This is a genomic window from Micromonospora sp. NPDC049529 (genome assembly GCF_055586685.1).
The window spans coordinates 59,897-110,100 of record NZ_JBVJHT010000024.1; the positions used below are offsets into that span (position 1 = coordinate 59,897).

General features: G+C 70.8%; 37 protein-coding genes. 8 read left to right on the forward strand and 29 right to left on the reverse strand.

Going from position 1 to position 50,204, the window contains the following annotated elements; translation table 11 throughout:
* Positions 1 to 124: 124 nt before the first annotated feature.
* The 3 genes from ACZ6QQ_RS31855 to ACZ6QQ_RS31865 form a co-directional block, all read right to left on the reverse strand.
* The gene (locus ACZ6QQ_RS31855) at positions 125 to 1,759 is read right to left on the reverse strand and encodes an ABC transporter substrate-binding protein (protein ID WP_465881320.1); all 1,635 of its coding nucleotides are present in this window, start codon (positions 1,757 to 1,759) and stop codon (positions 125 to 127) included.
* 66 nt (positions 1,760 to 1,825) lie between these two features.
* On the reverse strand, positions 1,826 to 2,749 hold the full coding sequence (locus tag ACZ6QQ_RS31860; RefSeq protein WP_465881321.1) for a carbohydrate ABC transporter permease: 924 nt from the start codon (positions 2,747 to 2,749) through the stop codon (positions 1,826 to 1,828).
* Positions 2,746 to 3,732 carry an ABC transporter permease gene (locus ACZ6QQ_RS31865; protein WP_465881322.1) on the reverse strand — a complete coding sequence of 329 codons (987 nt, stop codon included), beginning with the start codon at positions 3,730 to 3,732 and terminating at the stop codon, positions 2,746 to 2,748. Before ACZ6QQ_RS31865 ends, ACZ6QQ_RS31860 begins: the two co-directional genes overlap by 4 nt.
* A gap of 488 nt (positions 3,733 to 4,220) precedes the next feature.
* Here ACZ6QQ_RS31865 and ACZ6QQ_RS31870 point away from each other — a divergent pair, with 488 nt between their 5' ends.
* A complete protein-coding gene (locus ACZ6QQ_RS31870; protein WP_465881324.1) occupies positions 4,221 to 5,213 on the forward strand; it encodes an NADPH:quinone oxidoreductase family protein in 993 nt (330 codons plus the stop codon).
* A 12-nt stretch (positions 5,214 to 5,225) separates the two neighbouring features.
* On the opposite strand, the gene ACZ6QQ_RS31875 is transcribed toward ACZ6QQ_RS31870, so the two are convergent.
* The gene (locus tag ACZ6QQ_RS31875) at positions 5,226 to 7,154 is read right to left on the reverse strand and encodes an ABC transporter ATP-binding protein (protein WP_465881326.1); all 1,929 of its coding nucleotides are present in this window, start codon (positions 7,152 to 7,154) and stop codon (positions 5,226 to 5,228) included.
* Positions 7,155 to 7,424: 270 nt separating this feature from the next.
* Positions 7,425 to 10,370 carry a S8 family peptidase gene (locus ACZ6QQ_RS31880; protein ID WP_465881327.1) on the reverse strand — a complete coding sequence of 982 codons (2,946 nt, stop codon included), beginning with the start codon at positions 10,368 to 10,370 and terminating at the stop codon, positions 7,425 to 7,427.
* A gap of 617 nt (positions 10,371 to 10,987) precedes the next feature.
* Between ACZ6QQ_RS31880 and ACZ6QQ_RS31885 the strand changes: the two genes are divergently transcribed.
* Positions 10,988 to 12,256 carry an endonuclease/exonuclease/phosphatase family protein gene (locus tag ACZ6QQ_RS31885; protein ID WP_465881328.1) on the forward strand — a complete coding sequence of 423 codons (1,269 nt, stop codon included), beginning with the start codon at positions 10,988 to 10,990 and terminating at the stop codon, positions 12,254 to 12,256.
* A 117-nt stretch (positions 12,257 to 12,373) separates the two neighbouring features.
* On the opposite strand, the gene ACZ6QQ_RS31890 is transcribed toward ACZ6QQ_RS31885, so the two are convergent.
* From ACZ6QQ_RS31890 to ACZ6QQ_RS31900, 3 genes are all read right to left on the reverse strand, one after another.
* Entirely contained in the window at positions 12,374 to 13,024 is a 651-nt protein-coding gene (locus tag ACZ6QQ_RS31890; RefSeq protein WP_465881330.1) for a M23 family metallopeptidase, read from the reverse strand.
* Between the two features lie 74 nt (positions 13,025 to 13,098).
* Positions 13,099 to 14,190, reverse strand: a complete 1,092-nt coding sequence (locus ACZ6QQ_RS31895) for a Gfo/Idh/MocA family protein (protein WP_465881331.1) — start codon at positions 14,188 to 14,190, stop codon at positions 13,099 to 13,101.
* Positions 14,163 to 14,870, reverse strand: coding sequence for a ThuA domain-containing protein (locus tag ACZ6QQ_RS31900; protein ID WP_465881332.1), 708 nt, complete (start codon positions 14,868 to 14,870; stop codon positions 14,163 to 14,165). The genes ACZ6QQ_RS31895 and ACZ6QQ_RS31900 overlap by 28 nt, the downstream gene beginning before the upstream one ends.
* A gap of 205 nt (positions 14,871 to 15,075) precedes the next feature.
* Between ACZ6QQ_RS31900 and ACZ6QQ_RS31905 the strand changes: the two genes are divergently transcribed.
* Positions 15,076 to 15,942 (forward strand): NAD(P)-dependent oxidoreductase, encoded by an 867-nt coding sequence (locus ACZ6QQ_RS31905; RefSeq protein ID WP_465881333.1) that lies wholly within the window; start codon positions 15,076 to 15,078, stop codon positions 15,940 to 15,942.
* Between the two features lie 58 nt (positions 15,943 to 16,000).
* Here the strand turns inward: ACZ6QQ_RS31905 and ACZ6QQ_RS31910 are convergent, their stop codons facing one another.
* Positions 16,001 to 18,688, reverse strand: coding sequence for an ATP-binding protein (locus ACZ6QQ_RS31910; RefSeq protein ID WP_465881334.1), 2,688 nt, complete (start codon positions 18,686 to 18,688; stop codon positions 16,001 to 16,003).
* Positions 18,689 to 18,842: 154 nt separating this feature from the next.
* Between ACZ6QQ_RS31910 and ACZ6QQ_RS31915 the strand changes: the two genes are divergently transcribed.
* Entirely contained in the window at positions 18,843 to 19,928 is a 1,086-nt protein-coding gene (locus ACZ6QQ_RS31915) for an alkene reductase (protein WP_465881336.1), read from the forward strand.
* Positions 19,929 to 20,102: 174 nt separating this feature from the next.
* On the opposite strand, the gene ACZ6QQ_RS31920 is transcribed toward ACZ6QQ_RS31915, so the two are convergent.
* Together ACZ6QQ_RS31920 and ACZ6QQ_RS31925 are read right to left on the reverse strand one after the other, a co-directional pair.
* Complete coding sequence (locus tag ACZ6QQ_RS31920; protein WP_465881337.1) at positions 20,103 to 21,671, reverse strand: class I adenylate-forming enzyme family protein; 1,569 nt, start codon at positions 21,669 to 21,671, stop codon at positions 20,103 to 20,105.
* Between the two features lie 46 nt (positions 21,672 to 21,717).
* Entirely contained in the window at positions 21,718 to 22,296 is a 579-nt protein-coding gene (locus tag ACZ6QQ_RS31925; protein WP_465881339.1) for an SRPBCC family protein, read from the reverse strand.
* Between the two features lie 136 nt (positions 22,297 to 22,432).
* On the opposite strand from ACZ6QQ_RS31925, the gene ACZ6QQ_RS31930 reads away from it, so the two are divergent.
* From ACZ6QQ_RS31930 to ACZ6QQ_RS31940, 3 genes are all read left to right on the forward strand, one after another.
* Entirely contained in the window at positions 22,433 to 22,957 is a 525-nt protein-coding gene (locus ACZ6QQ_RS31930) for an RrF2 family transcriptional regulator (RefSeq protein WP_465881340.1), read from the forward strand.
* A gap of 54 nt (positions 22,958 to 23,011) precedes the next feature.
* Positions 23,012 to 24,046, forward strand: a complete 1,035-nt coding sequence (locus ACZ6QQ_RS31935) for an NADPH:quinone reductase (RefSeq protein WP_465881341.1) — start codon at positions 23,012 to 23,014, stop codon at positions 24,044 to 24,046.
* 794 nt (positions 24,047 to 24,840) lie between these two features.
* Positions 24,841 to 26,061, forward strand: a complete 1,221-nt coding sequence (locus ACZ6QQ_RS31940) for an IS701 family transposase (protein WP_465881342.1) — start codon at positions 24,841 to 24,843, stop codon at positions 26,059 to 26,061.
* A 160-nt stretch (positions 26,062 to 26,221) separates the two neighbouring features.
* On the opposite strand, the gene ACZ6QQ_RS31945 is transcribed toward ACZ6QQ_RS31940, so the two are convergent.
* The 17 genes from ACZ6QQ_RS31945 to ACZ6QQ_RS32025 form a co-directional block, all read right to left on the reverse strand.
* A complete protein-coding gene (locus tag ACZ6QQ_RS31945; protein ID WP_465881343.1) occupies positions 26,222 to 28,126 on the reverse strand; it encodes an anthranilate synthase family protein in 1,905 nt (634 codons plus the stop codon).
* The gene (locus ACZ6QQ_RS31950) at positions 28,123 to 28,818 is read right to left on the reverse strand and encodes an isochorismatase family protein (RefSeq protein ID WP_465881344.1); all 696 of its coding nucleotides are present in this window, start codon (positions 28,816 to 28,818) and stop codon (positions 28,123 to 28,125) included. The genes ACZ6QQ_RS31945 and ACZ6QQ_RS31950 overlap by 4 nt, the downstream gene beginning before the upstream one ends.
* A gap of 43 nt (positions 28,819 to 28,861) precedes the next feature.
* Complete coding sequence (locus ACZ6QQ_RS31955; protein WP_465881346.1) at positions 28,862 to 29,632, reverse strand: 2,3-dihydro-2,3-dihydroxybenzoate dehydrogenase; 771 nt, start codon at positions 29,630 to 29,632, stop codon at positions 28,862 to 28,864.
* A gap of 28 nt (positions 29,633 to 29,660) precedes the next feature.
* Entirely contained in the window at positions 29,661 to 30,830 is a 1,170-nt protein-coding gene (locus ACZ6QQ_RS31960; RefSeq protein WP_465881347.1) for a 3-deoxy-7-phosphoheptulonate synthase, read from the reverse strand.
* 266 nt (positions 30,831 to 31,096) lie between these two features.
* Positions 31,097 to 32,059: a UbiA family prenyltransferase gene (locus ACZ6QQ_RS31965; RefSeq protein ID WP_465881349.1), complete on the reverse strand. Its 963-nt coding sequence runs from the start codon at positions 32,057 to 32,059 to the stop codon at positions 31,097 to 31,099.
* Entirely contained in the window at positions 32,056 to 33,228 is a 1,173-nt protein-coding gene (gene ispG, locus ACZ6QQ_RS31970) for a flavodoxin-dependent (E)-4-hydroxy-3-methylbut-2-enyl-diphosphate synthase (protein WP_465881350.1), read from the reverse strand. The genes ACZ6QQ_RS31965 and ispG overlap by 4 nt, the downstream gene beginning before the upstream one ends.
* A complete protein-coding gene (locus tag ACZ6QQ_RS31975) occupies positions 33,219 to 35,069 on the reverse strand; it encodes a 1-deoxy-D-xylulose-5-phosphate synthase (RefSeq protein WP_465881351.1) in 1,851 nt (616 codons plus the stop codon). Before ACZ6QQ_RS31975 ends, ispG begins: the two co-directional genes overlap by 10 nt.
* 104 nt (positions 35,070 to 35,173) lie before the next feature.
* Positions 35,174 to 36,214, reverse strand: coding sequence for a polyprenyl synthetase family protein (locus tag ACZ6QQ_RS31980; protein WP_465881353.1), 1,041 nt, complete (start codon positions 36,212 to 36,214; stop codon positions 35,174 to 35,176).
* Positions 36,215 to 36,231: 17 nt separating this feature from the next.
* Entirely contained in the window at positions 36,232 to 37,182 is a 951-nt protein-coding gene (locus ACZ6QQ_RS31985) for a 4-hydroxy-3-methylbut-2-enyl diphosphate reductase (protein ID WP_465881354.1), read from the reverse strand.
* A gap of 48 nt (positions 37,183 to 37,230) precedes the next feature.
* Positions 37,231 to 38,637: an NDP-hexose 2,3-dehydratase family protein gene (locus ACZ6QQ_RS31990; protein WP_465881355.1), complete on the reverse strand. Its 1,407-nt coding sequence runs from the start codon at positions 38,635 to 38,637 to the stop codon at positions 37,231 to 37,233.
* Between the two features lie 479 nt (positions 38,638 to 39,116).
* Positions 39,117 to 40,109: a Gfo/Idh/MocA family protein gene (locus ACZ6QQ_RS31995; RefSeq protein WP_465881356.1), complete on the reverse strand. Its 993-nt coding sequence runs from the start codon at positions 40,107 to 40,109 to the stop codon at positions 39,117 to 39,119.
* Positions 40,109 to 40,702: a dTDP-4-dehydrorhamnose 3,5-epimerase family protein gene (locus tag ACZ6QQ_RS32000; protein WP_465881357.1), complete on the reverse strand. Its 594-nt coding sequence runs from the start codon at positions 40,700 to 40,702 to the stop codon at positions 40,109 to 40,111. Before ACZ6QQ_RS32000 ends, ACZ6QQ_RS31995 begins: the two co-directional genes overlap by 1 nt.
* Before the next feature lie 73 nt (positions 40,703 to 40,775).
* Positions 40,776 to 41,882, reverse strand: a complete 1,107-nt coding sequence (locus ACZ6QQ_RS32005; protein ID WP_465881358.1) for a nucleotide disphospho-sugar-binding domain-containing protein — start codon at positions 41,880 to 41,882, stop codon at positions 40,776 to 40,778.
* Between the two features lie 32 nt (positions 41,883 to 41,914).
* Entirely contained in the window at positions 41,915 to 43,258 is a 1,344-nt protein-coding gene (locus ACZ6QQ_RS32010) for an FAD-dependent oxidoreductase (RefSeq protein WP_465881360.1), read from the reverse strand.
* A gap of 52 nt (positions 43,259 to 43,310) precedes the next feature.
* On the reverse strand, positions 43,311 to 44,093 hold the full coding sequence (locus ACZ6QQ_RS32015; RefSeq protein ID WP_465881361.1) for an SDR family oxidoreductase: 783 nt from the start codon (positions 44,091 to 44,093) through the stop codon (positions 43,311 to 43,313).
* Between the two features lie 138 nt (positions 44,094 to 44,231).
* Complete coding sequence (locus ACZ6QQ_RS32020; RefSeq protein WP_465881363.1) at positions 44,232 to 45,482, reverse strand: methyltransferase domain-containing protein; 1,251 nt, start codon at positions 45,480 to 45,482, stop codon at positions 44,232 to 44,234.
* A 211-nt stretch (positions 45,483 to 45,693) separates the two neighbouring features.
* The gene (locus tag ACZ6QQ_RS32025) at positions 45,694 to 46,887 is read right to left on the reverse strand and encodes an acyltransferase family protein (RefSeq protein ID WP_465881364.1); all 1,194 of its coding nucleotides are present in this window, start codon (positions 46,885 to 46,887) and stop codon (positions 45,694 to 45,696) included.
* A gap of 468 nt (positions 46,888 to 47,355) precedes the next feature.
* Here ACZ6QQ_RS32025 and ACZ6QQ_RS32030 point away from each other — a divergent pair, with 468 nt between their 5' ends.
* Positions 47,356 to 48,264 carry an LLM class flavin-dependent oxidoreductase gene (locus tag ACZ6QQ_RS32030; RefSeq protein ID WP_465881365.1) on the forward strand — a complete coding sequence of 303 codons (909 nt, stop codon included), beginning with the start codon at positions 47,356 to 47,358 and terminating at the stop codon, positions 48,262 to 48,264.
* A gap of 47 nt (positions 48,265 to 48,311) precedes the next feature.
* Here ACZ6QQ_RS32030 and ACZ6QQ_RS32035 read toward each other — a convergent pair whose 3' ends face one another.
* Positions 48,312 to 49,922: an FAD-binding oxidoreductase gene (locus ACZ6QQ_RS32035; protein ID WP_465881366.1), complete on the reverse strand. Its 1,611-nt coding sequence runs from the start codon at positions 49,920 to 49,922 to the stop codon at positions 48,312 to 48,314.
* Between the last annotated feature and the right edge of the window lie 282 nt (positions 49,923 to 50,204).

Genomic DNA, 50,204 nt, shown 5'->3' on the forward strand with positions numbered 1-50,204 from the left:
AGGGGAAAAGTCCCCGACCCCCACCCCTCTCTTTGGGCGGGTGGGCTGGCCGCGGGGGGTTTCCCCCGGAAGACAAACACGCTCTCGGGGGGGGGGGGGGGGGGGGCCCCCCCCCGGACCGGGGTCAACCGTTCTCCTTCTGGAACCGCTCGTACGCCTTGTTGACCAGCGTCAGGTACGACTCCGAGTTCTTCGCCTTCAGCTCGCCGACGTACGCGTCCCACTCGGTGAACGGCCGCTGCCCGAGGATGAACCGCAGCCCGTTCTGGGTCACGAAGTCCTTCAGCGGTGTCTCCCACAGTGACGCCTGCTCGCGTTCCTCGTCGGTGAACGGGTACGGCGGCGCCACCGGCAGCGGCGTGCGCGCGCTCATCACCTTCTGGAACTCCTGCTCCTCCGCCGGGAAGAAGGACTGCACCAGTTCGAGGTTGCCACCGTAGGTGAACACCCCGTTGTAGAAGCCGAACTCCTTCTGGAGGTGCTTGCTGCCCTGGGGGTTGAGCCCGAGGACGTTGACGTCGGCGGTGAGGGTCCGCTTGCCGGAGGCGTCCTTGGTGTACGTCGTCCCCTCGACGCCCCAGCGGGCGAACTCCTGGCCCGCGTCGGAATACCACAGCCAGTCGATGAACTGCATCATCGCCACGAAGTTCGTGCTGTCCCGGGCCTTCTTGGAGATCATGATGCCGTTCTCCAGCCGGGTGGTCGGGTTGATCTCCCCGGCCGGGCCGACCAACAGCGGGATCTTGACCAGTTTCGCGTTCGGCAGGGTCTTCGCCAGGTCCGGCCGGTTCTCGTTGACCAGGGTCTGCGCGTTGGCGCCGATGACGAACGACTTGCCGTTGGCCAGCTTCTGGCGGGCCTGGTCATCGGTCTGGGTGAAGCTCTCCGGATCGAGCAGCTTCTCGGCGACCAGCTTGTTGAGGTACTGGAGCATCTGCTTGTACTGCTCGGTGGCACCGGTGTAGAGGAACTTCTTCGCGCTCGGGTCCCAGGTGGCGTGCTGGTAGTTCCAGCCGGCCTGGGTGCCGTACGCGGAGCCGAGGATGTTGAGCAGGCTCCCGCCGGGAGTGGGCTTGCCCCACCGCTCCGAGAACGGGTACGTGTCGGGGTACTTCGCCTTCATCGCCTTGAGCACGCTGTAAAGCTCGTCCCAGGTCTTCGGCACCGACAGACCGAGCTCGTCGAGGATGTCGGCCCGTACGGCCAGCGAGTAGTCGTGGGTGGGCTTCTCGTGCACACCGGGGAGCAGGTAGAACTTGCCGTCGGACTGGCGCAGCGTGTCGATCTCCGGTTCGAGCTTCCACTTGGCGATCTTGTCCTTGAAGTTGGGCATCAGATCGAGGTAGTCGCTCACCGGAAGGATCGCGCCGGAGGAGACGAAGGCGTTCTCCTGCGGGTGGTAGGTCTTCGGGATGATCAGCGGTGCGTCACCGGCACCGATGAGCAGGCTGCGCTTCTGCTCGTAGTCGCTCAACGGCACCGCGACCGGTTCGATCGTCACGTTGGTGCGCTTGGTGAGTTCCGACCAGAACAACCAGTCGTTCTTCAACGGGTAGAACGAGTGGTTGTTGTAGAGGGTGGAGAAGGAGAGCGGCTCGGTGGCCTTGAACTGGTCCCCGACACCGTAGTCGGCCATGGCGCCGGCCCGGTTGCCGGAAAGGTCCGTGGCCTGCGGAGACTCCTCGGAGCACGCGACGAGGCTGAGGGTGAGCAGACCGGCAGCCGCTATCGCTACCCGGCGCCACGTTCTGTGGAGCATGGCCGTCCTTTCGGTGCGGTGGTGGTGGTTGGGTGCGGTGCGCAGAGACGGGTTTCGGCCGGCGGACTACCCCTTGACCGCGCCGAGCATCACGCCGGAGACGAAGTAGCGCTGGATGAACGGGTAGACCACCAGGATCGGCAGGGTGGTGAGCACGATGGTCACGGACTGGAGGGTGGCCGCGGCCTGGACCGCGTCCGCGTCGGCCACCCCACCGGCCGACTGGGCGCCGGTCGCCCCCGAGATCAGGTTGCGCAGGTAGACCGTCACCGGAAGCAACTCCTGCCGGTCCAGGTAGAGGAACGCGGTGAACCACGAGTTCCAGTACGAGACGGCGTAGAAGAGCACCATCGTGGCGATGATGGCCTTCGACAGCGGCAGGACGATCCGCAGCAGCGTGCCGTACGTGTTCAGCCCGTCGACGGCGGCGGCCTCCTCCAGTTCCTCCGGCATGCTCTCGAAGAACGCCTTCATCACCAGCAGGTTGAACACGCTGATCGCGTTCGGCACGACCACCGCCCAGATGCTGTTCTTCATGCCCAGGCTGGTGATCAGCACGTAGTTGGGGATCAGGCCGCCGGAGAAGAACATGGTGAACACCGCGATGCCGACCAACGCGCCGCGCCCCTTGAGCTGCGGCTTCGACAGCACGTACGCGTAGCAGGTGGTCAGCACGACGGCGATGATCGTGGCGACGACGGTGTATACGACGGTGTTGCGGTAGTTCGTCCAGAACATCGAGTCGGAGAGCACCAACTCGTACGCGGTCAGGTCGAACCCGCGCGGCACGAGGTTGACCTGCCCGGAGATCAGGTACGCCTCGTCGCTGAGCGAACGGGCCACGATGTTGACGAAGGGGTACAGCGTCACGATCACGACGGCGGTCAGGATGACCCCGTTGACCGCCCGGAAGATCCGCTGTCCCCGGGTCGCCCGGATCCCGCGTCGCCGGGCGGGCTTCGGCCGGGCGGTGCCGGCGCCGACGGTCACCACAGGCTCGTCCCCACCGTACGCCGGGAGATGGTGTTCGCCGTCAACACCAGGAACAGCCCGATCACGGCCTCGAAGAGCCCGATGGCGGCGGCGTAGCTGAAGTTGCTGGACTCGAAGCCCATCCGGAACAGGTAGGTGGAGATGACGTCCGCGGTCGGGTAGGTCAGGGGGTTGTAGAGCAGCAGGACCTTCTCGAATCCAACCGCCATGAACGTGCCGATGTTCAGGATCAACAGCGTCACCATCGTCGGTCTGATCCCGGGCAGGGTCACGTGCCAGGTCTGGCGCCACCGGTTGGCCCCGTCGATCCGGGCCGCCTCGTACAGGTTCTCGTCGATGGTGGTCAGCGCGGCGAGGTAGAGGATCGTGCCCCAGCCGACCGTCTGCCAGACCTCGGACGAGACGTAGATGGTCCGGAACCACTCGGGCTGTTGCAGGAACGACACGGCGTCGCCGCCGAGACCCCGGACGATCTGGTTCACCGTCCCGTCCACCGACAGCAGTTGCATGACCATGGCCGCCACGATCACGATCGACAGGAAGTGCGGCAGGTAGGACACGGACTGGACGAAACGCTTCAGCTTGCGGGTACGGACCTCGTTGAGCAGCAGCGCCAGCACGATCGGCAGGGGGAAGCAGAACAGCAGGGTCAGCGTTCCCAGCACCAGCGTGTTGGTGAACACCTCCCAGAACGTCGGGTCGGTGAAGAACATCCGGAAGTACCGCAGGCCGACCCAGTACTCGCCGAACAGGTTGCCGCCGGGTTCGAACCGGCGGAACGCGATCACGTTGCCGAGCATCGGCAGGTACCGGAAGACCAGGAAGAACAGCAGTGGCAGGACGGCCAGCGAGTAGAGCTGCCAGTCCCGGCGCAGCGCCCGCCGCCAGGTACGGCGACCGCGTCTACGCGGGTCGGGGATGGTCTCCGCCGAAGCGGGGGGCCGCGTCCGTTCCGGCCGCCGCAGTGTCTCGGATGCCACCGCCCGACCCCCTATCCGCCGTGCGGGACTGCCACGGACACCTGACTGCTCATGTCAACCCCCTGGGTCCCGCCGGCCCGCAGCCGACCGGGGACACGATGATTCGCGGTCGAGTCCGGCATCGAAAGTTTCGGTAAACTCTGCGACCTTTTCGGCAACCTAAAGGCCTCCGTCTATGTGTGTCAAGGGGCGCCGGGCGCCGCCCGCAACCACCTGCGACACAGCGATGGCCCCGGACAAGCGTCCCGATCGGCGCGTACGTCACCGCACCCAGCCCAGCCGGGCGTCCGAACAGGTCGGTGCGCCGCCGAAACTTTCGGGTGCTCTCGACAAATTTCTGGGCACCCACCACCGTGCGACGGGCGTGACGCCCCCTGTGGGCGCCGACCTCGTCCGGACCGGGTGAGACATCCAGCGTTGTCGATCCCGAGGGACTGCGGGCAACGAACCCGCGCCGTACCGTTGCCCGAAGAAGGGAGTCGATATCCATGAGCATCCCCGGCACCATGCGCGCCCTGCGGCAGATGTCCCTGGACGGGCCGCAGGACCTACGCCTGGTGGATGACGTGCCGGTGCCGACCCCGGGTCCCGGCGAGATGCTCATGCGGGTCACCGCGGCGGGCATCAACTTCGCCGACGTCATGCAGACCCGCGGCACGTACCACGGCGGCCCGCAGGCGCCGTACCTCGCGGGTTTCGAGGCCGCCGGAGAGATCGTCGCCCTGGGCGAGGGAGTGACCCACCCGGAACTCGGTGCCCACGTCGTCGGCGCCGGATCCGGCGCCTTCGCCGAGTACATGGTGCTGCCCGCGACCGCGATGGTGCCGGTGCCCACCGGCTGGACCGACGACCAGGCGCTGGGCCTGGTCATGAACTGGGCCACCGCACTGGCCGCGCTCAGACCGCTGGGCCGGGTCGCCACCGGAGAGACCGTGCTGGTGCACGCGGCGGCGGGCGGGGTCGGCCAGGCCGCGGTGAGGATGGCCAAGCACTACGGCGCGACCGTGATCGCGACCGCGTCGCCCGGCAAGCACGAAACGGTGCGGTCGCTGGGCGCCGACCACGTAATCGACTACCGCAGCGCGGACGTCACCGCCGAGGTCCTGCGGCTCACCGACGGCAGGGGCGCCGACCTGGTGCTGGAGTCGGTCGGCGGATCCACCCTCCAGGCCAGCCTGGCCGCGACCAGACGGGTCACCGGCCGGGTCGTCGTCTACGGCATGGCCGACGGCGAAGCCGCGATCACCAACCGGGAGCTGGTGTTCAGGCACCAGGTCCAGGTGACCGGCCTGCTCATCGGCGCACTGATCGACCATGCGCCGCAGATCTTCGGCGAACTGATGGGCGAACTGGTCGCCCTCATGGCCGCCGGAGTGTTCACCCCCGATCAGCCGACCATCTACGACCTCGCCGACGGGTCGAAGGCGCTCACCGCGCTGGAGGCGCGGACCACCGTCGGCAAACTGGCCCTGCGGCCCTGAGCGTCCCCGTGGTCACGACGCGGCGCCCGGTAGATAGCCGGCCGCCTGGAGATCGAACAGTTCACGGTAGAGCCCGTCCTCGGCCATGAGTTCGTCGTGGGCCCCCTGCTGGACGAGCCGCCCGTCGCGCATGACGTAGATCCGGTCGGCGTGCCGGACGTTGGCGAGCCGGTGGGTGATCAGGACGATCAGCCGGTCGGGATGGCGGCGCAGATGCTGGAACATGGCGTGTTCCGCACGGGCGTCCAGGGCGGCGGAGGGTTCGTCGCAGACCAGCAGGCGGGCGTTGCGGTAGAGGCTGCGGGCGGCGACCAGGCGCTGCCACTGGCCACCGGACAGGTCGTGGCCGTTCTTGAACTCGCGGTCGAGCAGCGTGTCGTAGCCGTACGGCAGGTCGAGGATCATGTCGTGCGCGGCCGCCGCCCGGGCGGCGTCCTCCATGCTCGGCCCCGGCCGGTGAGCCGGGCGGTCGTGCCGCCCGATGAGGATGTTCTGCTTGGCGGTGAACGGAAACTTCCACCAGTCCTGGGTCATCACCGAGACGTGCGAGGCGAGGCTGTGGGGGTCGAGTTCGGCGGTGTCGGTGCCGTCCCAGCGGATGACGCCGGAGCTGGGGCGGTACAGGCCGGCGATGAGCTTGGCCAGCGTGGTCTTGCCGGAGCCGTTCTCCCCCACCAGGGCGATCACCTGACCGCGCCGGACGGTGAGACTCACCTCGTCCACCGCCGGGGTGTCGGTGTCCGGGTAGCTCAGGCTGACCCGGTCGAGCTCGATCGCGTCGAAGCCGGGCGTCGACCGACCGTCGGCGGGCCGGGTACGACCGTGGGCGCGGTCGAGGAAGTCGCGGTAGTCCTGGTAGTACAGGGCGTCCTCGTACAGCGAGTTCGTCGCGAACACGGCGATCCCGAGGCTGGAGTGAGCGGTCTGCAACGCCAGCAGCGCGGTCGCCGCGGCGGCGAGCGCGACCCATCCGATCAGCAACAGCCCGCCGAGGACGCCGTACACCGCGAAGCTGGCCAGCCCGGCGACGGAGGCTCCGAACACGCGGGTTCGGGTCTGCGAGCGGACCAGGTCGAGATCGGCGCGGGTCTCGGCGGTCATCATCCGGCGGTACTCGCCGAGGAGGAAGTCGCGCATCTGGTAGGAACGGATCTCGGCGGCGGTGTGCCGGTTGGCCATCAGGGTGGCGAGCATCCACATTCGACGGCGTCGGGTGATCCGGGCCAGGAGGTTCAGATACTGGCGGCGGGCGATCCGCACCGCCGTGATCGCCTCGGGTACGGCCGCGAGCAGCAGGCAGGGCAGCAGGATCGGTTGGATGACGGCGACCGCGGCGGCGGTGGCGAGCACACCGACCACACCCGTGACGAGGTTGACGGTGTTGTCGACGATCGAGGCGGCCTCGTGCATGCCCCGCTCCCGGGCCCGGTCCATCTCCTCGGCGAACCCGGCGTCGTCGAACGCGGCCAGGTCGACCGCCGTGGTCGCCTCGAACATCCGCAGTTCCACCCGGTAGTTGATCTGCGGCATCAGTCGGGCCTGTGCCCACCCGGCGGCGATGGTCAGGCCGCCCTTGGCCATCACCGCCCCCGCCGCGACCAGCAGCGCCGGCAGCGCGGCCCGTACCCGGTCCGGAGTGGGACCGGCGGCGAACAACTCGGTCAGCACGCTGGTCGTGGCCAGCAGTCCGAAGGTGGTCATCACCCCGGCGGCGACGTTGAGGCCGAGCGAGGCGATCGTGTCCCGGCGGCTGGTCGCCCAGGCGAGGGCGATCGCCTCCCGCACCAGGTGGGGCAGGCGTCGGGCCACCGACCAGAAGCTCGTCTGGGCGACCTCGCGGGCGTGGTGCATCCAGTCGGGGTCCTCCATCTCCGGCAGCAACGGGGCGTCGTCGGCGGTTGTCGGCTCGTCCCGGTCCGAGGGCTGACGGGGGCTGATCACGGTCTCCACACGACCTCCAAGCAGCGGATGGAACGTCGGCCGGCCCGGACGGCGACAGCTCGGGCAGGGTTGATCACCGGGAGTCTGGTGTTGACGGACGGGCGTCCCCGCGATCAGCGGGAAGAACCCACGCCCGGAGCCTACGTTCGGCAATCAGATCGAGTCACGCAGTTACCGGCGTGTCGAACACGTGTGTCAACGGGCACCGGCCGGCAACCCCCGCGTTGGCGGTGGCTGCCGGCCGGCGTCGGTCGGCGGGGACGGGTCGGATCAGGGCAGCAGGGTCACCGTGGTCCGGGCGATCTCGCTGGTGCCGTCACCGAGGTTGATCAGGCCGAGGTACCGGGAACCGGCGGTCAGGCCGCTCCAACCGACCGTGACCGTCGTGTCCGTACCGGTGGTCACCGACTGGCTGGCCGGGGTGGCGGTCAGGTTGCCGGTGGCCGGGCCGACCGACCAGTCGTAGTGCTTCACGGTCGCCTCGGTCTGGCCGGACGGCAGCGCGAACTGCACCACGTACACGGCGTAGGTGCCGGCCGCCGCGAGCTCGATCACCTCCTCCGCGGTACCGCCGCCGCTGCTGCCGACCAGTGCGCCCGCCGCGTTGTAGGCGAACAGGTCGACGTCCGTCCCGGCCGGGTAGTCGGCGTCCAGGGTGGCGAAGCGGACCAGTTTGGTGCCGGCCGGTGCGGTCACGTCGACCCTGCCGACCGCCGGTCCGGTGGCCGGGGCGGCCGGGTTGAACGTGGTGTTCGTGCCGACCAGGTGCAGCGGGGTGACCGTCGCCGGGACGGCGCCGCTGACGGCGGCCGTGAGCGTGCCGCCGTACCCCGGACGCACTGTCAGCGAGGTCGAGCCGGTGGTGCCGGTTCCGGTGACCGAGGCCGGCGCCGCGACCGACACGGCGCGTACGGCGATCGGGCTGCGTACGTCACTGAGCGGCTCCCGGTCGTGGCTCCTGCGGTCCTTCGGCTCCCAGGTCAGCGAGCCGAACGCCCACTGTCCCAGGGCCGCCGTCGTCCGCGTGGTGGTGACCGTGAAGGTGGCGGTCCGCCCCTGCCTGATCTTCAGTCGGGACGGCGACACGGTCACGGTGAACCCGGCCGGGGCCTCGACCCGGGCCGTGTACTCGGCGTCCTTCTTGCCGATGTTGGTCACTGTGCGGGTCACGCTCTGCTTCCCGGGGAGGCTGCCGACGCTGATCGAGGGGTAGTTGAGCTGGCTCGTCTCGATCGACCCGTAGCTGACACAGGTCGGCCCGGTCAGTTGGCCCGTGCCGCAGAGGAAGCGGATCCAGTCGTCGTAGCCGCTGTCGTACACCAGGCCGGGGTTGAACGACAGGCTCGGCCGCACGTGCCCGGAGCCGAGGTCGAACGGCGTGGCGTTGACGCCCGCGCGCTGGATCGGCGCTCCGCTGTTGTCCTTCTGCCCGGCCGTGGTCATCAGGGCCGACTTGACCCAGATCGGGGACCACCGGGGGTTCTTGCTGATCAGCAGGGCGGCCAGGCCGGCGATGTGCGGGCTCGACATCGAGGTGCCGGAGTTGGCGCCGAAGCTGTTACCGGCGTTGGCCGGCGGGGCGACGGCCGCGATGACGTCGACACCCGGCGCGGTGATGTCCGGCTTGAGCAGGTTGCCGTTGCCGGCCAGGGCGGGACCGGCCGACGAGAAGGAGGCCATCTCGGGGGCGCGGGCGGTCCCGGCGACCCCGGCCGACAGGGCCGCGGTGGCGCCGGCCGTGGCGGCGTACGCCTTGATCGCCAGGCCGGCGGCCCGGTCGACGTGGATCGAGGGTACGAAGTGGAAGTCCGCGTTGAGCGAGTTGTCGGGGTCGTTGTACTGGATCATGCCGACCCCACCGGCGTCGCGCACGGCCTGGCTCTTCTCGGTACGCGCGTTCACGCCCCGCTTGCAGAGCACGATCCGGCCGGTCACCTTCGCCGGGTCGAGCGAGTTCAGCAGGCACAGTTCGGCGTTGCCGGCGGGCACCCCGGGCAGGCCGGCGGTCACCGCGTCGACCAGACCGGTGGCGGCCACCGCCGGGCCGACACCGACGCCGGGGTAGCTCGCCCCGTTGCCCAGGGTCAGGGTCTTGTCGAACGAGCGGTCGTGGCTGCTGGCCGCCACCGTGGTCACCCACGGCGAGTTGTGTGCGACGGTGCTCGCGCCCGGTCCGCTGTTACCGGCGGAGGTGGCGACGAAGACACCGGCGTCGGCGGCGCTCAGGAAGGCCAGTTCCACCGGGTCCACGAACGAGGTACGGGACCCGGAGATGGAGTAGTTGATCACGTCGACACCGTCGGCGACCGCGTCGTTGATCGCGTTGACCAGGTCGACCGTGCCGCCGCTGCCGCCACCGCCGGGCTGGTGCCACAGCGCCTTGTAGGCGGCGATCCGGGCGGCCGGCGCCATGCCGGAGGTCGTACCCACCACGCCTCCGTTGATCACCGCGGTGACGCCGTGGTTGCCGGCCGTCGTGGAGGCGGTGTGCGAGCCGTGGCCGTTGTAGTCGCGCGGGCTCTCGAACTCGCCGGGCAGCACGTCGCCGAGGCCGCTGGCGTTGTAGTAGCGGGCACCGATCAGCTTGTTGTTGCAGGTGATCGGCGAGCTGACGCCGGTGTCGCAGACACCCTTCCACTTCCTGGCGATGGTCCTCGCGTCCGGGCGCGGGTTCGGCAGCGCGGCGAAGCTCGGGTTCTCCGGCCAGATGCCGCTGTCGATGATGCCGACGATGACACCCTCGCCCGCGTGCCGGTCGCCCTTGAACTCCTGCCGCCAGACCCCGTCGCGGCCGTCGAGGCCGAGCATCGCCGGGGTGGTGACGGTGTCGGCCTGGCGGATCTCGTTGCGCCACACGTTCAGCACGCCGGAGGTGCGCCGCAGCTTGTTCGCCTGCGCCTCGGTCAGCTCCGCCGCGAAGCCGTTGAAGACCACGTCGAAGTCGCGTACGGTCGCGGCCGCGGACAGGCCGCTCCGGCGCCGGAGGTCGCTTTTCCTCGTCGCGAGATGACCCCGGTAGGCCCGGGCCGACGCGGCGTCGAGGTCGACCTTGTCACCGGCGGCCGGCCTGGTGGCGGCGAGGCCGGCCAGACCACCGGCGTACGACGCGACCGGCGCGTCGACCAGCTGGACCAGGTACAACTCGGTGCCCGCCGCCTCGGGCGCGGCCTGTGCGGGGCTCGGAGCGGGAAGGACGGTCAGCGCCAGCGCGGTCACGACCGCGGTGGTGAGCAGCTTCCTGGTTGAGCGTCGATGTCCAGTTGTTCCTGCGAGCGACACGAACGGATCCCTCCTGTGCCTCTTGACGGACCGGGGCAGCCGTCACGCCGACACCATCCGACGGGATGCGGCGATGGTCACGGAGGGCGGCCCGGTCACCGGATCGATCTGGATCAAACACTGGCGGTGAGCCTATGCGTACGGGATCGCCCGACGGAAGTGGCCGATCACGCCTTCCACATGACGCACATCGATGGATTGGACAGAAGCGTCCTCGATGGACACACCCGGACGGAGGCACCGAAGGTGTGCCGTCACCACCCCGGTAGCCGTCCTAGGAACCTGGTTCGATGGAGGGCCGGCTCCGCGAACGCAAGGACAGGTACGACCCCGACCCGCACCGTGATCGGGATCCGCCGCGCCCGTCGACGGCGTGGTCCCCGGTCCGGTGCGGGGTCCCGGAGCGGATCCCAGTGTTCACGTGACCGCCACCGGGTGGTCGGCGTCCGCCGATAGACACGCCTACGGGCGTCGACACCAGCGCTCGTCCAGTGTGGACTGACCGGACCGGTCACGGAAGGACCCGTGGCCGGCCGACATACCGAGGAGGAAGCATGTCCCTGACTCTCGGGCGGTTTCGAGCGGTCGTGGCACGTGGCGGGATACTCGCCGCCGTCGTGACCCTCGTCGCGCTGCCCACCGTCGCGGCACCGGCCGGGGCGCACGGTGGCGGTGCCGGCGACGTACGGTTCGCCACGTTCAACGCCTCGCTCAACCGGGGCGTGGCCGGGGCGCTGCGGGCCGACCTGTCCACGCCGGGCAATCCGCAGGCCCGGACGATCGCCGAGATCGTGCAGCGGTCCCGGCCGGACGTGCTGCTGATCAACGAGTTCGACTTCGACCCGCAGGCGGCACGGCTCTTCCGGGACAACTACCTGTCGGTCGGCCAGAACGGCGCGAATCCGGTCAGCTACCCGTACTGGTTCATCGCGCCGAGCAACACCGGCATCGTCTCCGGCTTCGACCTGAACAACGACGGCACCGTGGTAACCCAGCCGGGAGCGGCCGGGTACGGCGACGACGCGCTGGGGTTCGGCGCCTTCCCCGGCCAGTACGGCATGGTCGTCTACTCCCGCTACCCCATCGACACCGACCGGGTCCGTACGTTCCAGAACTTCCGCTGGAAGGACATGCCGGGCGCGTTGCTCCCCGACGACCCGGCCACCTCGGCACCCGGCGACTTCTACTCCCGCCAGGAGTTGGCGGTGGTCCGGCTGTCGTCGAAGAGCCACTGGGACCTGCCGGTCCGGGTCGGCGGCAAGACTGTGCACTTCCTGGTCAGCCACCCCACGCCGCCGGTCTTCGACGGGGCCGAGGACCGCAACGGACGGCGTAACTTCGACGAGATCCGGTTCTGGGCCGACTACGTACGTCCCGGCGGCGGCCGCTACATCTACGACGACGAGGGCGCGCGGGGCGGGCTGCGGGCGGGCTCCCGGTTCGTGATCGCCGGGGACCAGAACTCGGACCCGTTCGACGGTGACAGCATCGCGGGCGCGGCCCAGCAACTGCTGGACCACCGTTCGATCAACGCGCGGTTCACTCCGTCGAGCGCCGGCGCCGCCGAGGCCGCCGCGCTCCAGGGCGGCGCCAACACGACCCACCGCACGAATCCCGCCCAGGACACGGCCGACTTCGCCGACGTACCCGGACCGGGCAACCTGCGCGCCGACTACGTGCTGCCCTCGCGCGGGCTGGACGTACGCGGCGGCGGCGTGTTCTGGCCGGTGGCCGGCGATCCCCTGGCCCGGCTCACCGGCTCGTTCCCCTTCCCCAGTTCCGACCACCGGCTGGTCTGGCTCGATCTGCGGGTGGGCCGGTAACCTGTCGCCGAGTTGTGGATGGCCCCGGCGCGGGACGCGCGCCGGGGCCGTCTGCTCCGTCCGCCCGACACCTCGACGGCGTCGGTCGCGTCGCCGCCGATCCCCGTCCGGCGGTGGCTACGACCCGCCGGGGGCGCAGTTGTTGCTGGTCCGCCGGACGGTGTACTCGGACTCGTCGTGGGTGATGCCCGACGGTGAGCCGTCGAAGTGGGTTTCCACCTTCTCCCAACCCCGACGCTGTTCGTAGTGCAGGTGCGGCGCGCCGGAGTTGCCGGTGCTGCCCACCCGGCCGATGCGCTCACCCTGGTCGACCCGCTGACCGACCCGGACCGGCGGCGGTTCGAGCAGGTGGAGGTACTGGGTCTCCCACTTCCCACCGTGGTCGATCTTCACCCAGTAACCGCCGCCGCGTCCGCGTGGGCCGTCCGGGTTCTCGGGGGTACGACCGCCCAGGGTTCCGTTGATCCCCGCCTCGGTGACGGTGCCGGCGTACGAGGCGAGCACCGGGCGTCCCCAGCTCTCTCCCTCGGTGGGAAACAGGTCGACGTCGTTGTCGCCGTGACCCGGATAGGTGCCGAGCTGCCAGGTCTCGCCGCAGGCAACGGGAAGTTGGAACAGCGGGCGCGGACCCGGCGCTCGCAGCAGCGGTACGACGACCACCGCGACGGCGAGGACGGTGGCGACCGCACCGAGCACCAGGACGATCCGACCGGTGCGGCTGCGGACGCGGCGGTGGGTACGAGGTCTGCTCGGCTGGCCGGCTGTCACCGCCCCGAGCCTGGCAGACGCCGGCAAGTCGGCGGCCCCGGGGCCGGAAACCGCCCGTACCCGTGGTCTGCGTCCTAGTCCTCGACCCGGCTGAGCGGGACCGGCACGGGCCGCCGCGCCGCCGTCGTCAGTTCGATCCGCCGACCCTGCGCTGCCGACCGGAGCAGTGCGGTCATCGTCTCCAGGACGTGCAGCGCGAACTCGCCGCCGGCCCGTGGCGGACGCCCTCCGTCGGCTCCGACCAGGTCGATCAGCCCGATGCCCCGCGAACCACCGGCGTAGCCCGCGAGTGGTTCGAGGGCCCGCCAGCCGGTGCCGCCGAGCGGGAAGTGCCGGACCTCCCCGTCGAAGTGGTTCGGGTCGGGTACGGCGAGCGTCCCGGTCTCCCCGTGCACCTCGATCGGCGCGGCCGTCGTCGCGACGCCGTCGAAGCTGGTCGTGATGGTGGACAGGGCACCGTCGACGTGTTCGAGCACGCCGGTCACGTGGGTGTCGACCGCCACCGGGATGCGCTGGCCGGTGCGCGGGCCCGAGCCGATGACCCGTTCGGCGCGCAGCCGGCCGGCGGCTCCGACCACCGCGCGTACCGGCCCGAGCAGGTGGACGAGGGCGGAGATGTAGTACGGCCCCATGTCCAGCAGCGGTCCGCCGCCGGGGGCGTAGTAGAAGTCGGGGTGGGGGTGCCAGCGTTCGTGTCCCGCGGTGACCATGACCGCCGACGCGGACAGCGGACGTCCGATCAGGCCGCCGTCGATCGCCGCGCGGGCCGTCTGCGTACCCGTGCCGAGGACGGTGTCCGGTGCGCAGCCCACCCGGACCCCGGCCGACGCGGCCCGGTCGATGATCGAACGACCGTCCGGGAAGGCGACGGCGAGCGGTTTCTCGACGTAGACGTTCTTGCCCGCGTCGATCGTGGCGAGGGAGATCTCGGCGTGTGCCGCCGGGATCGTGAGGTTGAGGACCGTCTGCACGTCCGCACGGTCGAGCAGGCGTTCGACGCTCACCGCCTCGGCGCCGGGGATCGTCGCGGCGGCGGCGGCCGACCGGGCGGCGTCGAGGTCGGCCACCGCGACGACACTCACCGAGGGATGGTCGGCCAGCGTCTTCAGGTACGCACGGGAGATGACCCCGAGGCCCACTATGCCGACGCGGTGCGGGTCGCCCACAGCATTCCCCTCTCGATGACGGTCCGGACGTCCGGGTGCTCCAGCACGTCGAGGCTGTGCCCCGGGGTCGTGACGACGACGCGCCCGGCCCCCCAGCGACGGGTCCAGATCACCGGCGAGGTGACCGGCCGGTGCCACGGCTGCCATGGCCGCACCGGGTGGGTGGTGCTGGCCAGTACGTCGACCAGGTCGTCGTGCAGCACCCAGTACTGCTCGGTGACCAGGTCGAAGTCCTCGATCCCGGCGGTGATCGGATGCTCCCGGCCGAGGTCGCTGATCCGTACCGTGTGCGGCAGGAAGTTGTCCTCGGCGCCACCGTGCCGTTCGCACGGCTCCTTGCCCGGATGGGTCGCGAACTGGCCGCCCACCAGGTGCAGGTAGTCCGACGACGCGCGGAAGGAGTCCACGATCCCGCCGTGCCAGCCGGTGAGGCCCGTTCCGGCGACAACCGCCGCGCTCAGACCCGCCACCTGCTCGGCGGTGATCTGGGACATCGTCACGCACTGCACGACGAGGTCGGTGGCGGCCATCTCGGCGGCGTCGGCGTAGATCTCCGTCGACTCCTCGGTCCGTACGGCATAGCCGCTGCCTTCGAGGAAGGGGATGAACAGCTTCGTCGCCTCGACCGGCTGGTGCCCCGCCCATCCGCCCCGTACCACCAGTGCCCGCCGCTGTGTCACACCCGTTCCCTCCCCCGGTCCACCGCCGTCGGCGAACACCTCATTGAGCCTAGTAAATGCATCAGTCGCAACACCAGCACCTTGGTGATCGCAGTCGGCTCCGCGAGGCCAGGCCACCGAAGATCACGCTGAGTCAGCACTTTTCTTCGTGGCGACACGCCGGAAACTTGACCTCAACTGCGGTTCATGTTCCAGGATTTCCACCATGTCGGAAATCAGAAGTTCAGCGGATCGGGTCGCGGTGATCGGCACGGGGGCCATCGGCAGTGCCGTGGTACGCCGGCTCTGCGCTGGTGGGCACGACGTGGTGGTGTGGAACCGTACGCCGAGCCGGTCGGCCGAGTTGGCGGAGGTGGGCGCGGTCCCGGCCGGCTCCATCCGTGAGGCGGCGTCGTCCAGCGCCCTGACCCTGCTCACACTCAGCGACCATGCGGCGGTGCAGCAGTGCCTGGACGCACTCGGCACCGACCTGTCCGGGAAGACCGTCATCGCGATGTGCACCGGCACCGCCCGGGAGGCACGGCTGGCGGCCCAACGGGTCAGCGACCTGGGCGCGCGGTATCTCGACGCGGGCATCCAGTCCTCGCCCGAGATGATCGGTACGGACGCTGCGAACATCATGTACAGCGGCTCGCGGACCGCGTTCCAGCAACACAGCGCGACCCTCGGCCTGCTGAGCACGCCGCGCTTCGTCGGGGAGACCCCGGAGGCGGCCGCGATCTGGGACCTGGCCCTCTTCGGCCTCTGGTACGACGCCCAACTCGGCCTGCTCCGGGCGCTCGACGCCGTACGCGAAGCCGGCATCGACGTGGGCGAGTTCTCCGACTCGGCCCGGACCCAGCTCGGTCACGTCGTCACCGGCACCCCCGACACCGTCGACGAACTGCTGCGGGCCAGCTACCCGCCGGGCCCCGCCAGCCTCCCCGGGCACCTCGGCGTCATCCGCCAGCTCATGGAGCTCCGGACCGCCCGGCCGCTGGGCGACGGCGGCCTGTCCGAGGTGTCGGCCCGGATCGAGGCGCTCATCGCGGCGGGGCGCGACGGTGAGGGCCTGACCGCGACGATCGGTTGACGCGCCACGCGCCGGATCCGGCGCGCCCGCCCGCCGCACGGACCCCGACCGGAGCCGGTCAGGTGGGCAGGTGGTCCAGCCGCGACCCGCCGTCGAGACCGAGCAGCAGCAGGTCCCGCCGGGACCGGACCCCGAGTTTCGGGTACGCCTTGTAGAGGTGGTGTTCGACCGTGCGCGGGCTGAGGAACAGTTGCGCGCCGATGTCCCGGCTGCTCACCCCCTGCGCGGCCAGCCGGACCACCCGCGACTCCTGCGGGGTGAGCCGGTCGAGCAGGTCGGCGGCGGCGGGCCGGGCCGGCGCCACGGTGTCGCCGACCACCCGCAGTTCGGCCCGCGCCCGCTCGGCCCAGGGACGCGCCCGGAGCCGTTCGAAGAGCGCCAGCGCCGAACGCAGGACCGGTCGCGCCTCGGACCGACGCCGGGCCCGGCGCAGCCACTCGCCGTAGAGCAGTTCCGTGCGGGCCCGTTCGAACGGGCGCCCACCCTGCTCGTGCCAGCGCAGCGCGCGGCGGTAGTCCTCCTCCTCGTCGCTGGTCAGCGCGGCACAACGACTGGCGACGGCACGCGCCCACGGCTGCTCGCCGGCCTCGGCCCAGGCCTGGAAGCGGGGCAGCCACCGCCGCGCCCGATGCGGCTCGCCGGCCCGCACCGCCGCCTCCACCGCGTCCGGTACGGAGAGCAGCAGCGCGACCGGGTCCCCCTCGGCCAGCGCCGCCTCGTACCCGTGCACCGCCTCGGTGTGGCGTCCGGCGCCGAGGTCGAGCAGGAGCAACGCGTCGTGCCCGGCCGCGCCGCCCGGATCCGGTCCCAGCAGGTCCCGGCACCGCTGCTCGGCACCCTCGATCGCGGCGAGTCGGGCCAGTACCCGGTGCAGTCGCGGAACCCTCTGGTACGCCCCGGTGTCGCGGGCGATCTCCACCCCCTCCGCCACCGTCATCTCGGCGTCAGCGTGCTGCCCGGCGGACACCTGCGCGTACGCCAGGGCCTGGAGCAACTCCGGCAGGGCGCCGACCATCCCGTCGCGGCGGTGGCGGGTCACCTCGGCTGCGGCCAGGTGCAGGGCGGCCGTGTCGTCGCCGAGGATCAGCCCGGCGTGGATGGCCGCCAGCCGGGACATCCGGTCACCGGCGCCGTTCGCCCGGCCCCGCTCCTCGGCCAGGAACTTCGCCAGCAGCGGCAGTCCGGTGCCGAAGTCGTCGTCGACGACACCGGCCATGCCCTGCACCAGCAGGTCCGGTTCGCCGATCGCGCGTACCCGGGCGGCGGCCGCGCGGACCAGGTCGGCCTGGCCGGCCAGCCAGGCGTAGACGGCGCCGGTGCGCAGCAGCTCGACCGCCTGACGTGGCTGCGCGTCCAGGGAGCGTTCGACGAGCAGTTGGGCGGCCGTACGCGGGTCGCCGCGCTCGAACTCGACCGCCGCGCGCACCGGGGCGAGCCCGGCCAGCTCCGCCGGGTCGGCCAGCAGTTGTTCCGCCTGCTCGACCAGCTCCAACGCCTGTGCGGCGTTCCCGGCGGTGAGCGACAGCGCGGCGGCCCGGCCCAGGAACGTCGCCCGGTCCGACTGGTGCGGGCTCAGTTCGGCCGCCCGCCGGTACAGTCCGGCCGCCGCGGCGTACCCGGTCCGGCCGAGCACCCGCTCGGCCGCCCGCGCCAACTCGGCGGCGACCTCGGCGTTCGGGGCGGTGGTCGCGGCGGCCAGGTGGTGGGCCCGACAGTCCGGGTTGCGGGCCGCGTCGGCCAGCGCCTGGTGCACGGTGACCCGTCGGGCCAGCACTGCCCCCTGGTAGGCGGCGGTGGCGATCAGCGGATGCCGGAACGTCACCACCCCGCCGACCGCCCGCAACAGCTGGGCCTCCTCGGCCTCGGCCAGGTCCGACAGGTCGGCGCCGAGGGTCCGGGCGGCCCCGACCAGGGAGGCGAGTTCACCGCGCGCCTCGGCGGCGGCGATCAGCATCATCAGCCGGGTCCGCTCCGGCAGCCGGCTGATCCGAGCCCGGAAGGACCGCAGCACCCGGTCGGCGACCGACAGCGGCACCGCGCCGTCGGCCCGGACCCGCTGGGCCGCGGCGAACTCGATCAGCGCGAGCGGGTTCCCCTCGGACTCGACGATCACCCGCTCCCGCAGTTCCGGGCTGATCAGCCGCTGGTCGGCCAGGAGCCGGGTCGCGTCCGCCCGGTCCAACCGGGACAGCCGCAGCTCGTCCATGGTGACGGCCGGACTCGCCCGCGTCATCTCGCCGGGTTCGGCGTCGTCGTCGCGAGCCGCGACGAGGATCGCCACCCGGTCGGCGGCCAGCCGGCGGGCGGCGAACGACAGGGCCTCGATGGTGGCCCGGTCGAGCCACTGGGCGTCGTCGACCAGGCAGAGCACCGGGGCGTCCGCGGCCAGGTCGGCGAGGAGCGTCAACACCGCGAGCCCGGTGACGAACCGGTCCCGGCCCGGCGCCCGCTCCGCGCCGAGCACCGCGCGCAGCGCGGCGGCCTGCGGGCCCGGCAGCGCCTCCACCCGATCCTGTACGGGCCAGAGCAACTGAACCAGGCCGGCGAACGCCAGATCGGCCTCCACCTCGACCCCGTTGACCCGCAGAACCCGCAGGTCGTCGGCGTACCCGGCGGCCCAGTCGAGCAGGGCGGACTTGCCGATCCCGGCCTCACCGCGCAGGACCAGCGCCCCGCTGCGGCCGCCCCGGGCGGCGTCGAGCAGGTCCCGGATCCTCGCCTGTTCCGTAGCTCTCCCGTACAGCACGGGCCACCACTCTCCGATTCGGGCCCCGCCCGCGCCGGGACCCGGAACCCCGGCGTACCGACACTGGCGATACGTAGCCGACTACCGAAATCCTACTGATTCCCCGGCCGCCGCCGCTCCGTAGCGTGGCTGTCGACGACATCACCCGATCTCGATGGGGCTTTCCATGGACGAGTTCTTCGAACCGCTCACCGTCGGCCGGATGCGCCTGCCCAACCGTCTGGTCATGGCGCCGATGACCCGCAGCCGCGCGTACGGCGGCCTGGTCAGCGAGTTGACCGTGGAGTACTACGCGCAGCGCGCCGAGGCGGGTCTGATCATCACCGAGGGCACCCAGCCGTGTGTGATCGGGCAGGGCTACATCGACACCCCGGGACTGCACTCGGCGGAGCAGGTCGCGGCGTGGCGGAAGGTGACCGACGCCGTACACGCCCGGCAGGGCCACATCTTCGTCCAGGTCATGCACTCGGGTCGGGTCGGGCACCCGGTGCTCTACCCGGACGGGGAACTGCCGCTCGGGCCGTCGCCGATCGCCTCGGGCGAGACCCTGTTCACCCCCGAGGGTCTGCTCGACCATCCGGTGCCCCGGGAGATGACCCTGGCAGACATCGCGCAGGCGGTCGAGGACTACGTGTCGGCGTCCCGTAACGCGGTGGCGGCCGGTTTCGACGGGGTCGAGTTGCACGGGGCCAGCGGATACCTCATCCACCAGTTCCTCTGCGACGGGTCGAACCTGCGCACCGACGCGTACGGCGGTTCGCTGGAGAACCGGATCCGGTTCGCCCTGGAGGTCGTGGGGGCGGTCTCCGACGCGATCGGAGCCGACCGGGTAGGGATCCGGCTCACCCCCGCGATCACCTACAACGGGATCAACGAGAGCGACACCGCCGAGCTCTACCCGACGCTCGCCGCCGCCCTGGCCCCGTACGGACTGGCCTACCTGCACGTCAGCGAGAGCGGTACCCGTGACATCACCAAGTTGATCCGGAGCGAGTGGCCCGGGGTCCTGATCCTGAACCCGCACCCGGTGATCGAGCAGGACCAGGCGAGTCCGGAGGACGGGGTCGAGGCGCTGCGGGAGGGGCTGGCCGACGTCGTCAGCTACGGCCGGCTCTGGCTGGCCAATCCGGATCTGCCGGCCCGGATCACCTCCGGTGGCCCGTACAACGCGGTCGACCCGGAGACGTTCTACGGCGGCGACCACCGCGGCTACACCGACTATCCGCGACTGTCCGACTGAGCCGTGGCACGATCGCCCGGCCGGTACCCGCACCGGCCGGGCGATCAACGTGTCGCGACCGGGTTCCATCGTGTCGTCCGTTCCGGCGTCGTGGTGGCGACAGCGGTCGGGCCACCGCGGAGGTCGGTACGCGATGGTGCGTACGCGGATCCGCGGTGGCCCGGGCGACTCGTCTCAGGCGCCGCGGCCGCCGTTGGCCAGCAGTCTCGCGAGTTCGAGCCGTTTGATCTTGGTGGTCGCGGTCTGCGGCAGGTCAGCCAACCGCCACTGCACCGGCTCGGCCAGCGACGGCAGACCCACCACCGCCGACCGCCAGGCGTCGAGGTCCAGCGGCTGGTCGTCCCGGGTGCAGACCACCGGCACCGGCGCCCGCTCCCGGTCCGGCACGATGATGACCTCGATCAGGTCGTCCATCCGGGAGAACAGGGTGTCCTCGACCGCGAGCGTGCTGTCGATGCCGGGGATCCGGTCGACGGCCCGGTCCTGCAGGTGCAGGCAGCCCCACTTGGTGCGGTAGCCGACGTCGCCCATCCGCCACCAGTCGCCGTCCACCTGCTTCTGGTAACGGTCGTGCTCGCCGAGGTACGTCACGATCCGCCCGTCGCTCTGTACCTGGATGTCACCGGGCGTCGACTGCGAGGGCTGCTGGCCGTCCTGACCCACCACCCGTACCGCGGTCATCCCCGGGAACGGGAAGCCGACACAGCGCCCGTCGGCGTCCTCCCCACGCTGTCGGGTGTACGTGCGGCCGGCGATCGGGCCTACCTCGCTCTGGCCGTACATCTGGACGAACCGGGGCGCCCTGCGCCGGGACCCGCTCAGCATCCGCTGGACCGTACGGGGGTGGATGGCGTCGAAGGTGCTGCTGAAGTACTTCACGTTGCCGAGCGGGTGGCGCGGGTCGTCGGCGAGTTTCTCCCAGCGCAGGAACGTGTTGGGATGCGCCTCGATCAGCCCGGGTGGCGCCTGGGAGAAGATCTCGGCGACGGCGCCCGGCTCGTCGTCGCGGAGGATGACGAGCTGGTGCCCCTGGAGCAGCGAGATCGGCATCGCGGTGTACATCCGCGAGTGCACGAACGAGACGTGGATCGCCACCGGCTCACGCCCCCGGACGAACGACGCGACCGAGGCCTGCGGCCGGTAACGCGCCTGGAACGTCCGTCCGGTGTGTACGGCCAGCTTCGGGGTGCCGGTCGTCCCCGAGGTGTGGGTGACCAGGGTGGGGTGGTCCGGCGACATGGCGATCGGTGCGACCCGCTCCGACCCGGCCAGTGCGGCCAGTTCCACGGCGCGGGGGTGGCTGCCGGTGGTCAGCAGCACCTTCTCGCTGAACTCGAAGACGGAGTCCGGCAGGTCGTTGTCCAGCTTGGCCTGGTCGGTGACCAGGTACGGACGGTTGACCCGGCGCAGCAGTTCGACGACCGTGTCCCCGTCGAGCTTCGGCGACAGCAGCACCGGGATCGCGCCGATCCGGGCCAGGATGCACGGGAGCAGCGAGATGTCGAAGTTGTTCGACTTGTAGACCACCACCCGGTCGCCGGGCCGTACCTTCGCCGCCCAGAACCGGGAGGCGAAGTCGTCGACGAGGTTCGCGAACTCCCGCAGGGTCGCCCGGTGTCCCAGCTCCGGGGCGATGTCGAGGCGGTGGTCCAGGATCATCATGTTCGCCGGGTAGAGTGACGCGGCCCGGTCGAAGAGCGTGCCCAGCCGGATCCCCCGGTTGCCTACGCGTTGCAGGAACACGTGTCGCCCTCCACTCGTGACTAGGTTCCAGCCGTTCGTCAGCGGCTCAGCTGTTCTGGACGACCCGACCCCGGATCGGGCCGGCGGTCTTCTCGATCACCGCTTTGATGTTCTGCAACGTGTCCCGCAGGTCCTGTTGGAGCTTTGCGGTCCACTCCTCGACGAACCGCTCCCGGTCCGGCTCGTCCAGGTCCTTGACGATCTTGTGGATGCCCTCGGTCGCCCGGCCCATCCGGAAGTGGTGCACCAGGACGCAGCCCTCCGGCGCGGGTTCGGTGTCGAAACCCCAGATGCTGTCCTGGTCCTCGCGGGCGTGGGTGAGCATCGCCCAGGTGAACGTCCGACCGGGCTCGGCGGTGAGGACCCTGGCCTCGGTGTACCAGACGCCCCGGATCAGCGGTGCCCAGCCGACAACCTCCTCGCTGCGCAGGTTCTCGCCCCGGAAGACGGCGCCGACGGTGGACGGCTCACCCGACACCCACTCGCCACCCACGCACTCGGGACTCCACTCGGCACTGCGGGGCAGGTCGCTGACCACGGCGTAGACCTCGTCCGGCGACGCCGAGATCGTGGTCTGGGCGCGCAGTTCGAACAGCGGGATACTGTCGATGATTGATTCAGCCACGCGAAGAGCATCGCAGGCGGTGACCGTCGGTCGTCAAACGATGACATCAAGGTCCGTCAAGTCGGCCGGATCGGCCGTATGACGGATTCCGGCGCATGGATTCTCCCCGAGAATTCAGGATGGGAGGTGTCCACGAATGAGGATGAGCGTAGGAGTCGAGTGGGGACTGCACTGCTGCCTGAACCTCGCCTGGGTCGGGCCACAGCACGCGGTGACCGCCTCCCGGCTGGCGGCCTTCCACGCCCTGCCGACGGCGTACCTGAACAAGCAGCTGCAGGCGCTGTCCAACGAGGGCATCATCGTGTCGACCACCGGTCCACGGGGCGGTTTCCGGCTGGGCCGCCCGGTGGAGAAGATCAGGGTGCTGGACGTGGTGACCGCGATCGAGGGCCGCGAGGAACTCTTCCGCTGCACCGAGATCCGGTTGCAGGAGCCCGGCGTCGGCCCGGACGTCGAGTATCCGGCGCCCTGCTCGGTCAACCAGGTGATGCGCCGGGCCGAGCTCGCGTGGCGCGAGATCCTCTCCACCGAGACGCTGGCCGACATCAAGGAGACCGTGGAGCGCAACCATCCGGGGGTACCGGACCGGGTACGGCGCTGGCTGACCGGGGCCGGTGAGGTGACCGCCGCCGCCGGTGGATCACGATCGCCGCGAATCTGACGCACTCCGCCGCACCACGTGCCGAAGCCCGGATCGACTGCGAGACTTCCCGAGGTGAAAGCCGCATACATCGACGCGTACGGACCGCCGGAGGCCATCCGCTACGGCGACCTGCCGGATCCGGTACCGGGACCGATGGACGTGCTGGTCTCGGTCGGCGTCACCACGGTCAACCACGTTGACACGTTCGTCCGGTCGGGGGCCTGGCGCACCCCGCTGACCTTTCCGTTCCCGGTCAACCGGGACCTGGCCGGGGTGGTCGTCGCGGCCGGCCCCGGTGCCCCCGGGTTCCGGGTCGGGGACCGGGTCTGGTGCAACAGTCTCGGGCACGCCGGCCGGCCGGGGGCCGCGGCCGAGTTGGCGGTGGTGCCGGTCGACCGGCTGTACCACCTGCCCGACGACGTACGCCCCGAGGACGCCGTCGCCGTCGCGCACCCCGCCGGCACGGCGTACCTGGCCCTGTTCACGCACGGGCGGATGCGGGCCGGCGAGACCGTCGTGGTCGGCGGCGCCGCCGGCAACGTGGGTGGCGCGATCGTGGCGCTGGCGGTGGACGCGGGTGCGCGGGTGATCGCCACCGCCGCCGCGCGGGACGCCGACCACTGCCGGGCGCTCGGCGCGGCCGAGGTGGTCGACTACCACGACCCGGCGGCGTTCGAGCGCATCCGCCGGTTGACCCCGGGCGGGGTCGACCTGTACGTCGACACCTCCGGGCGCAACGATCTCACGGCCGCGGTGGACCTGTTGGCGAAGCGGGGCCGGATCGTGCTGCTCGCCGGGATGGGCAGCCGCCCGGTGCTGCCGGTCGGGGCCCTCTACCTCAAGGACTGCTCGGTGGTCGGGTTCGCCATCTCCCAGGCGAGCACGGCCGAGCTGGCCGAGGCGGCCGGTTGCCTCAACCGGCTGCTCGCCGCCGGTCGACTGCGCCCCCGGGCCACGGCGATCCTGCCACTGAGCGCCACCGCCGAGGCGCACCGCCGGGTCGAGGGGGGCGAGGCGAATGGGAAGCGAATCGTCCTGGCGACCGGGATCGGCACGCCGTCACGGGCCGGGGCGACAACCGCCGGCGCCACACAACTCGTCCGCTGAGCAGGCGACATCCGGCACCGGTACGGCATAGCCGGAGCCGGTGAGACGGGCGCTGTGCCACTGCGCAGATTAGCACGCCATGCCGGAGCACACCCGCCGAACCGATTCCCCGGTCTTTCCTCTGACGCGCTGACCGGGAGGTGCCGATTACGCCAATCTCCTGGCCCCCGCTCTGCCGATTTCGCGGTCAATCCATAATCCGGGACCACTCACCGAGGCCACAGGGGCGATAAAACCGGACAAAAAAGTATCAACGCTCTAAATTGATGTCCATCGCTTCAACTATCTTGACAAGCCTCCCCCGGCCATCGGAAGCTTTAAGTGTTCGCAGCCGCGACGCTGCACATTCATGATCATTCGAGGGGATGGGGGAGGTTACCGATGATGCATGGCGATCGGCAGGAAAGACTCATTCGGGTCCCCCGATAGCACCTGCCGCACGCCCGGAACCACCGCGAGGATCAACTCACTCCCACGGGTGATCCCGCCCGATCGGGCGAACGGGCCCAACGACGGGCCTCCGGGTGGGCACCGGACCGCCACGTCGGACATGACCGACCTCAGGACCGCCGGCCAGCGCTCCTGACCTGCGAACTTATCAACATGTCCGGCTGATGCAGGGACCCCTGCATCCCGATTCCGGATATTGCATATCGAGGATGTTGGGAAAGCGGTGGAGGGCCGCTTCGGGCACAACATGTCTCTCGATATCTCCGATCCCGCCGCACCCGTGCGGCGGGCGGCCTTCTGTGTTCGCTCACGCCACATTCGACCGGCTACCGGAAGGGGGAACGATGAGCGTCGCCTTACCACACGCGCAGGGCGATTTTAGGAAATCGCACCCGGTTGCTTGCGCCGACTCGTACGAATCGATTCAGCGGGAGGTCTGCGCCAAGGTATTCGCCGCACTCCCGCGCAGCGACCAGCGCCGAAAAGGGGCGGAATACGTCCAGGGACTGCTCAACGCCAAGGGTCGCAAGTCGATCCGGAACATCGCAGCCCTGCTGGGGGGGCAGGCGAACGAACAGGGACTGCACCATTTCGTGAGCAGTTCAACCTGGTCCTGGATGCCGGTACGCCGAGCGCTGGCCAGGTATCTGGAGCACATAGCCGCACCGCAGGCATGGGTGATCCGGCCAATGATCATTCCAAAAACCGGCGACAATTCCGTCGGGGTGGGCCGACGTTTCTTTCCCACCCTCGGTCAGGTGGTGAGCGCGCAGGAGTCCGCCGGGGTGTGGGCGGCCTCCGACACCCTCACCGCCCCGGTCAACTTCCGACTCCACCTCTCCAACGCGTGGTTGATGAACGACAGCCGGAAGCGGACCGCCGCGATCCCCGAACACATCCGGCCGGAGAGCCTCGGCCAGTGCGCGGTCGAGGCGTACCTCGCGATGATGGCGGACTGGGACCTGCCGCCCCGTCCGATCGTCCTCGACGCCCGTGAGGTCGACGCCGGCAACGCGGTACGGCGGTTCCGCGCCGCCGACGTACCGGTGCTCACCCGGATACCGGGCACGCTTCCGTTGCGGGTCACCAACTTCGCCCCCCACCGCCGTGGGGCCGACATCCCCGCCGACCGGGTGATGCGCACGGTCAGCGATCTGCGGCGTCCGGTGCTGTGGCACAGCTCCGAGCCGTCCGGGCCCGCCCTGCCACGCCGGCTGGCCGCCACGGTGCCGGTCAGGCTGGCGCAGCACTGGCCGGGCGGCGCGGCGGCCCGCGACGGCGATCTGCTCCTGCTGGGGATCGGTCGGACCGGCCAGGACTGGCCGGCGGAGCTGTGGCTGACCGACCTGACCACCACGCCCGTCGCCGAACTCGTCCGGATGACCTCGCTGCTCGACCGGGTCGACCGGGACTTCGCGCAGATCGCCGACCACGCGGGCATCCGTGACTTCGCCGGTCGGTCGTTCGGCGGGTGGCACCGGCACGTGACGCTCGCCTCCGTCGCGCACGCCGTCGCCGCCCTGGTCGCGCACGGGGAACGGTCACTGCGCCACACCCTGTCGTAACGGTCCCGACGGTCGGCCCGACGCCCCTGGACGGCCGACGCGGAAGATGGTCGGACGCGCGGACCCGGATCCGCGCGTCCGACCATGTTCACTGAGCCGCCGAGCCGAATCGAGCGAGCCGAATCGAGCCGGCAACGGAGGCTGTCTGCCGTGCCGGGGGTCAACGGCGGTTGAGGACCCAGGAGACGAGTTCGCCGAGGATCCGGACACCGTCGCGGGTCAGCACCGACTCGGGATGGAACTGCAGTCCCGCGAAGTGCGGGCCGCGCAGGGCGAGCACCTCACCGGTCTCCCGGTCCCGGCTGACCTCGACCACCCCGACGCCGGCGCAGTCCACCTTGTCCTCACCCGAGGTGAGCGCGAAGGTGTTGTAGAAGCCGACCCGCTCCTGGTAGCCGAAGAGGTCGATCGAGCGCTGCACGCCCTGGTTGGGGACCTTCCTGCGGATGAGGTCGAAGCCCAGCACGGTCCCCAGTACCTGGTGACTGAGACAGACCGCCAGGAACGGACGCCGGTCCTCCAGCAACCGGGCCAGGGTGCTCCGCAGGTGACCGATCTTGGGGTCCCCGACGTCGCCCGGGTCACCGGGTCCCGGACCCATGATCACGAGATCCGCATCGTCCAGGGCGTACGGCTCGTCGAACCGGCGTACGGTCACCGCGAGCCCCAGCGAGCGGAGCTGGATGGCGAGCATCGAGGTGAAGGTGTCCTCGGCGTCCACCACCAGGACCCGCCGGCCGGCGGTGGCCGGTCCGGTCGCCGGGTCACGTGCGTCCTCGCCCAGCCAGAAGTCCGCGAGCGCCTCGTTGCGTTGCCGCAGCGCGGCGCGTACGCGGGGATGCGTGTCGAACCGCGCCGGGGGGTCGACCCGCAGCGCCGCCAGCAGGGCGGCCGCCTTGGCACGGGTCTCGGCGACCTCCGCCTCCGGGTCGGAGTGCCGCACCAGCGTCGCGCCGACCCCGATCCGCAGCCGCCCGGCGTCGTCGATGTCCGCGGTCCGGATCAGGATGGCCGAGTCCAGCAGCGCCGCGCCCTCGTCGTCCTGCCCGATCAGCGCCAGCACGCCGCTGTAGTAGCCCCGACCGTCGGGCTCGTGCCGGGCGATCACCCGGCACGCGCTCTCCAGCGGGCTTCCGGTCACCGTCGGCGCGAGCAGGGTCTCGCGGAGGATCTCCCGGGGGTCGCGGGTGCTGTGCCCCTCGATGACGTACCCGGTGTGCGCCAGCCGTGCCATCTCCCGCAGGTAGGGCCCGTCGACCCGGCCGCCGCCCTCGCAGACCCGGGCCATCATCTTCAGTTCCTCGTCCAGCACCATGTACAGCTCGTCGGTCTCCTTGCGGTCGTCGAGGAACCGCAGCACCTCCGACAGGGTGGGCCCGGACGGCGGGTAGCGGTAGGTGCCGCTGATCGGGGTCATCACCGCCGTCCCGTCACGCAGGCTGATGTGCCGCTCCGGCGTGGCGCCGACGAGCGTACGGCCACCGAGGTACGCGACGAAGGTCCAGTAGCTGCCGGACTCCCGCTCCAGCAGCCGCCGGAAGATCGCCAGCGCGTCCCGGGGGGTGAAGTCCGGGATCTCGGCGAGGTAGGACCGCTTGATGACGAAGTTCGCGCCCTCCCCCGCCCCGATCTCCTCGGCGAGCACCCGGCGGACCACCTCGGCGTACGCGTCGTCCTCCAGGTCGAAGCGTCCGCCGGAGATCCGTACCGGCTGGTCCGGCACGCGGGCGAGCAGTTCGGAGACGGCGACGGTCGCCTGCCCGGTCACCGACATGGCCAGCAGTGGTGCCTCGTCGTCCCGGCAGGCGAAGCCGCGCTCGGTGACCTGCCGGTACGGGATCACCGCCAGTACGTCGTGCCGCGCGCCGCCGACCGGCCCGGACCGCTCCGGCAGCGGTATCCCGGCGATGGAGGCGGCCACCGAGACCGTTCCGACCAGGACGTCCACGATGCCCGGACCGGTGGTGTCGGGGCGCTGGAGCAGGGCGAACGCGGGTGGGTTCGGGCCGAGGATCTGACTGATCAGGTCGGTCGCCGACGGCGTGGCCGGGGTGCCGGTGGTCATGCCGCCCTACCTTCGACGCCCTGCTCGTGACTGACCAGCGGGCGGCGGTGGGCGGCCCGGCCGAGTTGACCGAGCAGCTGTTGCGTCGTGGCGACCACGGCGCACCGCTCGGCCGCGTACCGCAACGCGAACCGGTGGTACTCGGCGGAGAAGTCCGCCACGGCGTCGGCCGCCAGGAACGTCTCGATGTCGTTCGAATACGCCTCGACCGCGGTCATCAGCACTCCCACGTGCGCGTAGACGCCGCAGACGATGAGCTGGTCCCGGCCGCTCTCCCGGATCCGCTCCAGCAACCCGGAACGGAAGAAGGCGCTGTAGCGCCACTTCCGGAACACCCAGTCCTGCGGTGCCGGCTCCAGCGGCTCGACCACCGCCCGGTCGGCCGGTTCCACCCGCATGCCCGGTCCCCAGAAGTCGCGCAACAGGCCGCGTTCCCGCTCGGTCATCCCGCCGGGCTGCATCGTGTAGCCGACCGGGATGCCGAGTTCGTGGCACCGGGCCCGCAGCAGCGCGGTGTTGCGGACCAACACGTCCCGGGTTGCGCCGGCCGGGATCGGCCGGAGGAAGTAGCGCTGCATGTCGTGGATCAGGAGTACCGCGCGGGCGGGATCGGGCCGCCAGGACGCGGTGTTCTCCGGCAGGTCGTCCGCCGCCGGGATGGGATAGGACTCGATGGGTGGTATGCCTGCCATGGGATCTGTCCTCCGTGGTGTGGGACACGAGGGGTGACGGCGGCTAGACGCCGAGACCGGCCCCACCGTCGACGGTCAGGGTGTGCATGGTGATGTGGCCCGCCTGCTCGGAGAGGAGGAAGACGACGGCGTCCGCGACATCGGTCGGACGGGCCAGCTTGCGCAGCGGGATCCCCACCCGGTACGCCTCGGGGTGGCCGTCGAGCGTGCGACGGGGACCGCTCTCGTCGTGCCACATCCCGGTCAGCATCGGTGTGTCGGTCGACCCGGGTGCCACGACGTTGCAGCGCACGCCGTACTGGGCGACCTCCAGGCCGAGTGTCTTGGTGAAGATCGTCGCGGCGGCCTTCGACGCGGCGTACGCGCCCATCTGGGTGCGCGGGGTTCCGGCGGCGTTGGACGCGACCGTGACGATCGCGCCCCGACTGCGCCGCACCATCCGCCGGGCCACCGCCCGGGAGAGGAAGAAGACGCCGTCGACGTTGACCGCGAAGGTGGCCGCCCAGTCCTCGTCGCTGAGTACGCCGACCTCACCGAGCCGGAGCACTCCGGCGGCGTTGACCAGGAAGTCCACCGGCCCGAGCCGGTCCTCGACCTCCTCCACCACCCGGTCGACCCCGGCCCGGTCGGCGACGTCGGCGACGAACGGGTGGACCCGGAGATTGGACGCGGCGCACTTCGCCGAGAGCTCCGCCAACCGTTCGGGGTCGCGGTCGACCGCAGCGACCACCACCCCCCGCTCCCCGAGGGCCTGGGTGACGGCGACACCGATGCCGCCGGCTGCTCCGCTGACCAGCGCTATCGCGTTTTCCACTGTCGGGACCTCCAGGTTCGGTAGGTTGCTAGGGGCGCCACGCCGCCACCACCGACAGGGCCTGCGCCGGGTTCAGTCGCGGGTCGCAGAAGCTGGTGTACTTCACGCCGGCCTGGTCGGCGTACGACGCGTTGCGCACGCACTCGGTCACCTCGTCCGGGGTGATCTCCAGGTGGAGTCCACCGTCGACGCCGGACTCCGCCCGGAGGACCTGCTGGAACCGTTCGATCTCCTGCTCCACCACCTCGACGTACCGGGTCTTGAGTCCGTCCGGGGTGGTCACGGTGTTGCCGTGCATCGGGTCGCTGAGCCAGATGACCGGATGTCCGGCGGCCCGTACGGCGCGGACCAGCGGGGGCAGGCGGTCGGCGACCAGTTCCGCGCCCATCCGGGCGATCAGGGTCAGCCGTCCGGGCTGCCGGTCCGGGTCGAGCGCGGCGCAGAGGGCGAGCAGTTCGTCGGCGGTCATCGTCGGCCCGACCTTGCAGGCGACCGGGTTGACGACCCTGGAGAGCAGCTCGACGTGCGCCCCGTCCACCTGACGGGTCCGCTCCCCGATCCAGGGCCAGTGGGTGGAGGTGAGCACCGGTTCGCCCTGTTCCCGGCGGACCATCGGCAGCTCGTAGTCGAGCATCAGCGCCTCGTGGCTGGTCCACATCGGCTCGCCGGCGGCGGTCGGGGGGCCGCCGCCGTACCAGCCGAGGTGGCCCATGATCTCCCGGGCCGCCTGGTAGCAGACCAGGATCCGTCGCGGGTCGGGCCGACGGCCCTCCGGGTCGGGCTCCGGACTGTTGGTCATGTGGCCGCGGAACACGTCGAGTTCCATCCCGCCGACCCATTCGGTGCTCCGTGAGCGCGGCTTGGCGAACTGGCCGGCGATCCGGCCGACCCGCAGGACCGGTCGGCCGGTGACCGCGCCGAGCCGGTCGGCGAGCCGGTCGAGCAGGTCGGCCTTGCGTACGACGCTGCCCCGGCCGCACTCGGCGGGGTCCTCCGCGCAGTCGCCGGCCTGCAACACCCGGGCCTCGCCGGCGGCGACCCGGGCGAGCGCCGCGCGCAGCCGCACCACGTCCGACAGCCCGACCAGTGCGGGTGCGGCGGCGAGTTCCCGCCCGACCCGCCGCAGCAGTTCCGCGTCGCCCCAGACCGGCTGCTGCCGGGCCGGTCTGCCCCGCACGCTCAGCAGGACGCTGTCCACTGGTCCCTCCCCCTACCACGTGGCACGTGGCGCCGCGGGCTTCCCGGAGCGCCCGTCGCGGACGAGAATCGATCGAACATCGTCGTTGATCGATTGAGATCCATTCCTTGCGAAACACGTCGAGCCATTGTTGCCAAATCGATCGGACCATAATCGAACAGAACTTCACGAATCATGTTTGAAACTCGCGAAACTGCCAACAACCGTCGCGAGAATCTGTCACATGAGCCCCGCGCCATCCCGGTACGATGCCCCCACCAGGACCTTCACCAGCCAAAATGGATCGCGTTGAAGACCAGCACACAGGCGACGGTGACCCGGAAAACGATCACGCCACGACTGCGTGCCAGCAGCGGATCGCCGTTACCGAGGAAGGAGCCGTACTGCCGCAGCCGCAGCACCACCACCGGCAGCAGAGCCACCGCGAACCACGCCGGCGCACCGCCCACCAGGATGGGCAGTGCGATCACCGCGAGGTTCGACACGGTCAGCAGACCGAGGAATATCCGATTACCCCGAGGTGACGTCAGTACGGCCACTGTACGTCGTCCGACCGCCGCATCACCATTGATATCGTGCGTATTCGAATAGCCGGCGATGAGCAATTGCCCGAATCCGAACAGTATTCCCTCGGCCAGCACCAGCACCGGCAGATCCCCCGCGACGAGCGCGTACGGCACCAGCACGAAGCCGGCGGCCGAGGAGAGCAGCACCAGTTCACCCAGCCCCCGGTAGCTGAACTTGAGCCCCCACGAGTACTGCACGCTGATCGTCAGCAGCAGGATCGCGCCGAGCACCGACCACCAGGGCTCCTGGTCGCGGTAGAGCACGACCACGGTCCACCACACCGCCCCCCAGGCCAGGCTGCAGTAGCCGTACCACTGGGCCTGGCGGACGGTGAGCTCGCCGGTGAGCAACGGTTTGCGCTTGATCGGACGCAGCTGGGTCCGGTCCGCGGCCAGGTAGTTGGCGGTGTCGCTGCCGTCCTCAAGCCCGGTCACGTCGTCCAGGGTCATCACCGCGAAGAGCACGCCGACCTGGCCCAGGGCGAAGAACAGGATGGCCAGCAGGGTCACCCGATCCGTCCGGGCGGACGGGGCCAGCGCGGTCCAGACCACCACCAGGGCGAGCAGGAAGTCCAGGACGAACTGGTACTTCACCAGTCGGGCGAACCGTCCCAGCGTCGCGACGATGCCCACCGGCGGCCGGGAGCGCAGGGTCGTGGTCATCGCGGCTCCCCGGAACCGACCGCGTCGAGGTCGATACCCATCTCCTCGGCGAGCCGGACGGCCTCCTCGATCAGGGTCTCGACGATCAGCGACTCCGCGACGGTCTTCACCACCTCGCCCCGGACGAAGATCTGCCCCTTCCCGTTGCCGGACGCCACCCCGAGGTCCGCCTCCCGCGCCTCCCCCGGCCCGTTCACCACGCAGCCCATCACCGCCACCCGCAGCGGTACGGGAAAGTCCTGGAAGGCGGCCGTCACCTGCTCGGTGAGCGTGTAGACGTCCACCTGGGCCCGCCCGCAGGACGGGCAGGAGACGATCTCCAGACCGGGATCGGTGAGACCGAGCGACTGGAGGATCTGCCGGCCGACCTTCACCTCCTCGACCGGCGGCGCCGACAGCGACACCCGGATGGTGTCCCCGATCCCCTCGGCGAGCAGCGCGCCGAAGGCCACCGACGACTTGATGGTGCCCTGGAAGGCCGGCCCGGCCTCGGTCACCCCCAGGTGCAGCGGATAGTCGCACTGCTCGGCGAGCTGCCGGTACGCCTGGACCATCACCACCGGATTGTTGTGCTTGACGGAGATCTTGATGTCCCGGAACCCGTGCTCCTCGAACAGCGAGCACTCCCACAGCGCGGACTCGACCAGCGCCTCCGGGGTGGCCCGACCGTACTTGCTGAGCAGCCGGCGGTCCAGGGAACCGGCGTTGACGCCGATCCGGATCGGGATCCCCGCGTCCGCCGCCGCCCGGGCGATCTCCCCGACCTTGTCGTCGAACCGCTTGATGTTGCCCGGGTTGACCCGTACCGCGGCGCAGCCGGCGTCGATGGCGGCGAAGACGTACTTCGGTTGGAAGTGGATGTCGGCGATCACCGGGATCTGCGACTTGCGCGCGATCGCCGGCAGCGCCTCCACGTCGTCCTGGGACGGCACCGCCACCCGGACGATCTGGCAACCGGCGGCGGTCAGTTCGGCGATCTGCTGCAACGTCGCGTTGACGTCGGCGGTGAGGGTCGTCGTCATCGACTGCACCGACACCGGGGCGTCACCACCGACCGCCACCGACCCCACCTGGAGCTTGCGGGACACCCGCCGGGGGGCCAGCACCTCCGGCGGCTCCTCCGGCCGATCCTCCCGACCGACCCTCGGAATTCCCAGACTTACCGCCACCTCTGCTCCTCTCGGTCCTGCCCCAGCAGGCCGGCCAGCGCCTGGTCGAGGTCGTCGCCACGTGGTTCACCCTTGGCCAGGCCCAGGTCGACGCAACGCTCGATCACGGCGAGCGAGACGTCACGCACGGTCAACCCGCAGGCGGCCAGCACCTCGGCGCGCTTGCCCTGGGCGAGGAACCGGCGCGGCGTACCGAATTCGGCCAACGGGGTGGTGACACTGGCGTCCCGCAGGGCCTGCGCGACGGCGCCGCCGACCCCGGCCGCCCGGCTGCTGTCCTCGATCGTGATCACCAACCGGTGCCGACGGGCCATGTCGGCCAGCACCCCCGGCACCGGCTGCACCCAGCGCGGATCGACCACGGTGGTCCCGATCCCCTGGGCCCGGACCTCCTCGGCGACGCCGAGCGCCAGCCCGGCCATCGCGCCGACCGACACGATCAGGACGTCCAGCGGTCCGGACCGCGCGAGCACGTCGATCCCGGCGAAGGTCGCCACCGTCGGTACGTCCGGCCCGGTCGGTCCCTTCGGGAAGCGCAGCAGCGTCGGGCCCTCGGTCCAGTCCACCGCCTCGGTCAGCAGTTCGGCCAGCCGGGCCCCGTCGCGGGGAGCGGCGACCCGGAGCCCGGGCACCACCTGGAGGACCGACAGGTCCCACACCCCGTTGTGGCTCGGGCCGTCGTCGCCGGTGATCCCGGAGCGGTCGAGGACGAACGTGACCGGGCAGCGGTGCAGGGCCACGTCCATCAGCAGTTGGTCGAAGGCCCGGTTGAGGAAGGTGGAGTAGATCGCGACCACCGGCCGCAGCCCGCCCATCGCCAGCCCGGCCGCCATGGTCACCGCGTGCTGCTCGGCGATGCCGACGTCGATCACCCGGTCCGGGAAGCGGCGCTGGAGATCGGCCAGACCGGCCGGTTCGAGCATCGCCGCCGTGATCGCCAGGACGTCCGGCCGGGTCTCGGCGAGTTCGACGATGCGCCGGCCGAAGACCGAGGTGAACGAGGGGCCGGACGACGCCGCCAGCGGCTGCCCGGTCTCCGGGTCCATCGGGGCGATCGCGTGCCCCCGGTCCGCCTCGTTGCGCTCGGTGTGGACGAAGCCGCGTCCCTTCTCCGTCACCACGTGCACGACCACCGGCCGGCGCAGTCCCCGCGCCGCCCGCAGCACGGTCTCCACCGCCTCGATGTCGTGCCCGTCGACCGGGCCGAGATAGTCGAAGCCGAGCTGCTCGAACAGGTTCGGCCCGGTCTGCCCGGCCCGGAGCGTGCCGAGGTGGTCGGCCAGGGCGCCCCGGGTCGGCGCGTACGAGCGCTGGTTGTCGTTGAGCACGATGACCAGCGGCCGGTCCGTACCGCCACCGATGTTGTTCAACGCCTCCCAGGTCATCCCGCCGGTCATCGCCCCGTCGCCGACCACCGCCACCACGGTCCGGTCCGACTCGCCGGCCAGGGCGGCCGCCCGGGCCAGGCCGTCGGCGTAGGAGAGCGCGGTGGAAGCGTGCGAGTTCTCCACCAGGTCGTGCTCGGACTCGGCCGAACTGGGGTACCCGGACAGGCCGCCGCTGCGCCGCAGCCGGTCGAAGCCGGCCTGGCGGCCGGTCAGCAGCTTGTGCACGTACGACTGGTGGCCGGTGTCCCAGAGCAGGCGGTCGCGGGGCGAGTCGAACACCCGGTGCAGCGCGATGGTCAACTCGACCACGCCCAGATTCGGCCCCAGGTGCCCACCGGTGGACGACACCCGGTCGATCAGGAACTCGCGGATCTCGCCCGCCAGCAGACGTAACTCGGCAGCATCCAGCCGGCGCAGTCGCGCCGGGTCTTGCACCGTCTCCAACAGGGCCATCGTCATCACTCCTTAGCTGTGGCCCGTCCCGGCGCCCTCGGCGGACCGGGGCGGGAGTTGCCCGCGCCCGTCGGCCGCCGGGCCGTCCGGGTCCGGAGCGCCGCTCACCGGTTCCGGTACGCCACTTCCCGGGCCATCTCCGTCAGTTCGTGTCGCCACTGCTCGTCCAGGCCCGCCCCGTCGATCGCCCGACAGGCCTGCTCGACCAGACCGTCGATCCGTCGTTCGATGTCGGCGCGGACGTCGATCTCGACCAGTCGCCGCCGCAGCGCGGCGGTGTCCCACTCGGGCTCCGAGACCAGTGCCCGAACCTGCTCGTCGCGCTGCGTGGCCTGGGCCAGCAGCAGGGTCATCTTGTGCTGTTCGAGGTCGAGCCCGACCGGTTTGCCGGCCACCGTGCTGTCCCCGAAGGCGTCGATCAGATCGTCCCGCAGCTGGAACGCCTCACCGAGCGCTTCGCCGTAGCCCTCGAACGGCCGTTCCAGGTCGGCCCGTCCGGCGATCACCGCGCCCAGCAGCAGCGGACGGTGGATGCTGTACCGGCCGGACTTGCACACCGCGATCCACCTGGACAGTCCGGGGTCGACGATCGACTCGGCGGCCACCGCCATGTCGAGGAACTGTCCGATCTGGATCTCGGTGACGAGGTCCGCCCAGACCGCGTGCGCGGCCGGCGGACGAGCCACGGCGAGCCGCTCGGCATACACCGTGGCCAGGTCACCGGCGAGGATCGCGACACCCTCGCCGTACCGCCGGGCCTCACCCCGCCACTCCAGGGCGACGTGTTCGGCCGCCCACCGGGTGTGGGTGGTCGGGGTGCCCCGGCGCGTCTCGGCGGCGTCGAGCACGTCGTCGTGGATCAACGCGGCGGTGTGCACCAGTTCCAACCCGGCGGCGACGTCGACGACCGCGTCGTCGTCGGGATCGCCACCGGCGGCCAGGAAGCCGCTGAGACAGAACGACGGCCGCAGCCGTTTGCCGCCGACCGCGACCAACCGGGTCACCTCGTCGACCGGTACGGCGCCCCGGTGGTCCAACGCCGACCAGCGGGCCCGCTCCACGACGAGGAAGTCGCGCAGGCGTCGCTCGACCCGGTCCAGCAGCCGCAGCCGGAGCTGCCGTACCGGTGATACCGCCAGGTCCACTGTGATCCTCCGCTTCGTCAGTTCGCCGGTACGGGGTTGGTGAGTCGCGCCGGCGGGGAGAAGACGATGTTCTCCTCGGCGACCCGCTCCAGCTCGACCTCGTCGTATCCGAGTTCGGCCAGCCGGTCCAGCAGCTGCTCGACCAGGATCTCGGGGGCGCTGGCCCCGGCGCTCACCCCAACGGTCCGGACCCCGACGAGCCAGTCCGGATCGAGCTCGGTGACGTCCGGCACCAGGTACGCGGCCACGCCGAGCCGGGCCGCGACCTCGACCATCCGGACCGAGTTGCTGGAGTTACGGGACCCGACGACCAGGACCAGGTCGCTGTTGGGCACCAGTGCCTTGACCGCGTCCTGCCGGTTCTGGCTCGCGTAGCAGATGTCGTCCGTGCCCGGCCCGATCAGGTCGGTGAACCGGCCGCGCAGCACCTCGGTGATGCCCCGGGTCTCGTCGGTCGACAGGGTGGTCTGGGTGAGGAACGCCAACGGGGTGTCGAGGGGCAGGTCCAGCCGCTGCGCGTCCTCGGCGGTCTCGACGATGATGGTCCGGTCCGGCGCGTGCCCGTACGTCCCCTCGACCTCCTCGTGTCCGGCGTGCCCGATCAGCAGCAGGGTCCGGTCGGCCCGGGCGAACCGCAGCGCCTCCTGGTGCACCTTGGAGACCAGCGGACAGGTCGCGTCGATCACGTCGAGCTGCCGGACGGCGGCGTTGTGCCGCACCTGCGGGGAGACCCCGTGCGCCGAGAAGACGCAGACGGCGCCCTCGGGTACCTCGTCCTCGGAGTCGACGAAGATGGCCCCGCGTTCGGCCAGCAGCCGGACGACGTAGTGGTTGTGCACGATCTCCTTGCGGACGTACACCGGCGCCCCGAACTTCTCTAGGGCGAGTTCGATGATGGAGATTGCCCGCCGTACCCCCGCGCAGAAGCTGCGGGGCTCGGCCAGGATCACCTTTTTTCCAGCCGCCATGGTGCGCTTCGCTCCTGTTCGTTCGGTGTGGCCGGGGAGGGGCCGCCGCTAGAGACGTACGGCCCGCGCGTTGAAGCAGGCGAGCAGGGTGCGCGCCTGGACGTTCACGTAGTGCCCGTGCCGGACCAGGAGGTTGAGCTGCCCCGGCGTGACCCACAGGTAGCCGGGCGGCGGCTGGGTCGGCGCCTGCGCCTCGTCCGCCTCCACCACCAGGTAGCGGCTCACCGCGTTGCGGAACCGGCCGCCCTCCTCGGAGTGGACGGCCTCGTACCGGATCCGCTCCGGGCTGGCGGTCAGCATCAGGTCGAGCAGCGGCGGACGGGGCACCGCGCCGGCCGTGGCGTAGTGCGTCGGGGTGCACTGCACGGTCGGGCCGAGCTCGATCCGGTCCAGGAAGCCGCCCTCGACCCGGCCGTGGGCCAGGACGTGCGGCACACCGCCGAACCGCCGTACGACGAAACCGGCCAGCGCCGGCTCCAGCGGCTCGATCAGCGGCTGGGTCCACCCGGTGACCTCCCGGTTGCTCGCCGCCACCGACACCGCCATGACCCGGAAGAACCGTTCGGGTACGTGTTCGATCGACCAGTCGTCCCGGACCCAGTCCTCGGTCTTGGACAGCGGGATGAGCCGGGCCCGGAACTCGTGCCGGGAGCGCTCGGCGGTGAACCAGGAGAGCACGTCCCGATCGGAGTTCATCGCGCCGACCTCGGCGTACTCCACCGGGGCGCAGGCCAGGACGGTGCGCGCGTCCATGTTCACGAGGTTGTCCTGGCGCAGCAGGGCGCCGATCTGGCCGAGGGTCAACCAGCAGAAGTCCTCGTGCGGCGGGACGTCGTCGAACGTCTCCACGATGATGTTGCGGTTGGCCTTGCGGAAGAACCAGGCCCCGTGCTCGGACTGGAGGACGTCGGCGATCACCCGGCCCCGCCCCGGCTCGGTGAAGTACTCCAGGTAGCGGACGGTCGCACCCTGGTGGACCCGGGTGTAGTTGCTCCGGGTGGCCTGCACCGTGGGCGAGAGCTGCACCAGGTTCGGGTTGCCCGGCTCCATCTTGGCCTGGAGCAGGAAGTGCAGCACCCCGTTGAACTCCTTGGCGAGGATGCCGAGGATGCCGACCTCCGGCTGCACGATGATCGGCTGCTGCCACTGGGCCACCGGGCCGCTGCTGCCGGTGACGTGCAGCCCCTCCACGGTGAAGAACCGGCCGCTGCTGTGCCCGAGGTTGCCGGTCTGCTCGTCGAACGACCAGTTCCGCAGGTCGGCGAAGGCGATCGGCTCGACCCGGAAGGTGCCGGCGGCGGACCGTCGGGCGAACCACTCCGGGAAGTCGTCGGTACGCAGCCCGCTGCCGTCGCCGACGGCGGCGGACAACGCCATCCGGGCCGACAGGGTCGGGTCCTCGCGCTGTTTCAACGGGACGGCCGACCCGGTGGTGTCGGCCAGGGACAGCGACATCGAAACTCCTCGTCGTCGGGGCACGTCGGACCGGTGCGGACGGACGGTCGCGCTCGGCTGGCGCCTGCCCGCGGCTTCCTTCCGACGTGACTCGGATCCGGACGATCATTTCCTCATTGCGTACGGGCGATCCATTCGGGAATTGCGTCGACCAACGCTTCCGACGGCAGGGACAAGTCACCGAAGAGAGGATTGGCGCCGCCGTCGGAAAAGCGGGATATCCGCAGTACCGACGTCCGACCCTGACGACTGATAGCGCGACGACTGCGAGACGAGAGCCCCCGACAGCCATGTCGGGGAGCTACGGTACGGACAGGTCACCTAAATATCATTGACGTTAGTGACTGTAGTGGGGTCGTCCCGCCAACCGTTCCGGTGGCCTGCGAGTCTGTCAGGTTCGAATTCGACAGGATTTCGACAATGATCTATTCGATACCCATTCCGAACCCCGACCCGGGAAAACGGCGACCAGCGCCGGGTCAGTGGTCGGCGAGTCGGCGGATCTCCGCCAGCAGCCGTGCCTGTGGCAGGCAGAGCGGGTCCACGGCGGCGCCGGACCGGACGGCGCGGACGAAGGCCTCGACGGTGTTCGCCACCTGGTCGGCGGCGGGCAGCGCGACCTCGGTCCGCCCCGACCCGTCGTGCAACTCGGCCACCGGCCGGTACCCCGCGGGCGGGGTGAAGGCCCGGTCCAGCACGATCCGGCCCCGACTGCCCCACAGTTCGTAGCTGTTGCGGTACGCGTGGTCGAGACCGAACGCCAACTGGGCCACCACCCCGTCCGTACGGCACAGCAGCGCCGCGCCGGAGGTGTCGACCGCGAGCCCCCCGGTGCGGGCCAGGACGGCCCCGAGCACCCGCAGCTCGGCACCGAGAAAGTGCAGCGCGGCGCGAACCGGGTAGAGACCGGTGTCGAAGAGACCGCCACCGTCCAGCTCCGGCCGGTAGCGGATGTCGCCGTCGGGCAGCCGAGGGACCGCGAAGGTGGCCCGGAACTGCCGGAGCTCCCCGATCGCGCCGTCGCCGACCAGTTGCCGTACCCGGGCGTGCTGCGGATGGTGGACGAACATCACGTTCTCCATCAGCGCCAGGCCCCGGTCGCGGGCCAGGTCCAGCAGCCGCGCGCTCAGCGCCGGGTCGGTGGTCACCGGCTTCTCGGCCAGCACGTGCTTGCCGGCCCGCAGCCCGGCCTCGACCCACTCGGCGTGCAGCGCCGCCGGCACCGGCACGTACAGCGCGTCGACGTCGTCGGCGGCGACCAGTTCGGCGTAGCTGTCGGCGACCCGGCAGCCGTACCGGTCGGCGACCGGCCGGGCTCGCTGCGGATCCCGGCTCGCCACCGCCGCCACCCGCAGGTCGGGACTGTCGGCGAAGGCGGGCAGCATCCGCCGCACGGCGATGTCGGCGCAGCCGAGCACCCCGATCCGGATCGGCTCGCCCGCTGCTCGCGCAGCCGCGGAACCGCCGCCCATCAGCCCGCCCCGGCAGCGGAGGTCAGCTCGGCCCAGCCGGTGAGCCGGCCGCTGGCCAGCACCTCGGCCAGCCCCGGCGCGCGCCGGTCCTTGTCGGACATCAGCGGCGGCTCGGACAGCTCCCAGGGCAGGGCCAGCTCGGGATCGAGCGGGTTGACGTCGATCTGGGTGCCGGGGGCGTAGACGGTGGACATCAGGTAGCAGATGCAGGTGTCGTCGGTGAGGGCGAGGAAGCCGTGCCCCACCCCGTCGGGAATGTGGACGGACCGTCCCGACGGGGCGTCGAGCACATAGCTGTCGTGGGCCAGGTACGTGGGCGAGCCCGGCCGCAGGTCGACGATGACGTCCCGGAGCGCACCGCGTACGCAGGTCACGTACTTGACCTGGCCGGGCGGCACGGCCACCAGGTGGATACCGCGCAGGGTGTTGCGGCGGGAGACCGAGTAGCTGACCTGGCGGGGCGTGAACGGCGTGTCCAGGACCGAATCGAGGCGGTCGGTTCGCATCCCCTCGTAGAAGGTGCCCCGGTCGTCCCGATGGTGCTCCGGAACGACCAGGTACGCGCCGGCGACCGCCGTCGGGCTGATCCGCACGCTTCGTGCCCCTCTCGTCCGCTCGCCCGCTCCCGTCCACCCGGCCCGGTCCGGTCGACCGGGCCGGAGCCGGTCAGCCGAGTACCAGCGCCTCCATCCGGCCCACGATCTCGGCCGGCGTCGGCAGCTGCGCCAACTCCCGGGACAGCTCCCGGGCCCGCTGCCCGTACGTGGGATCATCGAGCAGCCGCCGGCACGCGTCAACCACCTCCTGCGGTCCCCGGCCCCCGGTGGTCACCAGGTCACCGGCGCCGTACCGGACCAGTTGCGCGATGGCCTGGGTGGGGTACTCCGGATCGACGATGAGCTGCGGCACCCCGGCGTTGAGCGCCGTCATGTCGGTTCCGCCGCCGCCGTGGTGCACGATCACGTCGCAGGTGGGTGCGAGTACGTCCAGCGGGACGAAGCCGACCCGTACCCCGGACAGCCCCTCCCGGACCTGCTCCGCCACCTGCTCCGGCGCACCGACGACCACCTCGGCACCGACGGCGGCCAATCCCTCCGCGAGGGTCCGCAGGGTCGCGCCGTCGTGCAGCCGGGTGCCCGCCGTGAGATAGACCCGGCGCCGGTCGGCCCGGCTGTACATCCACTCCTCCAGCGGCTTCTGCGGGTTCGCCGGAACCCACCGGATCGGCTGGGTCTCCGGCGCGTCGGCCGGTCGCAGTCCGGGCGGACAGACGTCGAGCCACAGGTCCGGCTTCGGCAGCTGCTCCAGGCCCAACTGGTCGAGCACCGGCCGCAGGACCGCCTCGGCACCCGGGTCGTACATCCGGCAGTCGATCCGGTCCCACTCCAGCCGTACCGCCGGGATGCCGAGGTGGTGGGCGAGCAGCGGGGCGGTGTAGAACATGCCGCCGCCGACGACGATGTCCGGTCGCCAGTGCTTCGACAGCTCCAGCAGCGCGTCCAGGCTGCTGACGGCGATCTCCGCGTACACCTGGCCCACCGCGCGGGCCGACTCGGTCGGGTCCGTCGGCATGTTGGTGACGAAGGCGGCGACCTCTTCGGCGGACAGTGGCGAGATCCGCACCGGGGCCAGCCCGACACTGGCGATGTGCGGCAGCACCCAGTCGATGCCGCCCATCATGACCTGGTGGCCGGCGTTGCGGACCGCGGTCGCCAGCGGGGTGTGCGAGAAGATCGGGTACGGACTGTTGCCGGGGATGAACAGCGCCTTCAAGACTTTCTCCCTTTCGGACGGACTCGCCGGGCTCAGGCGGCGCCGGTGAGAGCCGCGGCGGCACGGACGCCGGAGAGCATCGCCGCCTCGGTGGTGGGTGAGTTGAAGTAGTCACCGGCGAAGACCACCGGAGCGTGCTGTTCCTCCAGCACCCGCACCGACCGGCGGTACCGGCCCGGCGCGGGGATCGGGAATCCGTACGGGCGTTCGGCGATCTGGAACGGGGTCGGGTCCGCCGGGAAGTCCCGCCAGAGGCTGCGCAGCAGCGGGGTGACCGCCGCGAACTGCTCCCGCTCGGGAAGTCCGATCAGGCGCCGGGTGTTGGCCCGACCGGGGTACGCGAGGACCAGCAGCTTCTCCACCGGCCGCCCCTGCTCGTCCCGGACCCGGCGCGGATAGGTGATCATGTTGCGGATCGGCGGGTCGGCGGCACCACCGGCCACGATGTGCGCTTCGGCGGGCAGGCTGCCCGCGTCGACCAGGTACGACACGGACAGCGCCGGCTCGTACTCCTGGGTCTCCAGGAAGTTGCGGGTCTCGGTGCCGACGACCGTGCCGGGCAGCCCGGTGGTCAGCTTCGCCGCGATCGGCGCCGGGGTCGCCACCACCACGTCGTCGAAGGTCTCGGTGACCGGCTCGTCCCGCTCCCGCCGGGCGGTGATCCGGACCCCGTCGCCGATGAACTGCACGTCGGTGACCTCGTGCGAGAGCCGCAGCTGCGCCCCCTCGGCGTTGCGCTGCGCCAGCGTCTCCATGCCGTCACGGAGCACGTAGAAGTCCGAGCCGCCCAACCAGGCCACCAGGGAGCGGGCGTGCACGGCGGAGATGTCCTCGCAGGCGAAGTTCCAGAAGCCCTCGATCTGGGGACGGAGCAGGAAGTCGAAACCACGCCGGGAGAACGTCCGGTAGCCGTACTCGGCGGCGGTGGAGCCGTCGTCGAACGGCGCCGTCTTCACCGGGTCGAACAGGTCGAGCTTGTCGCGTTGGCGTACCTCGCGGATGCCGGTGAACAGGAACGCCAGCCGGTCGCGCAGCCCGACCTGCCGGTAGCGGAGCAGGTCCAGCGGGGTGTCCGAGGAGAGCGGGGTGGCGACTCCGTTCTCCGAGATGTAGACGTTGCTGGAGATCTTGATGAGCTGGTCCTCAAGGCCGTACTCGCGGATCTGCTGCGTCATCAGGGGGTAGAAGCTGACGTACATCAGGTTGATGCCGACGTCGGGCTCGATCTCGGGCCGGTGCCACGAGCGGGCCCGGCCGCCGAGACCGTCCGCCGCCTCGAAGAGGACGACGTCCCGGCCGGCCCTGATCAGTTCCCTGGCGGCGGCGCACCCCGCCATGCCGCCGCCGATGACGGCGGTCCTGGCTCGACCGGACATCTCGTTCCTCCTCGGGTAGCAGCTGTGGGCTGTCCTTGCCGGTGGCCGCCGGTCAGTGCACGACCACCTCGCCGTGCGGGCGTTCCAGTCCCTGGCCGAGGCCGCCGTCGACGGGCAGTTCGATCCCGGTGGTGAAGGTGGCGTCGAAGCCGAGGAAGAGCACCGCCGTGGCGACCTCCTCCGGCAGGCCGAAGCGCCCCATCGGGGTCATGTCGTTGCCCTCCCGGATGTTGGCCTCGGTCAGCTCCGGCGTGAGGTGCGAGATGCCCATCGTCTCGGTCGCGGTGAAGCCCGGACTGACGGCGTTCACCCGGATCCGCCGGGGCAGCAGTTCGGCGGCGAAGACCTTGACGAAGGCCCGGATGGCGGACTTCATGCCGGTGCCGACGCTGGTGGCCACGAAGCCCATGCCGACCGCCACGGCGGTGGTGAAGACGAACGACCCGCCGTCGCGGACCAGCGGCGCGAGGCGTTGGGCGGTGAAGAAGGCGCCCTTGGTGTTGACGTCGAACATCTTGTCGTAGACCTCCTCGGTCACCGCGTCCAGCGGCCCGAAGCGCAGGTACCCGACGTTGACGAAGACGAAGTCGACCTGGCCGAGCCGGTCCTCGACGATCTTGCCCAGCTCGTCGATGTCGGCGAGGCTGCCCGCGTCGGAACGGACGACGTGCGCGGCGCGGTCGGCCAGCTTCACCCGCGCGGCCTCGACCCGCTCCTCGTTCAGCCCGGTCAGCACCACCTCGGCGCCCCCGTCGAGCAGCGCCTCGACCACCGCCATCCCGATGCCGTGGGTCCCGCCGGTGACAACGGCCTTCTTGCCGTCATACTTGCCCACTTGATCTCCTCCGTCGCTCGGATGCTCTGCTTCGACCGCCCGGTACGCCTCCTGCGCGGCTCCCGCCGGACTATCGATCGGAAAAGTGCTCGCCTCGTCGTCTGGTTCCGTCGTTGGACCCGTCCGGCCGCCCGGCGGCTAGTCGATCCGCACCCCCGGCACGTACCGGATCCAGTGCCCGCCCGCCGCCCGGAAGCCGGCCTCCTTGGCCATGATCTCCTCGGCGTGGTTCCAGGCGAACAGCAACGCGTAGTCGGGCCGGTCCACGGCGAACTCCTCGGCCGGGCGCACCGGGATGTGCGTGCCGGGGGTGAGCCGGCCCTGCTTGGCCGGGGTGCTGTCGTAGACGCACCGGACCAGGTCCGGGCCGATTCCGCAGTAGTTGATGACGGTGGCGCTCTTCGCGGTGGCCCCGTACCCGACGACCGAGTGCCCCTGCGCGGCGAGATCGCGCAGCAGCGTCATCAGCTCCGTACGCGTCCGGCGCACCTGGTCGGCGAAGTGCCGGTACGTCGCCGGGTCGGCGAGGCCCTGCGCCCGCTCCCGCTCCGTGTGCTCGGCGACGCTCGGCCGGATGATCCGGGCGCCGGACCGGGCCACCGTGAACCGCATCGCACCGCCGTGCACCGTCAGCGGTTCGACGTCGACCAGCTCGAACCCGTAGGTCCGGACCATCGTCGCCACCGAGGTCGCGGAGAAGAGGTAGAAGTGCTCGTCGTAGATCTGGTCGAAGGCGACGCTGCCGATGATGTCGCCGGCCGTGCGGTCCTCGAAGACGAACACCCCGTCGGGGGTGAGCAGCTCGTCCACACCCCGGAAGATCGAGTCCAGGTACGGGATGTGGCTGAGCGTGTTCGCCGAGAAGATGACGTCGGCCCGCCCGTCGGTGGCGGCGATGTCGGCGGCGGTCGCGTACTCGAAGAAGGCCGTCCGGACCCGGATGCTCTCCGCCCGGGCCAGCTCCGCCACCCCGGCGGACGGGTCGACCCCGAGGTGCCGGACCCCGGCCTTGGCCAGGGTTCGCAGCATGATGCCGTCGTTGCTGCCGATCTCCACCACGAACGGGTTCGGGCCGGTCAGCTCGGTGCGGAGCAGGTGGTTGGCGATGCCCTCGAAGTGCGCCCGCATCAGCGACGAGCCGGACGAGCGGTACGGGTAGTCCTCGTGGAACATCTGCTCCCGAGGGACCTCCTCCAGTTGCTGCACCATCGTGCAGGACCGGCAGTGGCCGACGACCAGCCGGTAGAAGAACTCGCTCCCGGCCGTCTCGGGTGTCACGAACGAGTCCGAGACCGGCTGCCGTCCGAAGTCGAAGAACTGCTCGACGTCGCCGCCACAGATCCGGCAGCTCCGTCCGGTGACCACGTTCGGCTCCGCGGAATCGATCATGACGCGCTCCTTCCGAAACCACTCGACGATCGGGCACCCGCTTCAACCGGGCGGACATCTTCGGCACCCGGGGCGGGACGGCGGACCTGGGCCGGCGCCCCGGAACCGCTCAAGAGGGGGCGGACGGGTCCCGCGACGGCGCCCGGGTGATCACCCGGGGCCGTCCACAGCGGGAATACCTGATGCAGTCTGTTCAGCCGGACGGTCTGCCTCAAGAGCGGCCGGGTGAATGTGTCACGTCCACCGCCCGGCCCTCCCGGCCGTCCGGCGGGGTCGTCCCGGCCGCCGCGGCGGCCGCCCGACGCTCCTCGCGCTGCCGCCGCGAGTACGCGAACTTGCGCATCATCGGTCGCTCCACGAGGGCGTGCAGCACCCAGGCGAGCAGCAGGGAGAGCACGAAGGACAACACGATCAGCCCGACCGCCAGCGGGGTGTCCCAGCTCGTCCCCGGGCCACCGAGCCAGTGCTGCCCGTAGACCTGGAGGAGCCGGTGGATCAGGTAGAAGGCGAAGGACACCTCACCGAGCCAGACGAAGGTACGGCTGCGCAGGAACGACGGCTTGCCCCGCAGGTCGAGGCTGGCCACGGCGGGAATGAGCAGCGCCAGCGGGATGACGGTCGGCGCCACCGCGTGGTACGGCGACGGCGTCGCCAGCAGGGCCAGGTAACCGAGCCCGACCAGCCCGGACGCCGGCAGTACCCCGAGCGGGATCCACCGGCCGGTGAGCACGATCCGGGCCATCAGCACCCCGAGGACGAACTCCAGGGCCCGTACGGCGGGCAGGGAGTAGAGCAGCCACCCGCGCCACAGGTCGTACGGGTGGTCGGGCAGCAGGGTCGCCACGAACACCATCACGAAGACCAGTGCCATCACGACCCCGGCGGCCAGCCAGAGCCGGGCCGGGGGGATCCGCCGGGCGTACCGGAAGATCAGCGGGAAGGAGAGGTAGAAGAACACCTCGCAGGCGAGCGACCAGCTCACCTCGTTGAGCGAGTAGATGATTTCGAACGACGGGAACCAGGACTGGATCAGCAGCAGGTTCGTCACCGCCTGGGCCCCGGTGAAGGGCTGGCTGAAGGCCAGTGCCAGGGCGATCGCGAACACCCACACGACGATGTGGTTGGGATAGATCTTCACCACGCGTCGGCGCCAGAAGTACACCGCCCGCTCGCCCGGCCGGAACGACCACGCGATGACGAAGCCACTGAGGATGAAGAAGAAGCTGACCCCGATCCCGTTGGCCTTGGAGAAGAGGAAGTCGATGACCTTCGTGACCCCGGGGTCGCTGAACGGGGCGATGAAGTAGGAGTGGTAGAGGAAGACGGCGATCACGGCGAAGAACCGGAGCCCGGTGAGCGACGGAAGTTTCGACGCCCCGGGCGGGTCAGCGGTGGAGGAGGTCATCGGGCGCTTCTCCTAATCGAGTCGATCTTTATGATCCGTACGCGCCCGGCCAACACGGCGGCCCCGCCGGCTCCCTGGTGCCGCCGTGGGTGTTACGCATCCGCCGGACCTGATCGCGTCGCTCGTGCTGGTGATCGAGCATCTTCGGCCCCCCGGTGCGACTCAACCGGGAAACCCGGAGTCTGTCAGGTCAGCACGAAACGCCCGCCGGTCCGACCGTCGAAATTGCCCCTGACGACGTTCCGACAACCGGGTACGGGGTCGCCGAATACCGGCCTGATCGCCGCCGCATAACGACCGCAATCCGCCGGTGAGCACTTCCGCAAGGGGTCCCTCTACTGGCATTCCTCCATCATGGTCGGTACCCTGAAAAGCGGGCGGATCCCGGAAGAGCGTCCCGTCATCAGCATTCCGGGACCGCAGATAATCGTTTCGTCATAGGCATTACCTGAGCACGGAGGATCGACGATGCCAGCACCCAGGGTCGGCATAGCACTGCCCACCATGACCAATCTGGAGCCGGAGGGATTTCCCGGGCTGGCCGCCGGAGCGCGTCACGTGGAGCAGTTGGGATTCGACTCGGTATCGGCCGCCGACTTCATCAGCGGCACCGGATCGCCGGCACTCGACTGCACCCTGGCCCTCGCCGCCGCGGCGGCCGCGACCGAACGGGTCCAACTGCGGACCGGCGTGCTGATCCTGCCGCTGCGTCCGGCCCCGTGGGTGGCGACCCAGGTGGCCACCCTGCAACACCTGTCGGGCAACCGGGTCATCCTCGGCGTCGGCTCCGGTGGTTTTCCCGGCGCACCGTTCTGGCAGGCGGTCGGTGCGGCGGCGGCCGGCCGGCACCGGCGTACCGACGAGGCCCTGTCGGTGCTGCCCGACCTCATCTCGGGCAAGCCGGTGCAGCTCGACGGGGTGGAGGTCACCCTCGCCCCGGCCACCCCGGTGCCGCCGATCCTGGTCGGTGGCAACTCGGACCGGGCGATCCGCCGGGCCGCCCGGTTCGGCGACGGTTGGTTCCCCTCCCTGATCACCCCGGACAAGCTCCGGGCCGGCGCCACCCTGCTGCGCGAGCTCGCCGCCGAGCAGGGCCGCCCCGCGCCCACCATCACGGTCTGGCTCCAGGCGGGAATCGGCGACGACGAGGCGGTCACCACGGCGAACGACGCGTTCCGGCGCAGTCTCGTCGACAGCTACGGCCTCAGCGCGGAGGAGGCCGAGCAGGTGCCGATCGCCGGCAGTCCGGCGCAGGCCGCCGAGCGGCTCGCCGCGTACGTCGACGCCGGGGTGGACCACTTCGACCTCGCCATCAGCGGCGGCGACTGGCAGCGGCAGTGTGAACTCGTCGCCGAGACCCGGGCGGCGCTGAACTGAGCCGGACGGCCCGGGTGGGGGCAACCACCCGGGCCTGCACCAGCCCGCTACGGCCGGATCGACTGACGGTGCCGGAAGACGTTGCCCGGATCCCATCGGGCCTTGACCTTCTGTAGCCGCGGATAGTTGCCCTTGTAGTAGAGCGTGTGCCATGGCACCGCTGACCGGTTGAACGCCGGGTCGCTCAGATCCCGGTCCGGGTAGTTGATGTAGGACCCGTCGGTGACCGCGTTCGGCACCGGTACGCCACCGGTGTCGGCGTACATCTCGGAGAAGAACTCCCGCAGCCAGGCGACGTTCACCGCGTCCTCGGCCGCGGTCATCCAGTGGTTCTGGTAGAGCAGCAGCAACAACGAGTCCCGGTGCGGCGAAGCGGTCGCCTCCGACGGCGTCCGGTTGATCTGGCCGCCCACCGAGGTGAGCACGAGCTGCCCGTACGGGTTCTCGTAGTCCGTCCGGGTCAGGTGCCGGTACGCCACCTCGATCTGCCGCCGGGGGAAGGCCGCCCGCATGAACGCGGACTTGTGCTCGCTGCGGAAGTTCGGGTTGGTCAGGGTCGCACCACCCAGCGTCGAGTACTGGGTCGCCTTGAGGAACGGCGCCCGCAGGTCGTTGCGGAAGTCCGGCTCGACCCCGAGCGCCCGGCTCAGGTAGTTCACGAAGTCGTTGATCAGCCGCTCTGCCCCGGGCACGGTCGCGTCGATCTGCGACGCCAGGAAGATGCCGCCGGCCGAGGCGTGGTTGAGGAAGAGCCAGTGCCCCAGATCGGCGTACGGCGAGTCGGCGCCGCTGTTCGCGTGGTGCCAGGCGCCGTACGCGGTCAGCAGGGAGCCGAAGCGCGCCTCGTCGATCTGGCTCCACGGCCAGGACGCCTCCACCACCAGCGCCTCGCTCGGCGGGTTGGGCAGCAGGTCCCCCGGATCATCGCCACGGGCGTCGCGGGACCGCAGCCAGAAACGGGTCACCACACCGAAGTTGCCGCCACCACCACCGGCGACGCCCCACCACAGGTCCCGGTTCGGGTCGTGCGGCTCCCGGGTCGCCACCACCCGCCGGGCCCGGCCCCGGTGGTCGACCTGCACCACCTCCACCCCGTAGAGGTGGTCGATCACCAGGCCGTGCCGGCGGGAGAGCACGCCGTAGCCGCCGCCGGAGATGTGCCCGCCGACGCCGACGCTGTAGCAGCCGCCGCCGGGGATCGTCACCCCCCAGCCCTGGTAGAGGGTCTTGTACGTGTCGAGCAGGATCGCGCCGCCCTCGACCGCGAACGCCCGCCGCTCGCTGTCGTAGTAGGCCCGGTTCATCAGGCTCATGTCCAGGACGACCTGCACCTCGTCGTTGTTGACGAAGTCCTCGAAGCAGTGCCCGCCGCCGCGTACGGCGATCCGGCGCCGACTGTCGACCGCCTCCTGGACGGCGCGGACGACCTGGTCGGTCTCCTCCGGCAGCCGTACCGCGTCGGGTCGCCCCTGCCAGCGGTTGTTGTAGTCCCGGGTCAGGTCCGGGTACCGGCGGTCACCGCGACGTACGGTGATCACGTCGCCGTCCCGCCCGCGCGGCGGTGATGCCAGGGCCGCCTCGCCCACCCCCACCGTGCCAGCGGCGCCCACCAGGGCGCCCGTGCCGATCAGTAACCGCCGTCTGTCGAGGTTGCTCACGTGGTACTTCCCTTCCTCCGGCTCGGTGTTCCAGATCGCCGCGGCGCGCACCCGACGGCGCGGACCGGCCCGGCTGCTGTGGCGCCCGGGGCGATCATCCGGGCGTCGAGTCTGCTGAGCCCCGGGCCGACGGCTCAAGAACCACTCGGGGTTTGTGTCAGGTCGCCTCGGCACCGTCAGTGGGCGGGCCGGCGTGGGGGGGGGGGGGGGGGGGGGGGGGGGGGGGGGGGGGGGGGGGGGGGGGGGGGGGGGGGGGGGGGGGGGGGGGGGGGGGTGGTTACT

Excerpts from the sequence above, each read along its gene's own strand:
- ACZ6QQ_RS31855 (WP_465881320.1), bottom strand. The coding sequence starts at position 1,759 with ATGCTCCACAGAACGTGGCGCCGGGTAGCGATAGCGGCTGCCGGTCTG.
- ACZ6QQ_RS31870 (WP_465881324.1), top strand. The coding sequence starts at position 4,221 with ATGAGCATCCCCGGCACCATGCGCGCCCTGCGGCAGATGTCCCTGGAC.
- ACZ6QQ_RS31885 (WP_465881328.1), top strand. The coding sequence starts at position 10,988 with ATGTCCCTGACTCTCGGGCGGTTTCGAGCGGTCGTGGCACGTGGCGGG.
- ACZ6QQ_RS31905 (WP_465881333.1), top strand. The coding sequence starts at position 15,076 with ATGTCGGAAATCAGAAGTTCAGCGGATCGGGTCGCGGTGATCGGCACG.
- ACZ6QQ_RS31915 (WP_465881336.1), top strand. The coding sequence starts at position 18,843 with ATGGGGCTTTCCATGGACGAGTTCTTCGAACCGCTCACCGTCGGCCGG.
- ACZ6QQ_RS31930 (WP_465881340.1), top strand. The coding sequence starts at position 22,433 with ATGAGGATGAGCGTAGGAGTCGAGTGGGGACTGCACTGCTGCCTGAAC.
- ACZ6QQ_RS31940 (WP_465881342.1), top strand. The coding sequence starts at position 24,841 with ATGAGCGTCGCCTTACCACACGCGCAGGGCGATTTTAGGAAATCGCAC.
- ACZ6QQ_RS31945 (WP_465881343.1), bottom strand. The coding sequence starts at position 28,126 with ATGACCACCGGCACCCCGGCCACGCCGTCGGCGACCGACCTGATCAGT.
- ACZ6QQ_RS31950 (WP_465881344.1), bottom strand. The coding sequence starts at position 28,818 with ATGGCAGGCATACCACCCATCGAGTCCTATCCCATCCCGGCGGCGGAC.
- ACZ6QQ_RS31965 (WP_465881349.1), bottom strand. The coding sequence starts at position 32,059 with ATGACCACGACCCTGCGCTCCCGGCCGCCGGTGGGCATCGTCGCGACG.
- ACZ6QQ_RS31975 (WP_465881351.1), bottom strand. The coding sequence starts at position 35,069 with ATGGCCCTGTTGGAGACGGTGCAAGACCCGGCGCGACTGCGCCGGCTG.
- ACZ6QQ_RS31985 (WP_465881354.1), bottom strand. The coding sequence starts at position 37,182 with ATGGCGGCTGGAAAAAAGGTGATCCTGGCCGAGCCCCGCAGCTTCTGC.
- ACZ6QQ_RS31990 (WP_465881355.1), bottom strand. The coding sequence starts at position 38,637 with ATGTCGCTGTCCCTGGCCGACACCACCGGGTCGGCCGTCCCGTTGAAA.
- ACZ6QQ_RS31995 (WP_465881356.1), bottom strand. The coding sequence starts at position 40,109 with ATGGGCGGCGGTTCCGCGGCTGCGCGAGCAGCGGGCGAGCCGATCCGG.
- ACZ6QQ_RS32010 (WP_465881360.1), bottom strand. The coding sequence starts at position 43,258 with ATGTCCGGTCGAGCCAGGACCGCCGTCATCGGCGGCGGCATGGCGGGG.
- ACZ6QQ_RS32020 (WP_465881363.1), bottom strand. The coding sequence starts at position 45,482 with ATGATCGATTCCGCGGAGCCGAACGTGGTCACCGGACGGAGCTGCCGG.
- ACZ6QQ_RS32025 (WP_465881364.1), bottom strand. The coding sequence starts at position 46,887 with ATGACCTCCTCCACCGCTGACCCGCCCGGGGCGTCGAAACTTCCGTCG.
- ACZ6QQ_RS32030 (WP_465881365.1), top strand. The coding sequence starts at position 47,356 with ATGCCAGCACCCAGGGTCGGCATAGCACTGCCCACCATGACCAATCTG.